General features: G+C 41.2%; 51 protein-coding genes and 1 tRNA gene (2 of these 52 running past the window's edge). 37 read left to right on the forward strand and 15 right to left on the reverse strand.

The window, feature by feature from the left end:
* From ABJV04_RS15080 to ABJV04_RS15100, 5 genes are all read left to right on the forward strand, one after another.
* A protein-coding gene (locus ABJV04_RS15080; RefSeq protein WP_348492397.1) for a methyl-accepting chemotaxis protein crosses the window boundary here: on the forward strand, positions 1 to 655 show its end. The gene continues 1,361 nt to the left of window position 1, outside the view; 655 of the gene's 2,016 nt are visible here — the last part of the coding sequence; its start codon lies off the left edge, out of view; the stop codon is at positions 653 to 655.
* Between the two features lie 134 nt (positions 656 to 789).
* Positions 790 to 2,388, forward strand: a complete 1,599-nt coding sequence (locus ABJV04_RS15085; protein ID WP_348492398.1) for an AbgT family transporter — start codon at positions 790 to 792, stop codon at positions 2,386 to 2,388.
* A 99-nt stretch (positions 2,389 to 2,487) separates the two neighbouring features.
* Positions 2,488 to 3,567 (forward strand): ferrochelatase, encoded by a 1,080-nt coding sequence (gene hemH, locus ABJV04_RS15090; RefSeq protein WP_348492399.1) that lies wholly within the window; start codon positions 2,488 to 2,490, stop codon positions 3,565 to 3,567.
* Positions 3,564 to 3,998 (forward strand): DUF4112 domain-containing protein, encoded by a 435-nt coding sequence (locus ABJV04_RS15095; protein ID WP_348492400.1) that lies wholly within the window; start codon positions 3,564 to 3,566, stop codon positions 3,996 to 3,998. The genes hemH and ABJV04_RS15095 overlap by 4 nt, the downstream gene beginning before the upstream one ends.
* On the forward strand, positions 3,985 to 4,593 hold the full coding sequence (locus ABJV04_RS15100; protein WP_348492401.1) for a glutathione S-transferase family protein: 609 nt from the start codon (positions 3,985 to 3,987) through the stop codon (positions 4,591 to 4,593). Before ABJV04_RS15095 ends, ABJV04_RS15100 begins: the two co-directional genes overlap by 14 nt.
* Positions 4,594 to 4,723: 130 nt before the next feature.
* On the opposite strand, the gene ABJV04_RS15105 is transcribed toward ABJV04_RS15100, so the two are convergent.
* Positions 4,724 to 5,617 (reverse strand): carbon-nitrogen hydrolase, encoded by an 894-nt coding sequence (locus tag ABJV04_RS15105; protein ID WP_348492402.1) that lies wholly within the window; start codon positions 5,615 to 5,617, stop codon positions 4,724 to 4,726.
* 1 nt (position 5,618) lies between these two features.
* Positions 5,619 to 6,683, reverse strand: coding sequence for an agmatine deiminase family protein (locus ABJV04_RS15110; protein ID WP_348492403.1), 1,065 nt, complete (start codon positions 6,681 to 6,683; stop codon positions 5,619 to 5,621).
* Between the two features lie 176 nt (positions 6,684 to 6,859).
* Between ABJV04_RS15110 and ABJV04_RS15115 the strand changes: the two genes are divergently transcribed.
* Together ABJV04_RS15115 and ABJV04_RS15120 are read left to right on the forward strand one after the other, a co-directional pair.
* Entirely contained in the window at positions 6,860 to 7,609 is a 750-nt protein-coding gene (locus tag ABJV04_RS15115) for a ferredoxin--NADP reductase (RefSeq protein WP_348492404.1), read from the forward strand.
* A 92-nt stretch (positions 7,610 to 7,701) separates the two neighbouring features.
* A complete protein-coding gene (locus ABJV04_RS15120) occupies positions 7,702 to 8,898 on the forward strand; it encodes a hypothetical protein (RefSeq protein ID WP_348492405.1) in 1,197 nt (398 codons plus the stop codon).
* Between the two features lie 39 nt (positions 8,899 to 8,937).
* Here ABJV04_RS15120 and ABJV04_RS15125 read toward each other — a convergent pair whose 3' ends face one another.
* The 3 genes from ABJV04_RS15125 to soxR form a co-directional block, all read right to left on the reverse strand.
* Entirely contained in the window at positions 8,938 to 9,294 is a 357-nt protein-coding gene (locus tag ABJV04_RS15125; protein ID WP_348492406.1) for a hypothetical protein, read from the reverse strand.
* A gap of 21 nt (positions 9,295 to 9,315) precedes the next feature.
* A complete protein-coding gene (locus ABJV04_RS15130) occupies positions 9,316 to 9,504 on the reverse strand; it encodes a hypothetical protein (RefSeq protein WP_348492407.1) in 189 nt (62 codons plus the stop codon).
* A 243-nt stretch (positions 9,505 to 9,747) separates the two neighbouring features.
* Positions 9,748 to 10,185 carry a redox-sensitive transcriptional activator SoxR gene (gene soxR / locus ABJV04_RS15135; RefSeq protein ID WP_348492408.1) on the reverse strand — a complete coding sequence of 146 codons (438 nt, stop codon included), beginning with the start codon at positions 10,183 to 10,185 and terminating at the stop codon, positions 9,748 to 9,750.
* Positions 10,186 to 10,454: 269 nt separating this feature from the next.
* On the opposite strand from soxR, the gene ABJV04_RS15140 reads away from it, so the two are divergent.
* Positions 10,455 to 10,877, forward strand: coding sequence for a VOC family protein (locus tag ABJV04_RS15140; RefSeq protein ID WP_348492409.1), 423 nt, complete (start codon positions 10,455 to 10,457; stop codon positions 10,875 to 10,877).
* 36 nt (positions 10,878 to 10,913) lie between these two features.
* On the opposite strand, the gene ABJV04_RS15145 is transcribed toward ABJV04_RS15140, so the two are convergent.
* The 6 genes from ABJV04_RS15145 to ABJV04_RS15170 form a co-directional block, all read right to left on the reverse strand.
* Positions 10,914 to 11,303 carry a VOC family protein gene (locus ABJV04_RS15145; RefSeq protein WP_348492410.1) on the reverse strand — a complete coding sequence of 130 codons (390 nt, stop codon included), beginning with the start codon at positions 11,301 to 11,303 and terminating at the stop codon, positions 10,914 to 10,916.
* Between the two features lie 12 nt (positions 11,304 to 11,315).
* Positions 11,316 to 13,436 (reverse strand): alpha-amylase family glycosyl hydrolase, encoded by a 2,121-nt coding sequence (locus ABJV04_RS15150; protein ID WP_348492411.1) that lies wholly within the window; start codon positions 13,434 to 13,436, stop codon positions 11,316 to 11,318.
* An 18-nt stretch (positions 13,437 to 13,454) separates the two neighbouring features.
* Positions 13,455 to 14,426 carry an aldo/keto reductase gene (locus ABJV04_RS15155; RefSeq protein WP_348492412.1) on the reverse strand — a complete coding sequence of 324 codons (972 nt, stop codon included), beginning with the start codon at positions 14,424 to 14,426 and terminating at the stop codon, positions 13,455 to 13,457.
* Positions 14,427 to 14,617: 191 nt separating this feature from the next.
* A complete protein-coding gene (gene cydB / locus ABJV04_RS15160; RefSeq protein ID WP_348492413.1) occupies positions 14,618 to 15,616 on the reverse strand; it encodes a cytochrome d ubiquinol oxidase subunit II in 999 nt (332 codons plus the stop codon).
* Positions 15,613 to 16,977 (reverse strand): cytochrome ubiquinol oxidase subunit I, encoded by a 1,365-nt coding sequence (locus tag ABJV04_RS15165; protein WP_348492414.1) that lies wholly within the window; start codon positions 16,975 to 16,977, stop codon positions 15,613 to 15,615. Before ABJV04_RS15165 ends, cydB begins: the two co-directional genes overlap by 4 nt.
* Positions 16,978 to 17,087: 110 nt before the next feature.
* Positions 17,088 to 17,633, reverse strand: coding sequence for a GbsR/MarR family transcriptional regulator (locus ABJV04_RS15170; protein ID WP_348492415.1), 546 nt, complete (start codon positions 17,631 to 17,633; stop codon positions 17,088 to 17,090).
* Between the two features lie 322 nt (positions 17,634 to 17,955).
* Here ABJV04_RS15170 and ABJV04_RS15175 point away from each other — a divergent pair, with 322 nt between their 5' ends.
* The 11 genes from ABJV04_RS15175 (at position 17,956) to ABJV04_RS15225 (ending at position 26,290) form a co-directional block, all read left to right on the forward strand.
* Positions 17,956 to 18,309, forward strand: coding sequence for a DUF2282 domain-containing protein (locus ABJV04_RS15175; protein WP_348492416.1), 354 nt, complete (start codon positions 17,956 to 17,958; stop codon positions 18,307 to 18,309).
* Positions 18,310 to 18,324: 15 nt separating this feature from the next.
* Positions 18,325 to 19,176, forward strand: a complete 852-nt coding sequence (locus ABJV04_RS15180; RefSeq protein ID WP_348492417.1) for a DUF692 domain-containing protein — start codon at positions 18,325 to 18,327, stop codon at positions 19,174 to 19,176.
* Positions 19,169 to 19,909, forward strand: a complete 741-nt coding sequence (locus ABJV04_RS15185; RefSeq protein ID WP_348492418.1) for a DNA-binding domain-containing protein — start codon at positions 19,169 to 19,171, stop codon at positions 19,907 to 19,909. Before ABJV04_RS15180 ends, ABJV04_RS15185 begins: the two co-directional genes overlap by 8 nt.
* A 9-nt stretch (positions 19,910 to 19,918) precedes the next feature.
* Positions 19,919 to 20,449: a DoxX family protein gene (locus ABJV04_RS15190; protein WP_348492419.1), complete on the forward strand. Its 531-nt coding sequence runs from the start codon at positions 19,919 to 19,921 to the stop codon at positions 20,447 to 20,449.
* A 421-nt stretch (positions 20,450 to 20,870) separates the two neighbouring features.
* Positions 20,871 to 21,845, forward strand: a complete 975-nt coding sequence (locus ABJV04_RS15195) for a DUF1852 domain-containing protein (RefSeq protein WP_348492421.1) — start codon at positions 20,871 to 20,873, stop codon at positions 21,843 to 21,845.
* A 31-nt stretch (positions 21,846 to 21,876) separates the two neighbouring features.
* Positions 21,877 to 22,905: a methionine synthase gene (locus ABJV04_RS15200; protein WP_348492422.1), complete on the forward strand. Its 1,029-nt coding sequence runs from the start codon at positions 21,877 to 21,879 to the stop codon at positions 22,903 to 22,905.
* Positions 22,906 to 23,017: 112 nt separating this feature from the next.
* Entirely contained in the window at positions 23,018 to 23,845 is an 828-nt protein-coding gene (locus tag ABJV04_RS15205; protein WP_348492423.1) for an alpha/beta fold hydrolase, read from the forward strand.
* Between the two features lie 60 nt (positions 23,846 to 23,905).
* Entirely contained in the window at positions 23,906 to 24,367 is a 462-nt protein-coding gene (locus tag ABJV04_RS15210; protein WP_348492424.1) for a GNAT family N-acetyltransferase, read from the forward strand.
* A gap of 106 nt (positions 24,368 to 24,473) precedes the next feature.
* Positions 24,474 to 24,995, forward strand: coding sequence for a lipocalin family protein (locus tag ABJV04_RS15215; protein WP_348492425.1), 522 nt, complete (start codon positions 24,474 to 24,476; stop codon positions 24,993 to 24,995).
* Between the two features lie 104 nt (positions 24,996 to 25,099).
* Positions 25,100 to 25,627: a hypothetical protein gene (locus ABJV04_RS15220; protein WP_348492426.1), complete on the forward strand. Its 528-nt coding sequence runs from the start codon at positions 25,100 to 25,102 to the stop codon at positions 25,625 to 25,627.
* Between the two features lie 99 nt (positions 25,628 to 25,726).
* Positions 25,727 to 26,290 carry a PhnA domain-containing protein gene (locus ABJV04_RS15225; RefSeq protein ID WP_348492427.1) on the forward strand — a complete coding sequence of 188 codons (564 nt, stop codon included), beginning with the start codon at positions 25,727 to 25,729 and terminating at the stop codon, positions 26,288 to 26,290.
* A 548-nt stretch (positions 26,291 to 26,838) separates the two neighbouring features.
* Here the strand turns inward: ABJV04_RS15225 and ABJV04_RS15230 are convergent.
* Positions 26,839 to 28,566 carry a lysophospholipid acyltransferase family protein gene (locus tag ABJV04_RS15230; protein WP_348492455.1) on the reverse strand — a complete coding sequence of 576 codons (1,728 nt, stop codon included), beginning with the start codon at positions 28,564 to 28,566 and terminating at the stop codon, positions 26,839 to 26,841.
* A gap of 151 nt (positions 28,567 to 28,717) precedes the next feature.
* On the opposite strand from ABJV04_RS15230, the gene pyrC reads away from it, so the two are divergent.
* From pyrC to dbpA, 4 genes are read left to right on the forward strand one after another with little or no spacing between them, the layout of a single operon-like run.
* Positions 28,718 to 29,755, forward strand: coding sequence for a dihydroorotase (gene pyrC / locus ABJV04_RS15235; RefSeq protein WP_348492428.1), 1,038 nt, complete (start codon positions 28,718 to 28,720; stop codon positions 29,753 to 29,755).
* 50 nt (positions 29,756 to 29,805) lie between these two features.
* Positions 29,806 to 30,603: a transporter substrate-binding domain-containing protein gene (locus ABJV04_RS15240; protein ID WP_348492430.1), complete on the forward strand. Its 798-nt coding sequence runs from the start codon at positions 29,806 to 29,808 to the stop codon at positions 30,601 to 30,603.
* Positions 30,604 to 30,615: 12 nt separating this feature from the next.
* Complete coding sequence (locus ABJV04_RS15245) at positions 30,616 to 31,305, forward strand: crotonase/enoyl-CoA hydratase family protein (protein WP_348492431.1); 690 nt, start codon at positions 30,616 to 30,618, stop codon at positions 31,303 to 31,305.
* A gap of 35 nt (positions 31,306 to 31,340) precedes the next feature.
* The gene (gene dbpA / locus ABJV04_RS15250) at positions 31,341 to 32,717 is read left to right on the forward strand and encodes an ATP-dependent RNA helicase DbpA (RefSeq protein WP_348492432.1); all 1,377 of its coding nucleotides are present in this window, start codon (positions 31,341 to 31,343) and stop codon (positions 32,715 to 32,717) included.
* A gap of 56 nt (positions 32,718 to 32,773) precedes the next feature.
* Here the strand turns inward: dbpA and ABJV04_RS15255 are convergent, their stop codons facing one another.
* Positions 32,774 to 34,996, reverse strand: a complete 2,223-nt coding sequence (locus ABJV04_RS15255; protein ID WP_348492433.1) for a M13-type metalloendopeptidase — start codon at positions 34,994 to 34,996, stop codon at positions 32,774 to 32,776.
* 308 nt (positions 34,997 to 35,304) lie between these two features.
* Here ABJV04_RS15255 and ABJV04_RS15260 point away from each other — a divergent pair, with 308 nt between their 5' ends.
* The 7 genes from ABJV04_RS15260 to nusG all read left to right on the forward strand — a co-directional run bounded on the left by ABJV04_RS15260 (position 35,305) and on the right by nusG (position 42,625).
* Complete coding sequence (locus ABJV04_RS15260) at positions 35,305 to 35,721, forward strand: MAPEG family protein (protein ID WP_348492434.1); 417 nt, start codon at positions 35,305 to 35,307, stop codon at positions 35,719 to 35,721.
* A 28-nt stretch (positions 35,722 to 35,749) separates the two neighbouring features.
* On the forward strand, positions 35,750 to 36,361 hold the full coding sequence (locus ABJV04_RS15265; RefSeq protein ID WP_348492436.1) for an RraA family protein: 612 nt from the start codon (positions 35,750 to 35,752) through the stop codon (positions 36,359 to 36,361).
* A gap of 18 nt (positions 36,362 to 36,379) precedes the next feature.
* Complete coding sequence (locus tag ABJV04_RS15270) at positions 36,380 to 38,221, forward strand: ABC transporter ATP-binding protein (protein WP_348492437.1); 1,842 nt, start codon at positions 36,380 to 36,382, stop codon at positions 38,219 to 38,221.
* A gap of 626 nt (positions 38,222 to 38,847) precedes the next feature.
* The gene (locus ABJV04_RS15275) at positions 38,848 to 41,271 is read left to right on the forward strand and encodes a S8 family serine peptidase (protein ID WP_348492438.1); all 2,424 of its coding nucleotides are present in this window, start codon (positions 38,848 to 38,850) and stop codon (positions 41,269 to 41,271) included.
* 272 nt (positions 41,272 to 41,543) lie between these two features.
* Positions 41,544 to 41,620 (forward strand) — tRNA-Trp (locus ABJV04_RS15280).
* 87 nt (positions 41,621 to 41,707) lie between these two features.
* The gene (gene secE, locus ABJV04_RS15285) at positions 41,708 to 42,085 is read left to right on the forward strand and encodes a preprotein translocase subunit SecE (protein WP_348492439.1); all 378 of its coding nucleotides are present in this window, start codon (positions 41,708 to 41,710) and stop codon (positions 42,083 to 42,085) included.
* 3 nt (positions 42,086 to 42,088) lie between these two features.
* On the forward strand, positions 42,089 to 42,625 hold the full coding sequence (gene nusG / locus ABJV04_RS15290) for a transcription termination/antitermination protein NusG (protein WP_348492440.1): 537 nt from the start codon (positions 42,089 to 42,091) through the stop codon (positions 42,623 to 42,625).
* Between the two features lie 674 nt (positions 42,626 to 43,299).
* Here the strand turns inward: nusG and mdoH are convergent.
* Together mdoH and ABJV04_RS15300 are read right to left on the reverse strand one after the other, a co-directional pair.
* Positions 43,300 to 45,267, reverse strand: a complete 1,968-nt coding sequence (mdoH, locus tag ABJV04_RS15295) for a glucans biosynthesis glucosyltransferase MdoH (RefSeq protein ID WP_348492441.1) — start codon at positions 45,265 to 45,267, stop codon at positions 43,300 to 43,302.
* Positions 45,254 to 46,912, reverse strand: a complete 1,659-nt coding sequence (locus tag ABJV04_RS15300; protein ID WP_348492442.1) for a glucan biosynthesis protein G — start codon at positions 46,910 to 46,912, stop codon at positions 45,254 to 45,256. The genes mdoH and ABJV04_RS15300 overlap by 14 nt, the downstream gene beginning before the upstream one ends.
* A 697-nt stretch (positions 46,913 to 47,609) precedes the next feature.
* On the opposite strand from ABJV04_RS15300, the gene ABJV04_RS15305 reads away from it, so the two are divergent.
* From ABJV04_RS15305 to rpoC, 7 genes are all read left to right on the forward strand, one after another.
* Entirely contained in the window at positions 47,610 to 48,149 is a 540-nt protein-coding gene (locus tag ABJV04_RS15305) for a hypothetical protein (RefSeq protein ID WP_348492443.1), read from the forward strand.
* Positions 48,150 to 48,405: 256 nt separating this feature from the next.
* Positions 48,406 to 48,834, forward strand: coding sequence for a 50S ribosomal protein L11 (rplK, locus tag ABJV04_RS15310; RefSeq protein WP_348492444.1), 429 nt, complete (start codon positions 48,406 to 48,408; stop codon positions 48,832 to 48,834).
* Positions 48,835 to 48,837: 3 nt separating this feature from the next.
* Positions 48,838 to 49,536, forward strand: coding sequence for a 50S ribosomal protein L1 (gene rplA, locus ABJV04_RS15315; protein WP_303475513.1), 699 nt, complete (start codon positions 48,838 to 48,840; stop codon positions 49,534 to 49,536).
* Between the two features lie 348 nt (positions 49,537 to 49,884).
* A complete protein-coding gene (rplJ, locus tag ABJV04_RS15320) occupies positions 49,885 to 50,403 on the forward strand; it encodes a 50S ribosomal protein L10 (protein WP_303475514.1) in 519 nt (172 codons plus the stop codon).
* Between the two features lie 57 nt (positions 50,404 to 50,460).
* Positions 50,461 to 50,832, forward strand: coding sequence for a 50S ribosomal protein L7/L12 (gene rplL / locus ABJV04_RS15325; RefSeq protein WP_216049825.1), 372 nt, complete (start codon positions 50,461 to 50,463; stop codon positions 50,830 to 50,832).
* Between the two features lie 285 nt (positions 50,833 to 51,117).
* Positions 51,118 to 55,152 (forward strand): DNA-directed RNA polymerase subunit beta, encoded by a 4,035-nt coding sequence (rpoB, locus tag ABJV04_RS15330; RefSeq protein ID WP_348492445.1) that lies wholly within the window; start codon positions 51,118 to 51,120, stop codon positions 55,150 to 55,152.
* Positions 55,153 to 55,240: 88 nt separating this feature from the next.
* On the forward strand, positions 55,241 to 57,671 hold the 5' portion of the coding sequence (gene rpoC, locus ABJV04_RS15335) for a DNA-directed RNA polymerase subunit beta' (RefSeq protein WP_348492446.1). The gene runs 1,751 nt beyond the window's last position; 2,431 of the gene's 4,182 nt are visible here — the first part of the coding sequence; its start codon is at positions 55,241 to 55,243; its stop codon lies beyond the right edge, outside the window.

The raw sequence follows: 57,671 nt of genomic DNA on the forward strand, positions 1-57,671 counted from the left end.
GCAAGAAAAAAATAGTCAAAATATCGAAGCGAATTTAACCAACAGTAACGCCTTAAAAACTATGTCGCAAAATATGCTGGAAGTTCGTCAAAAGGCAAACAACATGGAGCAGCAAGTTACCTCTATAAGCAGTATTCTGGAAACTATTAATTCTTTAGCTGATCAAACCAACCTTTTAGCTCTCAATGCAGCCATTGAAGCTGCTAGAGCCGGTGAGGCGGGACGCGGTTTTGCCGTGGTTGCAGATGAAGTTAGAAAACTTGCCAAAGGCAGTAAATCCAGTTCTGACTCCATCTCACAGTTGCTTAAAGACTTGCAAGGGGCGAGCAATGACGTAGTTCTGTCCATTGAAGAAAATGTATCAACTGCACAAGATTCGTTACAGCGAGCAGCCAATGTGGAGATATTGTCAGCAGAACTTATTGACCAAGTAAGTGAACTTGAGCAGTTATCCATTACTGTTGCCGCTGCAGGGGAAGAGCAGGCGGTAACCATCAAGCAGATTGCCGAAGATACCACTGAAGTCCTTGATTCATCGAATGAAGGGCTGTCTATTGCTAAAGATTTAGAGAGTATATTTGCTCGCCTTTCTGCAAACGAAAAGTCGCAGGAGCAGATGATAGAGAGCTTTGTTGTAATGCGATCCAATTCCTAATATCCAAACCATAAGGCTTATTTCAATCATAGGCTGCACTTTGCAGATATATTTCGCTATCATATGCAAAAAAATAATAAGGACTTATGCCTAACGGAGTTGGTAATAAAGTCCGTTAAGAAAAAGGAATAGTTTTGGTACAAGGTCAAACAAGCAAACAACCGTCTAATGAACAAAGTTCGGGATGGTTTTCCAGGTTTCTAGCAACCGTAGAATGGCTAGGTAATTTACTTCCACACCCCATCACCTTATTTGCCATTTTGGCACTGTTCATTGTGATCCTCAGTGGCATACTTGGTTATTTTGATGTCGCGGTTTTAGATCCACGGCCGTTAGGGGCTAAAGGTCGTGACCCTGATGGTTGGATTGAAGTGGTTTCCTTGCTCAATGCTGAGGGATTGCAACGTATCGTCACAGGGTTAGTAACTAACTTTACTGGGTTTGCCCCTTTGGGAACGGTATTGGTTGCGTTACTAGGTGTTTCTGTTGCTGAACATTCAGGATTACTTTCAACCGCGATGCGTGCCATGGTGATGAACGCTTCAGAGCGTATGGTTACTATTACTGTAGTGTTAGCCGGTATCTTATCCAACACCGCATCTGAGTTAGGTTATGTGGTGTTAATTCCTTTGGCTGCGATGATTTTCCACTCCCTTGGTCGTCATCCCTTAGCCGGACTGGCAGCCGCTTTCGCCGGGGTTTCAGGTGGTTATAGTGCAAACTTATTGTTAGGGACAGTTGACCCATTATTATCTGGGATTACTGAATCTGCGGCGCATATGATTGCGCCAGACTATGTCGTTGGCCCAGAAGTAAACTGGTACTTTATGATTGTCAGTACCTTTGCGGTGGCCGCAATGGGCGCCTTTGTTACTGAAAAAATAGTCGAGCCTAGGCTCGGTAAATACGACCCGAGTGAAGCGTCCGTTGAGTTAGAAAAACAAGAGATGACAGCACCCAGTGCGCAAGAAAAGAAAGGCTTAAAAATGGCTGGTTTATCTTTTGTCATTGTCTGTGCTTTGTTGGCGCTTACCGTGGTGCCAGAAAACGGTATTTTACGAAATCCTGATACCGGGCTTGTTGCAGGCTCCCCCTTCTTAAAAGGAATAGTTGCATTTATTTTTATTACTTTTGCCATTCCTGGGTTTGTTTACGGCAAAATCGTCGGCACCATGAAAAATGATAAAGACGTAATTAATGCCATGTCAAAAAGCATGGGCTCGATGGGGTTATACATTACCTTAGTGTTTTTTGCGGCGCAGTTTGTGGCTTTCTTTAAATGGACTAATTTGGGTACTGTGCTTGCGGTTAAAGGTGCATCTTTATTAACAGCCCTAGGGTTAGACGGTCCAGAAGTATTTATATTATTCATTTTCATGTGTGGCTTAGTAAACCTCTCATTAGGCAGCGCGTCTGCACAATGGGCGGTGACGGCACCTATCTTCGTGCCCATGTTAATGTTGATTGGTTACTCCCCTGAAGTGATTCAAGCTGCTTATCGCATAGGTGACTCGGTAACCAATGTTATTTCACCAATGATGAGTTATTTTGGTTTGATTTTGGCTATTGCCGCCCGTTATAAAAAGGATTTAGGGATGGGGACGTTAATTGCCACCATGCTGCCTTATTCAATCACCTTTTTTGTCGGTTGGACGCTACTTTTCTATATTTGGGTGTTTTGGTTAGGGATGCCGGTAGGACCAAATGTAGAAACCCTATATAATGGAGGCTAATAACCGTTAACGGTTTGAATTATTTAGTACTAGGTTTTACGCACTAATCCATTCATAGTATTGGTGCGTAGAACTTATAAAATTGAGACCAAGTCATTAATGAAATATTCAGGCAGCCCCAAATTTAAGCACGACCAAGCAGATAAAGTAGGTGTATTGATAACCAATTTAGGTACACCGGAAGCGCCGACTAAAAAGGCCCTTAGAACCTATCTAAAAGAATTTCTTTCCGATCCGCGAGTAGTCGAAGTTCCTAAGCTGTTATGGTGGATGATCCTGAATCTAGTCATCTTAAATATTCGCCCTTCGCGCTCAGCTAAAGCTTATGCCACTGTTTGGGAAGATGAGGGCTCGCCTCTGATGACCCATTCAAAAAATCAAGCGGCGGCGTTGAAAAAGAAAATGCAAGAGACCCATGGCGAAGGAGTCGTAGTTGACTTTGCTATGCGGTATGGTTCGCCTAGCATTTCTGGAACACTGGAAAAAATGATGCAACAGGGTGTACGCAAATTAGTTGTACTGCCTTTGTACCCTCAATATAGTGCATCAACTTCGGCTTCTACCTTTGATGCCGTGGCAGATGATTTCCAAAAGCGTCGTTGGATACCTGATTTACGCTTTATTTCGCAATATTGTGATCATCCTGATTATATTCAAGCAGTGGCGGATAAAATACGACAGCATTGGCAACAACATGAACAAGCTGACAAACTCATTTTTTCTTACCACGGTATTCCTCAACGTTATTTAACCAATGGTGACCCATATTTTTGCCAATGTCATAAAACCTCTCGTTTAATCGCTGAAAATTTAGGTTTGCAACAAGACCAGTTTTTGATTTGTTTTCAATCTCGGTTTGGACGTGAGGAGTGGCTAAAACCTTACACTGATCACACTCTACAAGCTCTGCCAGCTAAAGGTGTTGAGTCTGTGCAGGTGGTTTGTCCGGGATTCTCCGTTGACTGTTTAGAAACCATAGAAGAGATAGGTGTAGAGAATCGAGATTATTTTCTCGAAGCCGGCGGAAAACGTTACGAATATATTCCTGCTCTTAATGATGATCCCGCTCATATCGAAATGATGGCTTCGATTCTTGCCAGCAATTTACATGGGTGGGAGTCAGTCGCTGATAACTCTGCTAGATCGCAACTAGCTAAAGACCAAGGTGCAACACTATGAATGACAATTTACCAGGTTCCATTGCCGCCCCAAAAGCTTTGGTCGTCGCGCAAAAACTTGGTAATATGTCTGATACTGCAGTGCGCATCCCTTTCACAAAAGTAAAATTTGGCCTCGACTTCCTAATTGGCCTGATTCCCGGAGTTGGAGACCTAATAATGTTCATTGTTGGGGCGGTGATTATTATCATGGGCAAAACCATAGGTATGCCAACGGCACTAATTTTGAAAATGCTAAAAAATAGCTTGATCGATTTTGTATTAGGCTTAGTGCCTTTTGTGGGCGATATTGCAGATATATTTTACAAATCTAATCAAGCAAATGTGCGAATAATGGAGCGCTGGTGGCTGAGTCAGAATAAAGCAGCTATCGATGCTCATACTCAAGAAAAATTGGCTAATTGGCAGGACACCAAAAATGAAGATATATGACACCCATACAGCGCCTACTCCACGAAGAGTACGTATATTTCTGGCCGAAAAAGGCATCGACATGGAATATGTACAAGTTGATTTGCAAAAGGGGGAAAACATCAGCCCTGAAATGCGACTGAAAAATCCCATTGGTAAAGTGCCTATTCTTGAACTAGACGATGGCACTTGTATTGGCGAATCAGTTGCAATTTGTCGTTATTTCGAAGCATTGCAACCAGAACCGGCATTGATGGGAACTACGCCCCTTGAGCAGGCGCAAATTGAAATGTGGCAACGCCAAGTTGAGTTTGCTTTATTCATGCAAGTCGGTATGTGCTTTCAGCATTCAACCGGTTATTTTAAAGATCGCATGACCCCTGTACCCGAGTACGGCAAAGTCGCTGGAATTTCTGCAAGTAAGTATTTGAAAGTTCTTGAAAAGCGTCTAGAAACTAACGAATTTATTGTTGGCGACAAGTTTTCTATAGCCGATATCACCGCTATGTGTGCAATTGATTTTGCTCGAGTGGTACAAATTAAGATGACCGACGAACAAGTTAATTTACAGCGTTGGTATAAGGCGGTTAGTGCCAGACCCAGTGCGAGTGCCTAATTAGTCATTGCACTGGTTAGTCTGCAAAAACAATAAAACAACCAGCATTTAATCTACACGCAAAAGCCAGCACGTTACGTGCTGGTTGTCTTTTAAACTATGCTAATTTCCAAAAATCCATAGATAGCGCTTAATCACGCCAGCGACGAGTTAAATCTTGATAGTCGTCAATTCGACGGTCCCTGAAATAGGGCCATATCCTTTTGATTTGTTCTGTTCTGGCTAAGTCTAACTCTACCATCAAGGTTTCTTCGTTTTCGCTACTTGCTTGCGCAAGCACTTCACCTTGAGGACCGCTAATAAAACTCTGCCCCCAAAACTGAATACCTGGATCACCGGCTACAGGTGAAGCTTCAAATCCTGTGCGATTGGCGACAATCACGGGTACTGAGTTGGCCACAGCATGAGAGCGTTGGATAGTTTGCCAAGCGTCAAATTGACGTTGTCTTTCTTCTGCCGTATCCCTGTTGTCCCATCCAATAGCGGTAGGATAAAACAACATATCGGCACCCGCCATCGCCATTAGCCTTGCAGCTTCTGGATACCATTGATCCCAACACACTAACACTCCTAGTCTACCCACACTGGTATCTATAGGCTCGAATCCCAAGTCGCCAGGCGTAAAGTAGAACTTTTCATAAAAGCCAGGATCATCTGGAATGTGCATTTTACGGTATTTGCCCACCATCCCTGCTTGTCGGTCAAACACCACAGCAGTGTTGTGGTATAAACCAGAACCGCGTTTTTCAAATAATGATGTGATCAACACTATATTGTGTTTTGCCGCTAACTCGGCAAAATAATCTGTAGCAGGGCCGGGAATGGTTTCTGCTAAATCGAAGTAGTCTGTATTTTCTTCTTGGCAAAAATAGAGGGTACTATGGAGCTCTTGCAACAACACTAATTCACAGCCGTCAGCGGCAAGTTTAGCCACTTGTTTGGCGCTGTTTTCCCAGTTTTGGGTTTTATCGTTGCTGCTAATGGCTTGTTGAACCAAGCCTACTTTTAAGGTGTTTTTGTTCATTTTATGCTTCATATCCATAAACAGTTAAGCCATCTCTAAGGTTGTCGAGCACCTCAGCTTTTAACGTTCCCTTAGGAACCTGCATGCTAATACAGTGCACACTGCCAAATTGTTGAACTAAAGGCAAACTATCGATAGCCACGATTTGATATCCTGGGTAGGCGTTTGCGATGATTTCCAATGCCAATTGATCTTCAGGTTGACGATAAATAGGGCACAACACCTGTTGGTTTGAAATTAAAAAATTAGCGTAAGATGCAGGTAAGCGCTCACCAACTTCATTGAGTATGTATGGTAAGGGGAGCTCAAAAATATCATGTTCAGGTAAACGCGCTTTCACTTCATTGACTAAGGCATTTAAGCCATTAAAGTGACTATCTTCCGGCCGATTAAAACAAGACTGAATGACCACACCTGAGTGTTCAGTGAATCGTACCAAGGTATCGATATGACCATCTGTATCGTCACCCTCTAGGTGCCCATTTTCTAAAATACTGATTTGACTTGCGCCTAAGTGTTCCCTAAACATAGCTTGATAGGTAGCGTTGGTCATACTGCCGTTACGCTGGGGGTTTTGTAAACACATGGCCGTAGAGAGCAAGTGTCCGTATTGATCGATTTCTAAAGCGCCACCCTCAGCCACCAGATCGACACTTTTAAGGGGCTGCTTACACAAATTCGTTAACACAGCGGTATTAACCTTGTTATCCAAGTTGGCATCAAACTTATTGCCCCAACCATTGAATATGAATTCTATAGGTTGCATGCTGCTTTCCTGCTTAACCGTCAAGAAGCAGTAGTCTCTACACCAAGTATCGTTATAGTGAGTAATTACCAACATCAGTTTTCGGCAATCTTTGAGAAGCAATTTGGCAGCGTCTACTTCTTGCTCTCTGATAAGTAGAATCACCCCTGTATTGTTATGGGTAATGGCTTCAATTAGTTGCTTGTAGGTATTCCTGACATCCTTTAACCAAGGTTTCCAATCGGTTTTTTCATCTGGCCAAGCTAAAATTACGGCTTCTTGTGCATACCATTCAGGCAGCAATATCAATTCTGGATTCATTGCGTTATTGGGTAAGTGACATTCAACTTAAATTATAACCTTAAGGCATATTGTAGGGGTACATTTTTATAGCTTAAGAAACACCGGAAACTGCCGGAATTTTGATGATGAAGCCAATGGACTTTAATAATGGGCATGTTAACGTAAGAAGATGATTATCAAGGTTGGAGCAATTTATGGCGCAATGGCATGATGGAAAAGTTGTGAACCGTATAGATTGGAATGATCATTTGTTTAGTTTGCAATTCGAATGTGCTGAGTTTCCTAAATTTAAAGCCGGTCAATTTACCAAAGTGGGACTCACCCAGGCTGATAATACGGTTTTGTCCCGCCCTTATTCATTGGTGAACTCGCCAAATGCAGAATATTTAGAAATTATCGCCGTGCCGGTGGAAGATGGCAGCCTTTCCCCTAAGTTACATGAACTGCAAATTGGCGATGGGGTGAAAATCATGTCACCTGCCACTGGGTTCTTAGTTTTAGATGAAGTACCTCACAGCCAAACATTGTTTTTAGTTGCCACGGGAACTGGAGTGGGACCTTTTATTTCGATTTTAGAAGGTGAAGATGTTTGGACAAAATATACAAATGTCGTGCTAGTCTATGGGGCAAGACAAAAAAGTGATTTAGCCTATTCAGATAAAATTCAACACTGGCTAACTCATAAGTCTAAGCAATTTCATTTTGTTCCTATTGTTAGTCGTGAAGTAAGCCCTAATACTTTAAAAGGGCGTATACCTGAACTAATAGAAAAAGGTGCGATTCAGCACAAATGCGGATTCGAGTTTGATCCCCTTAGTTGCCAAGTCATGTTATGTGGAAATCCCGATATGATTAAGGATACCTTAGGGGTACTTGAAAGCTTCGGTTTGAAAAAACATCTGCGCCGTTCACCAGGACAAATTAGTTTAGAAAGGTATTGGTAGCAGGCGTTGCATGGTTCGAGTTAAGTCATATTTTCAACAATCGGTGCTGTAACGAATGAGTAGTCAAACAAACATCTGTAAAGGTAGTATAAATGACAAGAGATCCACTATTTGTAGTTAAAGTTTTTGGGTTGGTCCTATTGTTAGTGGGGGTAGGGGCGTGCCAAACAACTGATGTAATGGTGAAGGATAATTCAGCAGATGAGAGCAAACCACAGATAGCACCGTTGAAATGGCAATCTTCCGCATTTATCCCACAAGATGTGCCCTCCACAGATGATATTTTTAAGTTGACAGCTCAACAGCAAGAAGACTTCACAAAGTATTATTTTGCAGAAAAAAATGCCCATATTGAAGAGCATGAACGTCTGTATAATTATTTAGAAATGATTCTTTATGGGTTTGACTACCGGGGTGATACTTACACGGCGTCCGTTGCCCTAACAAAGCACAGTGGAAATTGTCTTTCTTTGGCGATCTTAACCACCGCATTGGCGAATTTGGTTGATTTAGATATTCGCTATCAACGGGTTAATACAGCGCCGATATATCAACGTTTTCATAATGTAATGACCTTGTCTTCACACGTCAGAACTTTTGTATTTGCTCCACAAACGCCCCTAAAAAAGAATGAAATTGTCGTTACTAGAAAAAAAATGATAATTGATTACTTTCCTGAAAAAGGCAACGTAACCGGCGATTACATCGATGAATCTCAATTTATATCAATGTTTTATCAAAATTTGGCAGGCGACAGTTTAGTTGCCAGAGAATATGACCTTAGCTATGCGCTGTTATCGAAAGCCATGGCGTTGAATACTCAAAACCCTGAAACCCTAAATACCTTAGCGGTTTTGTACAAAAGCCTTGATGATGAGGCTAGGGCTGAGAGAATTTATCATTACGCATTAAATAATACTTCGGGTTCGGTCAATATCCTGAGTAACTATGCGTTGCTATTAGAGGAGCAGGGGCGACAGATAGAGCTATCGAAAATTCAGGATAAATTAAACTCTGTGAAGGATGATAACCCCTACCGCTGGTATGATCTTGCTAACAAACATTTTGATAATGATGAGCTTACCTATGCCTTAAGGTACTTCAAAAAATCTATCAAGGTAGCTCCCTATCTCCATGAAGGTTATTTCGGTGCCGCCAAAACCTACTATCAGATGGGTAGGACAAAATTAGCTAAGGAGTTTATGGATAAAGCCGTGGAGTTGACGTTTACGCCTCAAGATAAGGTGTTATACCAAGCGAAATCTAGCGTGATTTCAGTTGAACAATAGCATCGGTTAAAGGTTGGTTCGGCTATATTTAAAAAGCAGTTAATTAAGCTGTTTTTTTAACAGTTGACCATTACGTTCAATAACATCGATTAATGGAATAAAACCCGCAGGAGTGGATAAATTCGCATATCCATTTGCCATTTCTACTAAAACATCACCAAACATGGAGTTTCTATTAGGTTGCGGCGCATAATCGACAGCTAAATTATCGCCATTTACCCATGTTGTTGGTCCGCCAGAAGCTGCAAATGCGATATCTAATTCAGAATGCTTAACTCGCGTTGCTAACTGATATAAATCTATATTTTTAATGACAGTAGAAATAAGGGCTCTTTCGTTTTCCACATTTTCCAATAAGCGCATCAGTTTATCTTGTGCGTGAAAAACATAAATCATATTAACCTCTAGAAAATTTTGTTACCCCATCACTATCACATTCTTAACATTATCCACACCGTTGGCAATGATAATTTCAAAACTAGACATGCATTTTTCACAGCGCATAGTTTGCGGTTGATTCATTATTTCTTTTTGATGATTATCGAGGGAGTTTGCTGATAAGCAAATTGGGCACAAACATTCCAATGACGCTTCTGTTTTAATCATGACATTCCTTTTGTCTTAGTAAACATAATTAACTTAGAGCAGTAAGCTAACTGCCTGCATATTTTGAAGATATTTATTGGGGATGCAAGTGTTTTTGTTGAAATTATATTCAGCCAAGAGAAAGAATGTACTCAGCCGGTAAATAAACTTATCAGCTAAGGAGTTTCGAGCTTTTTTGGCGGCAAATTTTTTATTTTTAATGAAGGTCGCTGCTAAAAGTTGGATTTTGTGGCGCGGCATATCTTAGCGCTCTAAAATTACGGGTCCAGGTCCTTCAACTGCCAACTCGTCTTCAGGATTATAAATTGGACATGTTTTCATGGATAAACATCCGCAGCCAATACAGCCATCCAACGAGTCTTTTAGTTTTATCATGGCTTGAATTCGATTTTCGAGTTGTTGTTGCCAACTTTTAGAAAGTTTTGCCCAATCTTGTTTTGTTGGTGTTCTTGATAGCGGTAAGGTAGCAAAAGTGAGTTTGATATCTTGTAAGCTAATCCCTAATTTTTGCGCTGCTTTTATAACCGAAACTCGCCGTAATACATCGGCTTTATAACGTCGTTGGTTTCCGGCATTTCGCCAACTCTGAATCAATCCTTTTTGTTCATAAAAATGCAGCGTAGATACTTTCACGCCACAACGTTTGGCTACATATCCAACGCTTAGTTCTCTTACTGCCATGCTGCTTCCTTTAAACTTTTTTTAATAATATGAAAAAAAGTGCTTTACCTCAAGTTAACTTGAGGAATTATTCTGTGCCCATGGTCAATCCTAAAAACAACTAAAGGAATTCATATGCAAACTATTCATCCAAAACAAGCCCAAATTAAAGGAACACAAAGCGAAACCTCATCTCAGCTCAAATTTTGTTTAGAAAAGGTTTCAACTAGTCGATTAGACAACTTTTTAAGTTTGTTCAATAACACAATGCAATTAAAGTGAGGTAAACGATGATCCGCTTAGAACATATCAATATTGTGGTTAAGGACATGCTCGAAACACTAACATTTTATCAAGCGGCCTTTCCCCATTGGACTATTCGCAATCAAGGTGAGGCCAATTGGTACGGTACACAAAGAAGCTGGTTACATTTTGGTGATGAATATAACTACCTCACCTTCAATGACAATGGAATTGGTGAAAATCGGGATTTAAAAGGAAGCCAGGTAGGACTTGCTCATATGGCTTTTGAAGTTAAGAATATCTCGGCTGTAATGTCACGGTTACGGAGTGCGGGTTTTTTACCCCATAATTCTGGGGCTAAAAATCAATTTAGGAAAAACTGTTACTTCATCGATCCTAATGGCTTTGAAATAGAGTTCGTTGAATATTTAACTGATCTACCCAGCCAACGAAATAATTCAGACGACTAGTTTTGTTGGATGAATTAAGGGATTCCCTTTTGCCGTTTAATCTTGATAGATCTCTAACGGTAAATCGTCTGGATCGGCAAAAAAGGTAAAGGCTCGGCCTGTATATTCATCAATCCGAATTGGTTCTGGGGCGATACCTTTTTGCCGTAAGTAATCACAAAAATCACTCACCGAATCTACTTTGAATGCTAAATGCCGAAGTCCTTGTGCTTCTGGTCTTGATGGACGTTTTGGCGCTCCAGGGAAAGAAAACAGTTCTATTTGACTGCCATCGGGCAGTGCTAGATCAAGCTTGTATGAATCTCGATGCGCTCGATAGTTTTCGGCCAATATTTCAAACCCTAAAATGTCGGTATAGAAGGCTTTAGAGTGCGCGTAGTTACTGCAAATAATCGCCACATGATGAAAGCCCTTTAATTTAGTCATGCTTGCCTCAAGTTAATTAATCGGGGTAAGTGATTGTTCTATACTAGCGTTTTTTTCAAGTGAGAAGGTGTCTACTCGACTTTTTCCTTGCCAATTGCTAATCGAAACCCGAATCTCTTTGGGGGCATAGTCATTATATTTTTGCGTATCTATTATGGCTGAATAAGGAGGTGTATTGTCTTTTGCAATAACTTCATATTCTCCCTGTAAGTTTTTAACCTCAGTAGTTACCTCCAATAGAGGGAGTGAATTGGCAGGCAGTTGTGAAAGTTGATAGTCAAAACGTATGACTCGTTGTTGTTTTTCAAAGCCTAAAAACTCCAGAGCTCCTATTTCTGTATTTTCTATTGCCGAGTTTGCTTTAAGAACTGAATAGCTTAAAGCGGGCAGGGTAATTTGTATAAAATCGCCTTCCATACTGAATTGATTGCTACCCGCTATCCATTGATAGCCATTATGGTTGGCGCTCAAAGTAATGGTTTGTGGTTCATTCAGGGGGTTAAAGGCTAATAAAAACTCAGTGGCATCTTGTTTGTCTACGCGTGAAATGGCAAATGCATACTCACTGCCTTTACTCTGGCGGTTAAATGTGACTCCACGACGCAGTGTTGGATGGTCCATACGCAATTGAGCTAGGGTCTGCAACGCTCGGTATATTGGATGGTTTTGGTCAAAGTTCTCCGAAGCTGTTGTGGCCTCTGTGCCAAGCAAATCTAATTGATTATAAGCCGCAACTTGTGAGGCAAACATATCTTCCCGCGCACCTACATCTCCGCCAGTACCGACGAAACCTTGCTCATCGCCATAGTAGATGACTGGAATGCCACGAGATAAGTACATAAAGCTATGGGATAGTATATTGCGCTTGAGTTTTTCTTGTTCAGACACATTTGGCACACTCTGGTTAATAAACAAACCTGCACGTCCCATGTCGTGATTGCCTAAAAAATTCATTAAGACATCAGCTTGGCTGTCGCTATCATTGTAAAAGTCATCATTTTCAAATAATTGGACTATTTTTGAGGCAGGCTTATTGCGGTAAAAAACATCAGTCACAGCAGCCTGAAAGCCAAAGTCTAATACTGAAGGCATTTTACCTATAGTGGTATAACTACTCAGTTCAATAGGGTCGGCACTATATACTTCACCAAAAATATGGAAGTTAGGAATCCCCTGTTGTTTTGCATGATTTAAAATTGCAGGGCTGAATGTAGACCAGAAACTCATATCCACATGTTTTACTGTGTCAATCCGAAACCCATCCGGCTTGAATTCGCTAATAATGTTTTTGTAAATATCAATCATGCCCGCAAGCACTTGTGGATCTTTTGTATTTAAGTCGTCTAAACCGGCAAAGTCACCATTAATAGCACTTTCACCTTGCCAAACACTATCGCCTTGGTTGTTGTAGTATTTGGGATCATTTAACCAAGCGGGCACTTTGACGTTTTCGTACCCTGATGGAATAAACGGCGTGTACTTGTCACCCGCTTCTACCTGAGCGCTAGATTTATAAGGGCAGGTCGGCTCGTCTTTGTAGCTACCATCGGGGTTATGACATTCGCGATAACTAATCACATCCGCAGTATGATTGGTAATAATGTCGAAAAATATCTTAATTCCCTTATTATGGGCGGCGCTGATTAAATCTTTTAGATCTTGATTGCTGCCGAAGTGCGGGTCGATTTGAGTAAAGTCCAGGATCCAATAACCATGGTGTCCATAGCCGTCATTCTGAATGGCCTTATTGCGTAAAATCGGGGTCATCCAAATTGCGCTAATGCCCAAATCTTTCAAGTAATCTAATTTTTGCTCCAGCCCTTTAATGTCACCACCATGAAAACCTTTCATATCATCAATAACATAGCCACCTTGGGAAATTGAAATGGTTGCAGAACCCATATCATTTTCCGGATCACCGTTATAAAAACGGTCAGGCATTACAAAGTAAAAAATATCGTCACGCACATCTCGATTTAGGTAATCATTATAAATATCAGGGAAAGATAAAATGATTGGTTTAGGTACCGGTAGCGGATTTTCTGTTTCTGCAGCGGATTGGCCTTGTTCTGAACACGCAGATAAAACAGAGCTGACAAAGATTAAAGCAAATAGGGCGTTGAATGATTTCATGATGGGCTCTCTTTTAATTTAAGGTAGTTCACAACCACGAGCAGTAACAAACAATGAATACCAGTGTTCTCTTGATAATTCAATTTGTGCAGCTTGAGCGCAAGCTTTAATCCTCATAGAATTTGTCGTTCCAATAATGGGTTGAATTTTAGCTGGATGACGCATTAAAAAAGCTAACAAAATGGCTTCTGATGACGTTTGGTATTCTGCTGCTAATTTGCATACTAAGTTAGCCGTTTGTTGAATATGCTCGCTTTGGCCAACTAAACTTTTCCCCGTTAATGCCCCTTGGCAAAGACTGCCCCAAGCTTGCACTTGAATATTATTTAATTGGCAGTACTCCATGGTACCAGAAGCAAAGGATAAGTCTTTTGACTGAGGATGGTTCGCCAGTACAGCATCCTCTAAGAAATCTAAATGGGTTAAGTTTAATTCAATTTGATTGGCCACTAACGGTACGTCAAGGCTACGCTGTAATAACTTCATTTGGTGTAAATTTTGGTTTGATACCCCAAAGTGTTTGACCTTACCATTGGCTTTTAAAATCGAAAAAGCATCAGCAACCTCATGGGTGTCCATTAGTGGGTCAGGGCGGTGGAGTAGAAATATATCGATATATTCAGTATTAAGACGACTAAGAATGCCATCTACCGATTTCAACAGATACTCTTTTGAAAAATCGAATCGTTTAGGACCTTTTTCATCTTCAAATACAATTCCACATTTAGATTGTATTAAAATGTTTTCCCGTAATTCTGGGCGGGCTTTGAGTACTTCACCAAACACCTGTTCGGCTTTGCCCATGGTATAAATATCGGCATGGTCGAAACTGTTAATTCCTGTTTCTAGTGCCGCATCAACCGCGTTGTGGGCTTGCTTCACGTGTTTGGATTCAAAGGGAGCTTTTCCCCAAGAGCCGCCTAATCCCATGCAGCCCAAAGAAATCGGGCTCATGCTAGGAAAATACGAATTTAACGGTATCTGTTTCATGCTCACATCTTTTAAACTGAAGTAATTTGTTTATTCTAATCAGTTTACAAAAAGATTACATTGAATACGTATGCGACAGGCCAATTCAAGCTTGTGGTTGAATTGGCCTGTATTTTAAATTATCTCCTTAAGGTTTAAGGGGCCTAGTAAAACCGGCCAGTAACAGCCTCGTCATCAATAAAAACTGCCGTCTAATGATATTCCAAATCTCTCACTTTTCCCCAAAACACACGGTAAGAGAATAGGGTGTAAGCAAAAATACAGGGAATAACAATCAGTGCGCCATACAAGATGACTCGCAAAGACTCTGGTGCGCTAGCTGCTTGCCAAATATTAAGCTCCCCGGGGACAACAAAGGGATAAAAGCTAAAGGCTAGGCCTAAAAAGCTGAAAGTGAAAATAGCCGTACAAAGAACGAAGGGTAACCAGCAACCCGCATCATCTTTTAGGGGTAATTTTTGTAAGGTGAAATAACCAATTACAAAAAACGCAAAACATAATATAGGCACTAACGCGATTAAATATGCCAATGGAGGCTGGGTCCAGCGCTCGAATACAAATGAATTAATTAACGGGTTAATAATACACACCGCGAGGATCCCCACTAAACAGACTTTTCCTGCATTTTTGGCCCATTTCACCGAGCGTATTTGCAATTCTCCTTCTGTTTTCATGATTAACCAACAGGCTCCAATAAGCGCATAAGCCATGGCAACACCTGCGGCACTGAGTAGACTAAATGCAACAGACTCTAGACTAACTTCGAATCCCATTACAAACATCCCCAACATGTAACCTTGGGCAGCTGCGGCAATAAAAGAACCCAATTTAAATAGCTTGTCCCAACGATCTTTTTTATGGGCAATTACCTTGGCTCTAAAATCGAAAGAAACACCGCGAATAATTAAACCAATCAATAATATGGCGGTAGGTAAATAAAGGGCCTTTAAAATAATGCTGTGAGCACTGGGGAAAGCCACCAACATTAAACCAACCGCTAACACTAACCAGGTTTCGTTTGCATCCCAAAACGGACCAATGGATGCGATCATTTTGTCTCTTTGTTGCTGATTATCCATGGGTAGAAGCAATCCCACCCCTAAGTCGTAACCGTCGAGAATGGCGTATACCAGCACAGAAAACGCCATTAAACCGGCAAATATGATGGGTAACTGATGATCTAAAATCATTGGCTGGCCTCCGCAAGTGTGATGGTGCGAGCTGGTGTGTACTCCGCCGCGTCGTATTCTTCAATCTCCACTGACTTTCTAGCCATATAAAACAAGGTTTTGATGTAAGCAAATAATAAGAATGCATAGAGAGATAAATACATGGCTAAACTTACCCCCACATTTTCTGGTGCAATATCTGTTACCGCATCAGCAGTGGTTAAAATTCCGCTGACTAAATATGGTTGACGGCCAATTTCAGTGACATACCATCCTGCTAAGGTGGCTATCCAGCCTGAAAATGTCATGCCAACGAAAAACTTCAACATCCAAGGAGCGAGAGCACCTTTGCGCCACAAGAAAAAGCTTGCTAGCCAACTGCTAAATAACATCAACATGCCTAAACCAACCATTATTCTGAACCCATAAAAAACAGGTTTAACTGGTGGGTGTTTACCCTCAAATTCATTCAGACCTCGAATTTGCCCGTCAGGATCATGGGTTAAAATCACACTCGCCATTTTAGGTATCGCAATCTCTAAATGGTTGGTGCGTTGCTCTTCATCTGGCACGGCAAATAGCAATAGCGGTGCGCCATTTGTGGTTTCCCAAACTCCTTCCATCGCGGCCACCTTTTGAGGCTGGTGCTCAAAGGTATTTAACCCATGCATATCACCCATTACCACTTGTAACGGGGTAAGTATGGCAGCTAAGAAAATAGCGGTTTTTAAGGCCAAATTTGGTGCTTTTTTGTTGTCGCCGCGAAGAATTCGGTAAGCCGAAATACCCGCAATTAAAAAACATATGGTTAGTCCAGAGGCCAATAACATGTGCCCTAGTCGATAAGGGAATGAGGGGTTGAAAATGATTTCAAACCAATCGACTGCATAAGCCACACCATCGCGCATCTCGAAACCTGTGGGAGTATGCATCCATGAATTAAGGGCTAAAATCCAAAAGGCGGACAGTGATGTGCCTACTGCTACAATGAAGGTTGAAAGGGTATGAAGCCAAGGTGGCACACGATTAATACCAAATAACATGACACCTAGAAAGGTTGCTTCTAAGAAAAACGCAGTCATGATTTCGTAGGCTAAAAGCGGCCCTGCAATATTACCCACTGTGGCCATAAAGCCCGGCCAGTTAGTGCCAAATTGAAATGACATAGTAATACCACTGACCACGCCCATTGCAAAGGTAAGGGCAAACACTTTTACCCAAAAGCGGTAGATCCGCATCCACACTGGGTGCTTGCTTATGTGAAAACGAACACGAAAATAAAATAGCATCCAGCACATAGCAATGCTTATCGCTGGAAATAGAATATGAAAACTAATATTTGCTGCAAATTGAATGCGAGAGAGTAGCATTACGTCTGCCATTGATAACCCCTAGCGGCGCTGATTTTAGCCGTTGTTTATGTAAATTTAAAACCCGATGTATTTAATACTGCTTACGGCGATAATCTGCTTTCTAACTTGTACGCTTTGATTTAACTGCTTTTTAAAAACTTATCCTTCATATCTAAAACTTTCCCCACCCCAGAACCTAACTTCATTAGAGTTGATAACTTCTCTGGACTCAGGCGTTGTAACTCTTCACTCCATTGGGTTACGTTTTCCAATAGATCATGGATTTCTTGTAACTGTTGCTGGGCATATTCTTCTTGCGGATTTGCTGGCGTGACTAACAGGGTATCTCTAAGTACGCTCATAGTCGGCTCGATTTCCCGCTTACGACGCTCTTCAAACACTTTGTTTGCCATGTCCCAAATACTGCCCAAGGATCTAAAGTAGTCTTTCCGATCGCCAGGAACATGATGCATTTGCACTAAGCGCCAGGCCTGCAGTTCTTTTAATCCCATGCTGACATTGCCACGGGATACATTGAGGGCTTCTGCAATGTCATTTGCACTCAATGGTTCTTCACTTATGACCAAAAGGGCATACATCTGACCAACCGTGCGGTTAAATCCCCAACGGCTCCCCATTTCACCGAAATGCATAACGAAGGTCTCTATCATGGGTGTCATTTTCATCGTGAATTATCTCTTTTCTGAAGTTTCAGTAATTTCTGAAAATTATAAACGTTAATTGATGTAGATCAAATATTATTTTATTTATTTGTGTTTATTCCTAGAAACTTTGCTTTCTGCTGATAGGGCTAGCTAATTGAATTTAATATTGAATTTGATGTTTCTCGGCAGTTTTTTAATCAACTTTTCGCTAATTTAATTTGTTCATTGAAATGTTTTTTTGAAATTTTAACGAAAGTCTAAAGGTCTTGAACTTACATAAGGGACTACACTGCTCATATACGAGCTAGCTTTTCACAATTAAATATTTTTGAGGATAGAATTTATGAAACATAACAACGCTATAAAAACTGCATTACTTATCGGTGCTACTTTAGCTGCTTCTCAAGTCGCTGTTGCTAAACCAAATGACCAATTATCTCTTGCTGATGCGACACCTGAAAAGGTAAAAGTAGCTTTCCAAGAATGGAAAGAAGGTAAAAGATTGCGCGGACGTAAAGATAAATGTTACGGCATTGCTTTAGCCGGTGAAAACGATTGTAAAGCAGGTGCAGGAACAAGTTGTGAAGGCACTTCTACCGTTGATTTCCAAAAAAATGCGTGGACTTACTCGCCTAAAGGTTCATGTGAATTTATAGTAACACCTGATGGTGCTGGCTCTAAAAAGCCAATCGCTTAGTGCGTTAACTTTCAGATGAAAGCGTTAACTAAATTGCCCGCAGATGCGGGCATTTGTTTAAAACCAGAGCATTTTGACGACATTCCTAGCAAGGTTGATGGTCATTTATGGTTCGAGGTGCATGCTGAAAATTACCTAATGCAGGGTGGGCCTAGGCTCGAAAAATTGCAGGATATTGCACAGCGGTTTCCGTTAAGTATTCACGGTGTTGGTGCGTCTCTTGGTGGGCCTAAACCGGTTAACTCAGAACATCTTAAACGATTAGCCAGTTTAGTTAATTCGGTTCCCAGTGCCGCTTTTTCTGAACACATTGCGTGGTCGGGCACTGATAGTAATTATATGGCTAATTTGATGCCTACGCCTATAACCTCTGAATCCCTTGTGCGTACTGCTAGCAATATTGAACAATTACAAGATGCTATTCAGCGTCCAATATTGATAGAAAACCCAGCTAACTATCTTACTTTCAAAACTGACATGTCAGAGAGTGAATTTATGATGTCGTTGGTGAGTAAAACGGGCTGCGGTATTTTGCTAGATGTAAATAATCTATTTATCAGCGCAAACAATACTGGAATTGACCCCGTTAAATATATTCGTGATCTCGATAGGACCGTAATAGGCGAGATTCATGTGGCTGGACATTCAGTTGACCCTATTGAGAAAGATCTACTAATCGACTCCCATGATAGTGAGGTAGCAAGTGGTGTTTGGGCGCTGCTTAATGATGCATTAAGTCATATCGGCTCGTGTCCGGTGCTAATCGAAAGAGATGCGAACTTACCATCTTTTGAAGTATTGCTGGCAGAACGGAATATCGCGCGAAACTTAATTCTTCAAAATAATAAAGTTGCTGGCTATGAGTGATTTTCATTTAGCCTTAATGAATTACGTGCAAAGCGGAGATTTAGCGGATATCGCCGAACATCTTGATGACACTAAAAATACCCGTCGTTTGGCAGTCTATCGAAATACTTTTATAAGTAGTTGCATTGATGCGCTACTGCGTAAGTACCCCAGTGGTGAGAAATTATTAGGTGAAGATTTTTTTAAAACCTTATCCAGACAGTTCTGTTTATCACATCCACCAATAACCCCGGTTTTAGCTGAGTACGGTGAAAACTTCCCTGAATATGTACGGGGCTTCATGCTAGATAATCACCCTGAACTTGGCTATTTGTGGGACATCTGTAAATTGGATCGTGCTTGGTATCATGCCTACTTTGCTGATGAAAAACCGTCATTAAGTCAAGATCAGATTGAATCCTTAATTGAAGACATCGAATCGAAATCACTTTCGTTACATCCCTGCGTACAATTAATTCAAAATGACTGGACTGTATTGTCTCTTTGGGCACAGCTAAGAGTAGGCGAACTAAGTGAACAAGTCGCCATCGAACATAACCATGAAAATATTTTATTGTGGCGAGACAATGGCCGCATTTTACATCGACAAATTTCAGAACCAGAAAGCTTATTTATTTCTAGTATTTACGCAGGTCAAACCTTAGGGGATGCAGCACAAGTGGCTATGCAAAATGGCCCAATAGATATTAGCGAAATATTTAGTCAATTACTCCTCAATAAATTACTAACTTAAGAGAAAAATATGAAAAAACTCATTAACCTTTATGCTGGGTTAACGGCTAAAATTAGCTTGTACCTTACCGACATTTATTTATTACTCGCAAGATTATTGGCCGCGAGTGTATTTTTTCAATCAGGACTGACAAAGTGGAATGGGTTTCTCAGCTTTAATCCTGATAAGTACGACTTGTTTTTATATGAGTTTTTCTGTCCAGATCCAGTCCGTGAAGGCGCTTTACTGTTATGTGATCCAGCGACCTTAGATTATGTTGAAGGGTCTACAACTGTATCAATTGTTGAAACCCTCGCAGTTTCTGCTGGTGTTGCTGAAATAGTGCTACCCATTATGCTGGCTTTAGGGTTTTTAACTCGAGTTGGCGCTGCAGGTTTGATTGGAATGACGCTATTTATTAGCTTAGCTGTATTCCCAACTTGGGACCACTGGTGGAACCCAGCTGTTTGGTGGTTCATAGCGTTGCTGTCTGTACTTAGTGTGGGACCAGGAAGGTTATCTCTCGATAGGCTATTGGGCTTCGAAAAACGAGCTGCATAATCTACCCCTTTGCAGTTTAGTAAGCTTGAATCCAGGTTAACTAAACTGTCTGCTAAAAAAGCATCGGCCTCCTTCAAAAGGGGGCCGATGCTAATTACCTACTCGACTTAACCCACTAATTGAAAAGTCGAAAAGTTTTCATAAATCCCACCCATTTTATAAGTTCATGAATGTAATTCATGTGTTTATGAAATTATATCATTTTTATTCATGTATCGATCCGCGTATAAAACACACTCTCCTTGGACTTCTTACTTTATATAAGCATTGAAGTAGCTTCTTGATTGCAGCATTAGGTATCAATCAAGGTGCTGGCAACGCGGTAATTGACTCGCCAGAGCCGCAAAATAAAGTTGCAAAGTCTGAAAATGTTAGGCGATAAATTTAGGTTTTATCTCAGATAAATTGGATACAAATCACCATGAATAAAGATTTTCTATTTACCATTAACAGCGTTGCTTTTGATGAAAATTATCATCCTTCGGACAACACCCGTATCACCACCAACTTTGCTAATTTGGCAAGGGGGAAGAGCCGTCAAGAGAACTTACGTAATGCGCTAAATATGATCGACAATAGTTTTAACGGCTTGGCATGCTGGGATAACCCTCAAGGAGATCGTTATTCGGTGGAACTGGATATCATCACCGTCGATATTGACATTGAAGGCAGTGGTCGTAGTTTCCCATCTATTGAAATATTGAAAACGAATATTGTTGATCATAAAACCAATAAACGTATTGAAGGCATTGTCGGTAATAATTTTTCTTCTTACCTACGAGATTATGATTTCAGCGTTTTGTTATTAGAGCATAACAAAAATCAGCCGAAATTTAGCATTCCTGATAACTTTGGCGATCTGCACGGCAAATTGTTTAAATCGTTCATTAGTTCAGATGCTTACAAGCAGCATTTCAAAAAACTGCCGGTTATCTGCCTTAGTGTTTCGGATAGCAAGATTTATCACCGAACTGAAAATCAGCATCCGGTTTTAGGGGTTGAATATCAGCCAAGCGATTCATCACTAACTGAATTGTATTTCAAAAAAATGGGTTTGCAGGTTCGATATTTTATGCCCGCTAATAGTGTTGCGCCTTTGGCCTTTTATTCTTGTGGTGACTTACTGAATGATTACACAGCCCTTGAGCTGATAAGCACCATCAGTACCATGGAAACCTTTCAGAAAATCTATCGACCTGAGATCTATAACGCCAATGCGGTGGCTGGAAAGTGTTATCAACCAAATTTGCAGAATCAGGATCATTCTCTTACGCAAATTGTGTATGACCGAGAAGAGCGAAGCCAATTGGCAAGTGAGCAAGGGAAGTTTGCCGAAGAGCACTTCATCAAACCCTATCAAAATGTACTTGAGCAGTGGTCTGCTAATTACGCTTAATCATTAACTTAAAAATAAGACGCTATTTATTATGAAAACACTATTTCCTACCTCTACTGCTGGCAGTTTACCTAAACCTTCTTGGTTGGCGCAGCCTGAGACTCTTTGGTCACCTTGGAAGTTGCAAGATGAAGAACTAATTGCCGGTAAACAAGATGCTCTGCGTTTGTCACTGCAAGATCAGCAACAAGCAGGAATTGATATAGTCAGTGATGGTGAGCAAACTCGTCAGCACTTTGTAACTACCTTTATTGAGCACCTTGACGGTGTTGATTTTGAAAAGCGTAAAACCGTTAAAATACGTGACCGCTATGACGCCAGCGTTCCCACAGTCGTTGGCGCAGTTGCCCGTCAAAAGCCGGTGTTTGTAGAAGATGCGAAATTTCTACGCCAGCAAACTAAGCAACCTATTAAATGGGCACTACCTGGCCCTATGACTATGATAGATACTTTGTATGATAGCCATTATAAAAGTCGTGAAAAGTTAGCTTGGGAATTTGCTAAAATTCTAAATCAAGAAGCAAAAGAGTTAGAAGCCGCTGGTGTTGATATTATTCAATTTGATGAGCCTGCCTTTAATGTGTTTTTTGATGAGGTAAATGATTGGGGCATTGCCACTTTGGAAAGAGCACTTGAAGGACTTAAGTGTCAAACTGCTGTACATATTTGTTATGGTTATGGCATAAAAGCTAATACTGATTGGAAAAAGACCTTGGGCTCAGAGTGGCGACAATATGAAAAAGCCTTTCCTAAGTTGCAAACGTCGAATATCGATATAGTTTCATTAGAATGTCAAAACTCACGTGTTCCCATGGATTTGATTGAACTCTTGAGGGGGAAAAAGGTAATGGTAGGCGCTATTGATGTTGCCACCAATACCATTGAGACTCCAGAAGAAGTGGCTAATACCCTAAGAAAAGCCTTAGAGTTCGTCGATGCTGATAAGCTTTACCCTTCGACCAACTGTGGCATGGCACCATTGCCGCAACAAGTGGCTAGGGCCAAACTCGCTGCGTTAAGCGCAGGGACTGACATATTGCGAACAGAGCTCTCAAGTTAACTCAGGCTCAATTTAACTAATCTCTATATTTATGTTCGCAACCTAATTTAACTAAATGATAAACAAGGCTGTGGACATAAATTCTATGCACTTCTTTAAGTACTTACTCTGCTTGCAAATTTTTTTCGCTACTCAGGTTTTAAGTGGCGAGTCACCGGTATTATTAGATAATGGTGAATATAAAATCCCCGCAATTTATTCCACACCATCAGCAACGGGCAAATATCCGGCTGTGATTTTATTGCACGGAACTGCGTCGAACAAAAATGAGGTGGGTGATCTATATGCTTTACTCGCCAAACAGCTAAGAGATAATCAAATTGCATCAATTAGAATTGATTTTGCTGGCACCGGCGATAGCCAAGTAGATTATCTAAAATACACTTTAGACAGTGCGGTTGCCGATGCAAATAGGGCGCGGCAGTTTTTAAAGGAACAACCTCAAATAAATAGTGACGCCATCGCCGTTTTAGGGTTTAGCCAAGGCGGTTTGATTGCTCAGTTATTAGTGATAGAACACCCAGAACTCGCCGCTTTAGTTACTTGGTCATCGGTAGCTGGTGATGGCATAGAGCCCTTTTCAAGTATATTTCATAGCTACTACCAACAAGCATTGGATGATGGTTTCGCACCATTGACCTTCGACTGGCGAGGTCCGTTGAATTTAAATCTGCAATGGTTCGAGCAAGTTAAAAAGCAAAAATCTTTCACGGATTTAGTCAAATATCATGGACCCACCTTAGCTATTGCTGGTGGCGCTGATACCCTTGTTAATGCAAATTCCTCCGTTCGGATAATACAAAGGGTAGGCTCAGAAGATGCGCAAGTAGTGATACTAAAAGGAGCCGATCATATTTTTAATGTTTTCGACCCAAAGGCAAAACAACACGAAACTTTACAGAAAATTACCTTGCAATGGTTAGTAGAAAAGTTACATTAAATTTATGCTTAACGTTAGATTACATGCAGTTAACTAAAATAAACTAGGTGAATGCTACCATTGGAAAATATAACTATAAGAAAAGCGACAATAGACGACCTTGGAAAATTAATAGAGTTAGAGCAAAAGCTGATTGCAGCTGAGCGCCCCTTTAATTCCATATTAAAAACTAAGGATGCGGTCTATTACGACATCGAGAATTTAATAACCAGTAAATCTTCGTATTTGGCTGTTGCTGAGGTTGATGGTGAAATAATCGCTACGGGTTATGCTCAAATTCGAGAGTCTAAGATTGCCCATAGACATGATTTTCATGTTTATTTAGGTTTTATGTTTGTAGCCCAGGAGTTTCGAGGCTTAGGAATTAATAAGCGAATAATGCAAACGTTAATTACATGGGGTAAAGAACAAAATTTGAGTGACTTTTACCTAGATGTTTACGCCACCAATGAGTCAGCAATTAAAGCTTATCGAAAAGCAGGTTTTGCTGAATCAACTTATGAAATGAAATTGAACCTGTAACCTTACAGAGTTTAAAAATTAAGCTTATAATTCGAATAAGTGATACAAAAGCTCGATTCACACGTTATAACATTTAGAATTATTTAGTTAATTAGGTTTAAAGTTAATGAAATTAAAACTCTTCTTTCTATTAGTTATGAGCTTCTTCGTCGTTTCATGCACCTCAATTCCTAAAGGGATAGAGCCAGTTAAGAATTTCGACCTAAATAAATATTTAGGTACTTGGTATGAAATTGCGCGTTTTGATCATAGTTTTGAAGAAGGCCTTCAACGTGTGACCGCGGAATATACGCTTCTTGATGATGGTGGCGTGAGTGTTATTAATCGTGGTTTTAATTCTGAAAATGGCGAATGGAAAGAGGCCGAGGGCAAAGCTTATTTTGTAGGCGAAGAGTCCATAGGACATTTAAAGGTGTCTTTTTTTGGACCTTTTTATTCCAGTTATATTATATTTTTTCTTGATCAAGATGATTACCAATATGCCTTAGTGAGTGGCCCCAATCGGGAGTATCTTTGGATACTAAGCAGGGATAAAGCATTGCCAAAATCAACCATAGACATGTTAGTTCAAGAAGCCAGTGAAGCAGGTTACGATACTTCAAAATTGATTTTCGTTGACCATAATTAGCCAGTGACTTTAGGTTTCATTCATATATATTGAAATTATTATTTGTGTATGAAGGTCTTAGCTAAAAAGCAAATTTGAAACCAGAAGAACGCGGAAGGAATAACATGCTCGAAAGTCAGCTTGAAGTTGTGCGCCAAGCCAAGCAATTTTTAACAAATACTGATATCAATGAATATCAAGAGATCTTAAAACCACATTTATCCGGAAGCGCTGGTATGCATATGCGGCATATTCTTGATCACTATCTGGCCTTAAAGAATGGACTTGACCTTAAGTTTATCGATTATGATAAGCGAAATAGGCATACCAAAACCGAAAGCTGCCCACAAGCTGCAATAAAGCAATGGCAAGAAATTGAAGCTTGGTTAGAGAATGTTTGCCAACAAGACCTTAATATGGAACTCATGGTGAGCAGTGAAGTTAACGCTAATAAGGTCGAACAGGCACGTGTACAATCTACTTTAGCAAGAGAATTAATATTCATATCAAGCCACGCAATTCACCATTTCTCGTTACTCAGTGTCATTCAATCATTAAGAGGAAATGATACACCTGAAAACTTCGGAGTCGCTCCCGCAACTATCAGTTTTCAGCGTGATGAAATGAATAAAGTCTCTGTTGCCAATTCATAATTCCATCTAAAACCTATACCTAATGCATAAAACCATAGAAATTTTGTGGTTTTTATGCATAATATCGCCGCTTAAATTCCATTCCACAAAGGTTTTAGCATGTCTATCGAACAAACTCTTTTATCTCGCAGTAACCAAGCCTGTGAATTATGCGGTGCCACCGACTCTCTTGTTGTATATGAAGTGCCGCCAGAAGAGGCTCATGCTGATAAGTGTATTTTAGTCTGCGAAACATGCCAATCTCAAATATCTGGTGATGCAGAATTGGATATGACTCACTGGCGCTGTTTAAACGATAGTATGTGGAGTCAAGTGCCAGCAGTGCAAATCGTTGCCTGGCGCATGCTTAAAAAGTTATCTACTGAAGGCTGGGCTCAGGACCTGTTAGATATGTTATATCTAGATGAAGAAATGCTTAAATGGGCTGAGTCAGGTCTAGTTGAATTAAATGATGAGCCAACCTTAGATTGTAACGGCACAGCGCTGCAAGCTGGAGATACTGTCACCCTAGTAAAAGATCTCAATGTGAAAGGCGCTAACTTCACCGCTAAGCGCGGAACCGCAGTACGAGGCATTGCCTTGAGCAGTAATCCAGAACATATTGAAGGTAAAGTGAATGGTCAACGAATTGTGATCATCAGTGCGTATACCAAAAAATCATAATTGTTAGTTATTGTTGCGGCCCTAGGCGCTGTAGCACGGCATTTATGCCGTGGGTGCTGGGTTTAGGTTTTATGGGCTAAAGCCCATGCTACAAGGTGCTGTAGCACGGCATTTATGCCGTGGGTACTTTGCCAAGGTTTGATGGGCTAAAGCCCATGCTACAAGATGATGTAGCACGGCATTTATGCCGTGGATGCCGTGTTTAGGTTTTATGGGCTAAAGCCCATGCTACAAGATGGTGTCGCACGGCATTTATGCCGTGGATGCTGTACTAGATTTGATGGGCTAAAGCCCATGCTACAAGGTTGTGTAGCACGGCATTTATGCCGTGGGTGCTATGTCTAGATTTCATGGACTAAAGCCCATGCTACAAGGTTGTGTAGCACGGCATTTATGCCGTGGGTGCTGTGTCTAGATTTGATGGGCTAAAGCCCATGCTACAGGGTGATGTAGCACGGTATTTATGTCGTGGGTGCTATGTCTAGATTTCATGGGCTAAAGCCCATGTTACAAGGTGCTGTAGCACGGCATTTATGCCGGGGACAATATTAGTTAGCAGTATATTGTTTCCAGTTGTCGCCTAAATATAGTTTTAACAACTTTTCAGGGGCTTTGGGTAAATCAACACTCAATAGTAACCCTGGAGTATCATTGAAATTTCCATCTATCCCCAAACAGTGAAATTTTGCGCCGAGTTTTAAATAATGCTTGGCTAAAATTGGAATGTCTTTTCCATCACTTTCGATTGCCGCTAGCAGAGTGGTTAAATGTGTCGATAAATCATGTTCTTTTGCAAAATCCAAAATTTCCGGGTGAGGAGCAAAGTCGAATTTTTTGTGGGGTGTGACTTTATCGGTTGGCGTGACTAAGGCCTGCTCAATTAATGCAACCGAACGAGGGTTGTATAATTTACTCAAGGAAACTGTGCCATATAACGTGCGGTAATGAGGAAACTTGCATACAAAAGCGCCAATCCCTCGCCATAATAAAAATAGTCCTTGAAAGCTTTTTTGATATTCAGGTATTAAAAATGATCTGCCCAATTCTAGGCAAGGCTGCTGCTGGTTCACAAATTCCGAAGAAAAGTTAAACATACGTGCCAGATACAACTCCGATATATCACCGTGCTCAAGGAGTTTATCGGTTTGCCCCATTCTATATGCACCAATAATTTTCTGGCTTTTATTGTTGATAACAAATAACTGGGTATAAGTGGCATCAAACTCATCTGTATCTATCGGTTCACCACTGCCTTCATTGTGCTGACGGAACACTAACTCTCGTAATCTTGCTATTTCAAATACGGTTTTGGGAAGTTGTTGTTGATAGCCGTAATAAACTGAATACTCTTTGTGTACCAATAAACATTGTACTTTGGGGAGTGCTTCTAACTCCTGGGCAATGTCTTGCCAAGGTGTTTGCTCTGCTAATGGGGCTAGTTTAACACTCTGATCTTCAGGCCAGGTCATACTCCATAAAGGATCTTGGGAGTAGCTCTGAATTCGGCACAGTGCTGCGTGCTGTTTGCTATTGGTAGCTTTATAGGTGTTAGGTTTTACTAGTGAACCACAACTAACTTTTATTTGAGTGTTGTTCTTATTCAGTAATTCTCGCGCCAACATGAACAGCCTAAACCGAAAATAAACTCGACCTAAACGATAAAATAAAGGGCTGTTTTGACCGCTGACAAAGATCGGTAGAAATTGTGCCTTCGACGAATCAATAAGTTTACCAACAATGCGATTCCAAGAATGCTCACTAATGCGCTTTTTGTCACCTTGATAGTAAGCCACACGTCCGGCAGGGAAAACCAAAACAGCACCACCTTGCTTAACGTGTTTTATACTTTTTCGAATGGAGGGGCCATTTCGCGGATCGCGCTCAGATAAAGGATTGGTAAATATAAAATAGTCCTTCAGCTCCGGAAAAAGTTTTAATCCTTGATTGGCTAAAACCTGGAGGTCTGGACGGATTTGACCAATGAGTAAACACAATATTACACCTTCTATACCGCCGAAAGGATGATTACTGGCAATAACTAATGGTCCGGAATGCGGAATGTTTTTTTGAACAGAGTCTCCACCCAATACTTCAATATTGAGTATCTGTAGTAATTTCTCGGCAAATTCTGATTTTTCAAGGCCTTGCATTTGATGACGCTTATAAAGCGCATCCATTTTCTTGACGCCCACAATGTGGTCTAACATTTTTAAGGCTAGGGTAAGCGGGCCTTTTTTTTGCTCAACAAGATTAGCAAGACTAATAGATGTCGACACCTGATGCTGCATATTTTCAGTTATTCTCAACAACGACAATTAATCTTTACCTTATAACAGAAGCTATTTATGCAATGCAAAAGATTATTTTTACAATTTTTCGGGCATAATAGGGGGAAGATTTAGCTTAAACTCTGACTACAGGCCAATGATGAATAAAATTACGATAACTGCCCCAGACGATTGGCACTTACATTTCCGTGATCATGACATGTTAGGGGAAACGGTTCCTGCCACCGCAAGGTGTTTTAAACGCGCGATTGCGATGCCCAATTTAGTGCCACCTATAACCACTGCTAAAATGGCAATGGATTATAAATCACGTATTCTCGCAGCTCGACCTGAAGGTAGTGATTTTCAACCACTCATGGTGCTTTTCTTAACCAACGAAACCAGCAAGCAAGATATTATTGACGCTAAAAACGCCGGTGTAGTGGCAGCTAAATTGTATCCCGCCGGTGCTACCACTAATTCTGACTCAGCCGTTGCTGGCATTGAAGCTTTGTATCCGGTTTTCGAAGAGATGGCCAAGCAGGAAATGCTTTTGTTAATCCACGGTGAAGTCACTCAGGACCACGTGGACATTTTCGATCGGGAAAAAGAGTTTATCGACCAACATCTTACAAAAATTGTTGAGCGCTTTGCCCACTTAAAAATAGTATTTGAACACATTACTACCTCTGACGCGGCAGATTTTGTATTGCAAAGTTCTGACAATGTTGCAGCAACCATTACCCCGCAACATTTATTGTTGAACAGAAATGACTTGCTAGTGGGCGGTGTTCGTCCTCATAACTTCTGTCTACCGGTACTCAAGCGTAATACTCATCAACAGGCCCTTAGAAAGGTCGTAGCGAGTGGCTCTAAAAAGTTCTTTTTAGGTACGGACTCTGCACCCCACGAAAAACATAGAAAAGAGTCAGCATGCGGATGCGCTGGCTGCTACAGTGCTTGGAGCGCCCTAGAATTATACGCACAAATTTTTGATGACTTGGGAGCCATTGATAAGCTAGAGGGATTTAGTAGCCATTATGGTGCTGATTTCTACGGGCTAGCACGTAACACCGAAACGGTTACTCTAGTCAAAGAGAAGTGGCAAATTCCTGAACAAATAACGCTTCCCAATGGAAACCCAATCGTACCGTTTTTTGCAGGACAAACGGTTGATTGGAAATTAGAAAACCTTTAGCGATGCTATTAACACGAGCCCTCTGTTTATTGAACGCACCCTGGATAACAATGAATAGTATTTTAATAATATTATTTAGTTTGAATAGCGGTGCGTTGTTTGCCCAATCTTCAAAAGACTTTTGGGTGTTAGCTTATCCTGAACCGCCGTTTATCGAACAGACGGAAAAAGGCCAGTTAACAGGCTTATTGGTTGATGAAGTGAAGGGAATTCTGGCAACAGCGGGGATTAGACAGCAAATTCTTCTTGCCCCTTGGAAACGCCTTGAGCAAGAAGCAAAAGTGAAAGCTAATGTTTTGGCTTTTGCGTTAACTCGCACATCTGAGAGGGAAGATAGTTATCACTGGATAACCCCTCTTACTGCTAATGTGTATTCAGTTTATAGCCCACACAAACAACTTAAACCTTTAAATAGTCTTGAACAATTATCAGAATTTGACTCTATAGCGGTATTGGAGAATGATGTTCGTCACAAAATACTGCAGGCGCAAAATGCCAAAAATGTACATGTATATTCAAACTGGTCGGATGCAATCGATAGTGTTGTAAATAAACAATCCAGCGCGATATTTTTTTCCGACGCAGGAATGCAGTATTTTTGCCGCGAGCAAGGGAAAGACTGTAATCAGTTTGAGCGTGTATTTATGTATGAAAGAACTGTAACTTATCTCACCTTATCAAAAGTGGGAACAAATACAGAGTTGGTAAATAGATTAAAAAGTGCGGCAAATCGCTATAAGCACTCAGACGCATTTAAACTAATTTCTAAAAATTGGCTAAAGCAATACCAAAACTTGCCTATTCCTATGCATATGGAAGACGGTGTACTTAATTTGTGGAATAAATAATCGGACCTGACTATGAGTAAACTTGTTAGTTATCAAAATCAAGAATCTTATGCCCTAATCACTATTGATAATGGGAAGGCCAATGCGCTTTCTCCTGATGTCATTGAGCAAATTAATTTGTGTTTAGATAAAGCAGAGAAAAATCAAAAAGTAGTGGTGTTAACTGGCAAAGCAGGTATGTTCTGTGCGGGTTTTGATTTAAGTGTGATGAAACACAGTCATGAGTCAGCCGTGGAGCTTGTGAAGATGGGCTCATTGCTGTCAAAACGGTTATTGTCCTTTCCTACTCCGGTCATTGCGGCATGCTCTGGCCATGCGGTGGCTAAGGGAGCATTTCTTTTATTATCAACCGATTATCGTATTGGTATCGATGGCGATTTTAAAATAGGTTTGAATGAGGTGGCTATTGGAATGACCATGCACCAAGTGGGTATTGAGTTGGCGCGCAATCGATTAACCCCACGTTATTTTAATCGTTCAGTCATTAATGCGGAAATTTTTAATCCTGGACAGGCACTTGAAGCTGGATTTTTAGACTTGGTTGTGAAACCCAAAAAATTCGAAAAAACCGTTAATAAAGTTGCCTCTGCCATGGCTTCATTAGATCTAAAAGCCCATCGAGCAACTAAACTAAAAGCAAGAGCTGAACATTTAGCGAACTTAGAAAGCGCTATTGAGATAGATCTCAACAGTTCATTGTAACTATTTATAACACTTATTTTAAAGAGAGCACATTAGTGACCCAATTTTCTTCTTTGCCATTAAAACCTGAACTTGTTAGTAATTTGGAAACCCTTGGATTTGAGGGGATGACCGAAATTCAACAACAAAGTCTACCGAAAATTCTGGCAGGCAAGGACGTCGTCGCAAAAGCAAAAACCGGTAGTGGTAAAACCGTCGCTTTTGCATTGGGTTTGCTAAATCGACTTAATGTGGAGCGTTTTAGAGTACAAGCATTGGTCATGTGTCCTACACGAGAGTTGGCGGAGCAAGTTGCTGAAGAAATTCGTCGTGTTGGGCGGATGATTGAAAATATGAAAGTACTCACTCTTTGCGGTGGCAGCCCAATGGGGCCGCAAATTGGCTCTCTTTCCCATGGCGCGCATATTATCATCGGTACCCCTGGGCGTATTATGGACCACTTGTCTAAAGGTCGCCTCAATGTGTCTGAAGTAAATACCTTGGTATTGGATGAAGCCGATCGTATGTTAGATATGGGCTTCGAAGAAGAAATGGAAACTGTCATTCGAGCTGTGCCAACTGATCGACAGACCTTACTATTTTCTGCTACTTACCCTGATCAAATTAAACAGATAAGTTTAAAAATACAGCGTAATCCCATCGAAATTACGGTGGAGTCAACCCATGACACAAGTAAAATAAAACAACTCTTTTATGAAGTAGAAGAGCCCCATAGAACTAAGACTGCAGCGGCCTTGTTGACTGAGTTTCAACCAGAGTCGGCGATTATATTCTGTAATACTAAAATAGCCTGCCACGAACTGTTAGAAGCCCTTACTGAAATGGGCTTCTCAGTGGATGCGTTGCACGGTGATTTAGAACAAAAAGACCGTAATCAAGTTTTAGTGCGCTTTGCCAATAAGAGTTTATCGGTGCTCATTGCCACCGACGTTGCCTCTAGAGGCTTAGACGTTAAAGGCGTGGGCGCAGTGATTAACTATCAAATCACGCCTGATCCAGAAGTCCACATTCATCGGATTGGTCGCACCGGTCGTGCAGACGCAGAAGGCTTAGCCTTAACCTTGTGTGCGCCTAAAGAAATGGGGCGGGCGAACGCCATTGAAGATTATCAACAAAGAAAAGTAGAGTGGAAAGGAGTTCAAGCGCTTCGATTTCATGCCAATCGCATTGTGCAGCCAGAATATCAAACAATATGTATTGATGGTGGTAAAAAAGCCAAATTACGTCCTGGTGATATTTTGGGAGCATTAACTAAAGATGCGGACGTATCAGGAGAAGATATAGGTAAAATTAAAGTAACGGCTACGCACAGTTATGTGGCGGTAAAAATTCGTAGTGTTAAACGCAGTTTGAAACAGTTTAACGAAGGAAAAATGAAAGGCCGTAAGTTTAAAGCTAGAAAATTACGTTAATCACTTCCATTAATAAAGAGTGCCTAGGCACTCTTTATTACTTCATGTATATCGCACTACCAAATCTTCACTCGCTCTTTCGGGGCTAAATAGAGTGCATCTCCCTTTTTGACATCAAATGCAGAATAAAACTCTGGAATATTCGGCATTACGCCATTCACTCTGTATTTAGGAGGAGAGTGGGGATCTGTATTGATTAGATTGCGCAAGGTCTCATCCCGCAAAACTGCGGCCCAAATTTGAGCATAGCCTAATAAAACCCGTTGTTGACCGGTGTAACCATCAAGTATTGGCGCTTCATTATTAGATAATGTTGACTCATATGCCTTCAGTGCAATGCTTAGCCCCCCCAAATCACCAATATTTTCGCCAAGGGTAAATTCACCATTTACACTCAAATCTTTGAAGGGTTTGAATTTATTGTATTGTTTAACCAACTGTTTTGTACGCTTTTCAAACTCTTGTTTGTCGGTCTCGGTCCACCAATTACGCAGTGCTCCATCACCATCAAAGGTGCTGCCGGCATCATCGAATCCATGGCCTATTTCATGTCCAATTACCGCTCCAATACCGCCGTAATTCACGGCATCATCGGCGTCCATGTTAAAAAATGGCGGTTGTAGTATGCCCGCTGGAAACACAATTTCATTAGCTGGGGGATTGTAATAGGCATTTACGGTTTGTGGCGTTAAATTCCATTCGTGCTTCTGAACTGGGCTAGTTTGCTTCTCAAGTAGCTGCTGCCATTGCAGTTCTTCAGAGTGTTTGATGTTGCCAATCAAGTCTGATTTTGAAATTTGCAGTTGCGAATAGTCTTTCCATTTATCGGGGTAACCAATTTTGACGGTAAATTTAGATAATTTATCAAGGGCTTCTGTTTTGGTGGCATCAGACATCCAATCTAGCTCTTTGATACTCACTTCATAAGCTGCTAATAGATTATTAACCATATCCAACATACGTGTTTTCGCCGCAGGCGAAAAATGTTGTTTTACATAAACTTCGCCAACCACTTCACCTAAATGCTTATTAACTAGATTAACGCCTCTACGCCATCTTGGTTGCTGTTCTTCAACTCCGTAAAGTACTTTGCTGAAAAACTCGAAATTTGCTTGATCTAACTCAGTGGTTAAATTGCTGGCGGTTTGATTGATTACCATCCATTTAAGGTAAACCTTCCAGGTTGATAACGGGGTTTTAGCAATAATACTGTCTACCGCTCGCATGTAATCCGTTTGCGTGACCACTAAACCATCTAAATCCGAAAGGCCGAGTTCTTCTAACATCGTTGGCCAATCAAAGTTAGGCATTAACTCAGATAATTTAGTTACAGGTATTTTGGTATAGAGCGCCACCATATCTCGGGTTTTTTCTTTTTCCATATGTTTAGAGGCGAGCTTTGTTTCTAAATCTAAAATCATTTTTGCGCTTTTTTTAGCGTCTTCAATGCCCACTAATTCGAACATTTTTATTATATGTCTTCGATATTTACTTTTTATTTCCTGATAAGAGCCTTTGCTGCTTGTGTAGTACTCTTGGTCCGGTAAACCCAAACCAGCCTGCCAAGAATAAATCATATAAACATTTGGGTTTTTTAAATCGATATATTGATCGATGGCGAAAGGTGTACCAAAACTGTGTATGTTGGCATAGGCAAAATAGGCAGCCAATTGCTGCTGGTTCTCAATTGCATCTATTTTGCTAAATTCAGGTGAAAGTGGCGCAAGACCTATTTTGTCTCGTGCTTCCATGTCTGTATAAGAGGAATATAAATCCCCCACTTTCTGCTCATTACTGCCTTCTTTAAAGTCACCCTGAGAAGCATTCTGGATGATTTTCATTACATTTTCTTGGGCTTTATCAGCGAGCAATTGAAAGGAATCTAAGCCGGTTTTATCTGCTGGGATTTTCGCCTTATCTAACCATTTGCCATTAGCAAATCGATAAAAATCATCTCCGGGCTTAACGGTTTTATCAATACTATCTAACTTAATTCCGGAATTGGGGAGAATGGAGGCGGTTTCCGGCTCTTTAGAAGGAGGTATGTCAGTTACAGGTTGCTCTACTTTAGGTTGAACTACAACAGGGGGAGTTTCAACGGTCGGGGTTTCAGGAGCGACCTCTACAGGGGGTTCTGTTTTTGGCAATTCAACGGGGGGATTTTCTATCAGCGGTGCCTCTTGCTGAGTTTTGTCTTCTTCAACGACGTCAGTTGGGGCAGGATCGGAGCATCCCCAGAGAAAAACAATAACCGCGAGCATTAAACTATAAACTTTCATTAAACTCTCTTTGTGTGCGTTATGTTGTTTACTAAAAAATGTACATTTGAATTGAATGTGGGTTTCAGTTAATCGTTTTTTACTTAATTGATAACTGCCTCGATCTATATTTTCCCCTGAAGTGTCAGACTGGGGGGCGTTTGCACTTCACATAAATTTACCAGTGTAAGCTTAGCATTTGTAGAGCTAATCTAGCATTAATATTTACGCAGCTCAGTTAAGGTTATTTTCAACCGGAACTTATTTCTAATTATTCACTATTTGCGGTAACTTATCGTTACTGTCTATTTCCGTACAAAGGAATATTAATGAATGCTACTATTATCGCTCTGCTTGGATACATTAGTTGGACGTTACTTTTACTTATCCTATTAGCTACTTATCGAACTATTTTAGTTAGCCAGAAACAACGATTACCCAATCAGTTCAAAGCGGACGGTTCTGATTCACCTGATTTTGGGCAACGACTTACTCGGGCTCACCTTAATTGTGCAGAAAGTTTTGTATTCATTGGTGGCACTATGCTTGCAGCTTTGGCTACTAACGCTTCCGCCATTACTGATACATTGGCGTATTACTTGCTGGCAGCAAGATTAGGACAATCCATTGTTCATCTTGTCTCAACCTCTGTGCTTGCGGTGCAGATTCGATTTGTGTTTTTTCTCATTCAGGTGGGGATCTGTGCTTATTGGCTGTTCAAGTTAATGAGCAAATTTGCGTTTTAATATTTAAATTATAATAAGGTGATTATTTATGCTCGATATGAATTTATTCAAACAAATTTCCCCCTGTGAATATGCTGATGCTTTACCTCGAGAGCAGTTTATTGATTACTCTATTTCAAGTCTTTGGCCTCAACCTCCTCGCATAGCTGGCCCCGCCTTCACTGTATTTTGCGAACCGGGCGACCATTTGATGTTGCATGCGGCAATATATGAAGCCTCTCCTGGAGATATCATTGTAGTGAAATCTGACCCACAATTTGCCGCCGCAGGTGGAAATGTGTGTGCAATTGCAAAGGAAAGAGGGATTGCTGGTTTTGTGATTGATGGTGTTATTCGAGACCTAGCTGAAACCCGTGATATTCAGTTTCCTGTTTTTGCTCGTGGCGTAATTCCTTATCCTGGTTCAAAAAAAGCGTATTCACCGTTAAATCAGACCATTGAGTGTGGTGGAGTAACCGTTAACCCGGGGGATATCGTGATTGCCGACGAAGAGGGGATTGCTGTTGTACCCAAAGACCAAGCTGAGTCAGCATACGAAATTGCAAAAGCTCGCACCGACAAAGATGCACAAACAACATTACAGCAATGGCAAGATAATCATAAACGTAATATTGATAATATTATTTCGAAACTTAAATAAACTCTAATTGGATCTTGCATGTTTTCATTTTTCGAACGGTTGACTCAACCGTTCCCTGTTGAGCACCCAACAACCCCACCTAAAACCCTTATCGCTTTTTGTCGTCATTATACTAAAGGTATGTGGCCGGTAATTTTCACGGTATCGCTTTTAGCCGCGTCTGTTGCCGCTTTAGAGGTCTCATTATTCGCTTATGTCGGTCAGCTTGTTGACTGGTTGTCAGAACGGAATCCGGACACCTTTATCGAACAAGAAAGTGGCAGCTTAATTCGGATGGGACTGATTATTCTGGTGATCTTGCCTTGTTTAGTGGTGTTGCAGTCTTTGCTTACCCATCAAACTCTACTGGGGAATTACCCCATGAAAATACGCTGGCAAGCACATCGGTATCTATTGGGGCAAAGTATCGGCTTTTTCCAAAACGAATTTGCTGGACGGGTTGCTACTAAAGTGATGCAAACCGCGTTGGCGGTTCGTGAAGCGGTGATGAAGTCACTGGATATTTTCGTTTATGTGAGTGTCTATTTTATCAGTATTGTGGTGTTGGTTTTTTCCATCGATTGGCGCTTAAGCGTGCCTTTACTTGTTTGGTTACTCACCTACATTATTATTTTGCGAACCTTTGTTCCTCGCCTTAAAAAAGTGTCTCAAAAGCAAGCTGATGCTCGCTCAATTATGACTGGCAGAATCGTCGATAGCTATACCAATATTATGACGGTTAAACTCTTTTCCCACAGTCAGCGTGAATCTGAATACGCTAAAGAGGGAATGAGTGGGTTTTTACATACTGTTTATCCACAAATGCGACTCGTCACTACACTTTATGGGTGTGTGTGGTTTTCTAACGCCTTGCTCGTTTTTAGTGTTAGCGCACTGTCAATTTACTTGTGGCTAAATCATTTGGTAACGCCTGGTGATTTAGCGGTAGCTATCAGCTTGTGTTTAAGACTCAATGGCATGGCTCAATGGATTATGTGGGAAGTTTCTTCGTTATTTGAAAATATCGGAACTGTACAAGATGGAATTAACACCCTTGCCAATGAAGTTAGTGTAACAGATGTGCCTGATGCACCTAACTTGAAGGTAAATGGTGGTGCAATTGAATTTAAAAATGTCGACTTTGGTTATGCCGGTCCTGAAGGCAAGCCCATTGATGTTTTTAAACAGTTAAACCTGTCCATAAAGCCTGGCGAGAAAGTTGGTTTAGTTGGACGTTCAGGGGCGGGTAAATCTACCTTGGTGAACCTTCTATTGAGGTTCTATGACGTTCAAAATGGCAATATACTCATCGACGGGCAAGAGATTAAACAGGTTAAGCAAGAAAGCTTACGCGCAAATATTAGCATGGTGACCCAAGATACCTCTCTATTACACCGCTCGGTGAGAGAAAATATTGTTTATGGCCGTGCTTCTGCCACTGAAGAGCAAATGAAAACGGCTGCTAAACAAGCGGAGGCTGATGAGTTTATTCAACAGCTTTCTGATTTGAACGGCAATGTTGGTTATGACGCTCAAGTTGGAGAGCGAGGCGTAAAATTATCAGGCGGTCAAAGGCAAAGAATCGCAATTGCTAGAGTCATGTTGAAAGACGCTCCAATTTTGATATTAGATGAGGCTACTTCAGCTCTAGATTCAGAAGTAGAAGCAGCAATTCAACAATGTTTGAACAAAGTGATGGTAAATAAAACGGTGCTTGCTATTGCCCATAGGTTATCCACTATTGCGCAGATGGATCGCTTATTAGTGTTAGAGCAAGGGAAGATCGTCGAATCCGGAAGTCATAGTGAACTGTTGGCTCAAAATGGTATTTACGCCAAACTTTGGTCTCATCAAACAGGTGGTTTTATTGGTGTGGATTAGTTTTTAGTATCTACTAAGTGAAACTCATCACTCCCAGTGTTTTGCACTGGGAGTTTTTGTTTCTGGGATTGTTAGTAAACAATCGCACCTAAAGGGCTGCTGTTTTTCTAGTTAGTTGCGTTGGGTGTGAAGACTGATAATTAAAAAACTTCCGTAACTCATAGAGTACGCAAAAATTAATACTTTCCTAGCTTATTGTTTTCTTTATATTTTAATTTCCAGGGTAAAAAAAAGACCTAAAAAGGGTAAAAAAAGGTTGCTTTTAGTTGACCGTATGGTTAATTTTTTACCTGAGATTAATAAGTGAGCAGGTAAATCTGCCAGTCAAAGTCACTTTACAGAGTCTCACTTAATTACAAATATAGGATCTCGACCTCATGCAAAATCTACGACTCAAAGCAGTACGTCAGCGAATTTTGAATTTTTCGGCATTCAAAACTTAGCAACACCCATTTAATTTAAATTCTGAATTTAACACTCATCCCATTCTATGCAGGTATGGGCGGTATTCTTGTGCTTAAAAAAGGAGGTGGAACTATGCGACTAAGCTAATTAATACTCCAAATATTTAAACTAAATTAATAACAATAAAAACAAAAATAACGACAGAAATAGGAAAATCGGGAATGAAAAATAAACAATTCATTATCAGCGCGATTAGTTTTGCGGTGATGACTGTAAGTCCGGCCATGGCGGCAGAGACAGCGACAAATATAGCTTTTGCAGATTGGTTGGCATCACAAAATCCTGAAGTTAGTAATCAACTAACCGACAGGCTAGTAGTTAAATTTAAAGATCAGTCGACTTTGCAGGAAATTGAAAGTGCTAGTGCTAATTTAAGCACAGATACGGGTGTAAACAATGGTTTGACTCTTGCCCCTGGACAAAACGTTTTGGGCAGCAATGTACTAAACAAACTAGCCGCTAAAACCGGCCAGAAAATGCGCTTCGTAAAAACCAACAATCAGGGCAGGGCAATTTTAAAGCTAGACAAACGCATGTCAAAAACAGCCATAGAATCCCTTATTTTACAAGTGCAACAAGATCCTTTGGTAGAGTCGGTTGAAGCCGATCCAATTCGATATTTAATGGCACAATCACAACCTTGGGGTATTGCTAAGGTGCAAGCTGACCAACTGTCTGATGTAAGTGCTGGTGGCAAGACAGTGTGTATCATCGATTCGGGATATGACATTAATAATCCTGACCTCAGTGGCAATTCGGTTTCGGGTAGCAATAATTCCGGCACTGGCAATTGGTATGTGCCAGGAGGCTCTCACGGTACTCACGTTGCAGGCACCATTGCAGGCATTAATAATGCTGAAGGTATCTTAGGGGTACTTCCTAATCAAAATATCAATCTACATATTATCAAAGTGTTTAACGAATCAGGCTGGGGTTACTCAAGCGATTTAGCCGATGCCGTAGAAACCTGTGAATCAAATGGCGCTGATGTGGTGAATATGTCGTTAGGTGGTTCAGGGTCTTCAACTAGCGAAAGTAACCGTTTAACAGCTGTGGCTAACAATGGTGTGTTATTGGTGGCCGCTGCCGGAAACGCCGGGGATTCAAGTCACTCTTATCCAGCATCCTATAGCTCGGTTATTTCCGTTGCTGCTGTGGATGAAACTGGTTTGCGAGCGGAGTTTTCCCAGTATACCAATCAGGTAGAACTATCCGCACCTGGTGAAGCGGTATTATCTACTGTTGGTGTCAATGATGGGCGACAAGGTTATTTAACCTTCAATGGTTCAACGGTGGGGGATGATCGAGTTTTACCCCCTTCTCGATATATTGTCAGTGGCGGAAGTTACGCCATCAGCAATATCAATGGTTCTGTTTCTGGTGTAATCGGCGCTTGTAGCACAAGTAGTAGCGGTAGTTTTAGTTGTTCAAATATGAGCAATAAAATATGTGTAGTTGAACGTGCTGACAATCAAGCGGGGAGTAGTTATCCGGAAATTAACGCGGCATTGGCTTGTGATAATGCAGGAGCCGCGGGAATTGTGGTTTATAGCAACAGTGAACGACCAGGGTTACAAAATCCGTTTTTGGTAGATGATAGTAGCCAGATTACAGTTCCTGTGGTGTCGGTAAATCGCGATCTTGGTCAACAATTAGTTGCTGCAGCGGGCAGCTCGGCCAATTTGCAGGTATCTGGGAATACTGATTATGCCTACTATAACGGTACTTCTATGGCCAGTCCTCACGTAGCTGGGGTGGCAGCACTAGTTTGGGCGAATAATCCGAGTTGCAGTGCTTCTCAAGTACGTAGTGCATTAGCAACAACAGCCATCGATTTAGAGACTGCAGGCAGAGACAATCAAACCGGCTATGGTTTAGTACAGGCAAAAGCCGCGTCTGATTATTTAGCTGCTAATTGCAGTGGAAATGGCGGTGGCAATCCAGGTGGAAACGTTTTAGTTAACGGTACTGCGGTTACAGGCTTATCAGGTGCAACAAATTCGGAGTTGGAGTACAGCATTGAGGTCCCCGAAGGCGCAACCGATTTAGTCTTCACCATGAGTGGTGGCTCTGGCGATGCTGATTTATATGTTAAGTACGGCAGTGAACCCTCCAGCAATAGTTATGACTGTCGACCTTACCTTGCTGGGAATAACGAAACTTGTAGTATAAGTTCAGTTCAAACTGGGACTTATTACGTTAAGATCATCGGTTACAGTGCATATTCAGGCGTGTCAATACAAGCTGACTACACGGAGTCAACAGGCGGAGGTGGTAATGATGGTTCATTAACTGTCATTGAAAATATATCTGCTTCCCGCTATAGCTGGGTGTATTACACAGTGGACGTTCCAGCTGGATCATCGGTTTTGAATGTGAGTACTGCTGGTGGAAGCGGTGATGCTGATTTATATGTGCGTTATGGCAGTAATCCAACCACGGGTAACTACGATTGCCGCCCTTATAAAAATGGAAATACCGAAAGCTGCTCGTATAGCTCTCCACAATCAGGTACTTGGTATGTGGGTATCCGTGCTTACAGCACATTTTCCAATTTAACCCTTACCATGGAAGTTCAACCTTAACATTGTTGAAATTAAAATAAGCCGCTGTTTGAGCGGCTTATTTTTTCAAACAAAAGACTATTCTCATCTAGTTCCTGTGGGACTCACGCCAGAGCATAAAAACACACTTCCCCAGAAAGTGACTTTGGCTTGACTAATTTACGCTGTGGAAACTGATTTTTACTTGAATAGCGCGGCTCAATGAGTATAATACGCGTCCCTCCTTGTGTGACTCCAAATTTTCCAATAAAAAATTGGTTCAAATCACAAGGTTGGTGTAACTGAAATTTGTTAGGGGTGTAGTTCCAATTGGTAGAACAGCGGTCTCCAAAACCGATGGTTGGGGGTTCGAATCCCTCCACCCCTGCCAATTTTTGTCAAATCACATAAATTTGAATTTAAACATACTGGTTTACTTGAATCACAAATGGCCAGTATTTATTACGGAAGTAAGAATATGAGCGAAAAAGCAGAATCACCATCCAATTCATTGGATATGCTCAAATGGTTGGTAGTCGTCTTGATCTTGGGCGGAGTAATAGCCGCAAACACCTATTATCAAGAAATTTCTGTGCTTTATCGTGCACTTGCTGCAGTAGCATTGGTGGCGATTGCAGGTTTTATTGCCAGCAGTACGGTAAAAGGTAGTTCATTCTTAACTTTTGCAAAAGAATCTCGCGTAGAAGTTCGCAAAGTTGTTTGGCCAACAAGGCAAGAAGCAACGACAACAACTTTAATCGTGTTAGCGGCAACCGCTTTTATGTCTATCGTACTTTATCTTTTGGATATGGGTATTGTGGAAATTGTATCGTTCATAACCGGTTTAGGAGTGTAAATCATGTCTGATAAAAAATGGTATGTAGTACAAGCATTTTCTGGTTATGAAGGCCGTGTTCAAAAAACGTTAGTTGAACATATCAAAATGAACGGTATGGAAGACTACTTTGGTGAGATACTTGTACCTACCGAAGAAGTTGTGGAAATGCGCGCTGGTCAAAAGCGTAAAAGCGAACGTAAATTCTTCCCAGGCTACGTGCTTGTTGAAATGGAAATGAACGAAGAGTCATGGCACTTAGTGAAAAGTGTTCCTAGAGTTTTAGGTTTCATTGGTGGAACTTCAGATCGCCCTATGCCTATTTCTAAGAAAGAAGCTGATGCGATCCTTAACCGCTTGGAAGAGTCAGTAGACAAGCCAAAACCAAAAACTTTGTTCGAACCAGGCGAAGTGGTTCGTGTTACCGATGGTCCTTTCGCAGACTTCAACGGTGTGGTCGAAGAAGTGGACTACGAAAAAAGCCGCTTGAAAGTATCAGTACTTATCTTTGGTCGCTCAACACCAGTAGAACTAGAGTTCGGCCAAGTCGAAAAAGGGTGAAGCAAGACCGAAACGAAGTTTCGCAGCTTGCTGAACGACCGACATGGGTAAGGCTGGATTCATTAGGAGCGAAGCTCCATCCAGCTGCACGACCGCTCAGGGAGGTGCGGGCTGGACACCAAGGAAGGTTCAATTTGCGATTTGGTACACACTAGATAATATCGCTGGATTGAAAAGCTGGAACCCAGCCACAGGATGTGCACGAAGAGACGACTATAGGTCGTCTTTTTTAGTTTAATATTCCCAAGATTTTTAGCTTCGCAGAAATTAAAAAAAGATGTCTAAATAGACATCTTTTTTTTTTGCCTGTGTAGCTTGGGCTTTAGCCCGTGAAATGTTCGCGCTCACGCGGGGCTAAAGCGCCCGTCTACAATGGGGTGGGTTTGTGGCTCTTGCGGGGCTAAAGCACCCGCCTACAGGTGAAATGTAATGTCGAAGGTTTTTGTAGCATGGCCTTTAGGCCATAGAATTACGGGGCTAAAGCGCCCGTCTACAGGGATTGATTAGGTTTGTGGCTCTTGAGGGGCTAAAGCACCCGCCTACAGGTGAAATGTAATGTCGAATGCTTTGTAGCACGGGCTTTAGCCCGTGTAGGTGTTGCTAGGCAACAAATAAAAAAAATCCCCACAACAGTTAAGTTTGTGGGGAGAAACTCAGATTAAGTTTCAAAGAGGTTATTCGTTAGTAATAGATTGCCCATGTTTTAGTGATGCTTTTTCGGATGGTTTTAGCATTTGTATAGGCATACCTGTCCATTTTTCTGGCGGTAACTCGGGAACTGTTTTGTTATATCTGCTTTGTTTATCTAAGTTGTTAAGGCTTAACCTCAAACTCTTAGTTACAGGCTGTTCAATAACTTCACATGGGCAGATAAAAATGCCGTGTTTGCGCGACAAAATACCGAGTTGTAAACTGCTCGAGTAATGAATAATTGGAGCACCTAAAATTAGTCCGATTAACACTGGAGCTAACCACCAAAACAATAATGGGGTTAGGTACCATGTTAATGCGCCCCATAAAATAGCTAAGGTTGTCGCTGCCCACGTGCGTTTCATAGCCTCAGACCACGGAACCGTTCTGCCTTCTCGGCTTTGGGCATTCCAACTGACATTTTTTCCAGCCAATGCATTGAGTACAAAATAAGCATGATATGCCATCATCAATGGAGCTATTACGATAGCGACGATGATTTCGATTAACGTGCTTGCAATTAATTTAGACGCCCCACCAAACTCATAACTTCGATACACTAAAGCGTGGATCAAACTTAGAAATTTTGGACCTATAAGCAATACTGCTGTTGCGAAAAGTAACGCGAAAATGGAATCCGACTTGTCTACTGGCCATGCTGGGAATAGCTGGTGAGCGGCAGTGAAAAACACGTCTTCGGATGCAGCGCGAACTGTCGCGTCAATGGTACTTAACAGTAATAAAACAAACCATACCAAGGAGGATACATAAGCAAATGCACCTAACACGAAGTGTAGTTTACTAATGTTTTTCAATCCTTCTGTTTTAAGTAACCCCAGGTGTTGCAGATTACCTTGAACCCAGCGTCTATCTCGTGTTGCATAATCAATAATATTACTTGGAACTTCTTCGTAGCTGCCTTCGAGATCAGCTAACAAATACACATGCCAGCCAGCTCGTCTCAATAAAGCCGCTTCGACAAAATCATGACTTAAGATTTCACCACCAAATGGTACATCGCCTGGAAGATGAGGTAAGCCGCATGAAGCCATAAAGGCGTCAATTCGTATTATCGCGTTGTGTCCCCAATAGTTGGCGGTATCAGTTTGCCAAAACGCTTGGCCAGCAGCCAAGGTTGGACAATATAAACTAGAGGCGAACTGTAAAAATCGACCAAATAGGGTGTTCTGTCTGATTGGGATAGGGACCGTTTGAATAAGACCTGCTTTGGGGTTGCTCTGCAGTGTTTTAACTAAGGTTAGCATGCTATCAGCAGTCATTAAGCTGTCAGCATCTAACACGATCATCGATTGGTAATTGGCTCCCCAACGTTCACAAAAATCTTTAACATTGCCGACTTTTCGGTCCGTGTTCTTCTCTCTACGACGATAAAACATGTGTGCAGCAGTATCGCTACCCATTCTTGCAATAAGCTTGTTCCAAGCAACTAGTTCAGCTTCTATAAGTGGTTTTTGTTGCGTATCACTTAACATATAGAAATCGAAATTGCTCAAGTGTCCCGATTTTTCGATTTCTTTAATGCAGGCTTCGAACCCTGACATGATGCGGTTAGTATCTTCGTTATATACTGGCATTATGATGGCTTGCCGTTGACGAGTATCGAGTTGACCAGTCTGAGCTTTATTTATGGCTTTTTGCAGGGTGACAGGGTCACGTCGCAACATAAGTAAAGTAAATCCGATGATAGCGCTCCAGAACGCCGCAGAGATCCATAAAAAAGTGAGGGTAAATAGAAACAGAAGAACAATCTCTATAGCCGTAAATCCATCTACGGAAAATATATCTGTCATTGCCCAACTGCCGGTAATTGCCGTAATGAGAACAAAAAAGCCGTAGGCATATTTACGAGCCGTCTTTGCTGATGCTTTTATAAAGTGTTCATTCGTTACAGTAGACATTTGAACTCCCTCTTGTTGATTATTCGATTTCATTTTTGTTCCAAACGTAATTCCAGACTTCACTAATTGTCTTGCCTCTTAGGCTTAATGAAAGTCTCATATCAACCGCTCTATCTTGATCAGCTTTGAGAGTGTAAGAAACTCTCCAACTCTTTTTGTCGGGCAATTGACGAACAATTAACTCATCAAACTGACCACCGTTGACTTGCAAATTGGCTTCGATTGGAACGTTTTGGTTTAAATTGGTTAATTGATTGGCGGAGAAATCTACGATAATTTTACGTACGGTTTTCTCAGCTGGATTATCTTCTCCAGGTAATGCTGCCCAGCTATTTTTAGCACGTATAACAGTCGCTAGATTATTCTGTTTTAAGTCTCCAGAAACCGTGCTTAAAGTGTAGTTAAACTCTCTAGTTTGACCTTTTTTGAAAGGCTCATCAGGAACCCAATAACTAACAATATTATCGTTAGTTTCTGAGTTGGTTGGGATCTCCACTAGTTCTAATCGACCCTTACCCCAGTCGTTGTTAGGTTTTACCCAAATACCGGGACGATTATGGTAGTTGGCTTCTATATCTGAATAATGAGCAAACTCTAGATCGCGTTGCAATAAACCAAACCCTTGAGGCTGAGTGTCTTGCATCGAGGTCACTTGCAATGTTTTAGGGTTATTCAGTTGACGCCAAATTTGCTCCCCTTGAGAGTTGATCATTAACAACCCGTCTGAATCGTGTACTTCAGGTCTAAAATCATCGAAATATTTGGTTGTGGTCTCGCTTGATAGCAACATGCTTGTAAGGGGAGCAATACCCAGCTTCTCAACGTCTGTTCTAGCGTAAATTTGACTGTTCACTTTTACTTCAGTGGTAAGTCCTGCAGCAAGTTCAAAACGGTATGCACCTGTCACAGACTCGCTTTCCAATAATGCGTAAATAATCAGGTTTTCAGCGTCTTCTTCAGGCTCAATTACCCAAAAGCGAGTAAATTCTGGAAACTCTTCGCCAGAAGCGTGGGCTGTATTAATAGCGAGACCTCTAGCTGAAATCCCGTAAACTTGACCCGGTCCAACTATCCGAAAGTAGGAAGCACCAAGAAATACTGCAAGTTCATCTTTATAGTTAGGTGTATTTAACGGGTAGTGAACACGAAATCCGGCAAAACCCGCGTCAGGTGGTGCAATACCTTGTAACGGTAAGGCTTCATTTTCGTATATAAATTTATCACCCTTAAAGGTAACTGTGTTGCTTCCTGCATTGCTATCAACTAGGCGTACCATCACCGGATTTTTGTAAAGAAAGCCTGGATGAAAGAGTTGTAGTTCGAAATTCGACTTGTCTTTCCAAATTGCCTTTTGAGGATTAAAACGAATATTTCTATATTCGCTGTAGGTCATATCTGCTAATTCTTTAGGTAATGTACTTGTGGGTCTTTGATAGTCTTCGGTTGAAAGTTTCTCGGCTTGCCCTTTAACCATTTCAAATGTAATTTTGTCAACGTTTGGTTTAGACGTCGTACTTTCGGGCTTTTCCACTCTTTCGGGTTGCTGAGCTGTAGCGAGTTGAGACGGAAGGAATAAAGAACCACATAGGGTTAAGCCGAGGCCCAAAAATAGAGTTGCCTTTAAGGAAGTCTGCTTATCCATTTTTTTGTTGGTTTTTTGTGTAACCAATTTTCGCATTTCTATCCTACCTATGATTGTTTTTTTAGCCGTTTAAAGTTGCCAACCATTATTGTTGGTATTCATTTACTGAGAAAACGGCTTGAGAAATAACGGGTGTTAGTTACCACTATGCAGAAAGTAGACCAGAAAAATCATCCAGTTCTTCCAAATCAAAATAACTACTCATTAGTTCGTTAAGTAATTGATTTTATGTGTTATTTTAAAGTGCCTAATCTGAGGGGATAATTCTGATAGGTTGTTTAAGGGAAAATAAGCCGTGATAAATAAACAATACCTTCGTTTAATGTCTGCAAAAACAGACATTCATTGGGGGGAAGATAACTAATCGAGTAAAACGTCGATAAAATGCGAGGTGTAGCCGGTGTATCAAATCAGAAACAGTTTGCACGTAACTGTAGTTTGCGAGTTTAAAAAAGTATCTAACAATAATTCAAAAGGGTATTTTAAACCGATGATGATATTTGAATTAGCATCGCGGGCTAAGTATATTTTAGGTAATATTAGGACGCCAACTTTGTAAATATTTCACTAAATGGATAGGCCAAAAAAGAACCAACGGCTAATGCCTTCTTAGAATAGGTATAACACCAATAACCAAGAATAAAAGCTGTATTGTTTGTCTATGGGGTGTTCCCTATTTTTTATTAATTAATTCCACAGATAAAAATTTAAAATCATTAAAAGGATTTATTGAATGTATTTAAAATCACCAGTTATTAAAAGCATTTCTACATTAGGCTTATTTCTAATACTACCAACAGTACTATTTGCAAAAGAAACAATTAAAAAAGAGCACTTAGAAACTCAACTACAAGAAAGTGTTGAACAAATCGAAGTGGTTGGGACCAAGCCATTATATTATTACAGACAGCAAATGGCCAAAACTGAACTTGATTTTTACGATGCTTTTAACGACTTGGTAGAAGATCCTAAATTTAAAGTTAAGTGTAAAAATATACCAAGAGAAGGGGCTGGAAGAATTACCCAAAGAGCCTGTTATCCGCAATATTTTTTAGCCAGAAAGTCAAAATTGACAGAGATTGCCATGCGAGCCCGAGTCGCTTTACCATCGGATGATGATGTTGCCATGCAAGTTCAACAAGAAAAGAAAGCGTCATTGGCTTACGCTGAAAAATTAATTGAAAGTAATCCGGAACTGAAGCAGCGACTACTCGATATGTATCAAGCAAAACAAGTCTACTTTTCTAAACAGCAAGGTATAAAAGGTGAATAGCCGGTTTTTATTATTCACTAGGTGTGATTAAACAATTCCTTGCTAGAGAATTAAAAAGTACTAAAGCTAGTAAATACTGATGGGTTTACATAGCAATCAACACGAAGTCATATAATTTACTTAAAACTTTAATTAAGGGTTGCGTAGTGTAGATATGTAATCTATAATTCGCGACCGTTAATTTTTATGGGAAGCCGATTGAGCAAACAATCTCTATGTTTTGCGAGGCGATAGACCCAAATTTGAGAGAAAGAAAATGGCTAAGAAAATCACAGGCTTAATTAAGCTTCAGGTTGCAGCTGGTTCTGCTAACCCTAGTCCACCAGTTGGTCCTGCATTAGGTGCTAAAGGTGTTAACATCATGGAATTCTGTAAAGCGTTTAACGCCTCTACAGATAGCCTTGAAAAAGGTGCTCCAGTACCTGTAGTTATCACTGTTTATGAAGACCGTTCATTTACCTTTGAAACCAAAACTCCACCTGCATCTTTCTTATTGAAGAAAGCAGCCGGTATTAAGAGTGGTTCTGGCCGTCCTAACACTGAGAAAGTGGGTAAAGTGACGCGCGCGCAATTAGAAGAAATTGCGAAAACTAAAGAACCTGACCTGACTGCAGCCGATCTTGATGCAGCTGTTCGTACCATCGCTGGCTCTGCACGCAGCATGGGCTTGGTAGTAGAGGGATAAGACATGGCTAAATTAACTAAACGTATGCGCACTATTCGCGAGAAAGTTGACGCAACTAAAGAATACGAAATTAATGAAGCAGTTGCTTTGTTAAAAGAATTAGCTACTGCAAAGTTTGCTGAAAGTGTAGATGTTTCAGTTAACCTGGGTATTGATGCTCGTAAATCTGACCAAAACGTTCGTGGCGCTACAGTGCTTCCAAACGGTACTGGTAAAGAAGTACGCGTTGCAGTATTTACTCAAGGCGCAAACGCAGAAGCAGCTAAAGAAGCTGGTGCTGACATCGTTGGTATGGAAGATCTTGCTGACTTAGTTAAGAAAGGCGAAATGAACTTTGACGTAGTTGTTGCTTCTCCAGATGCAATGCGCGTTGTTGGTCAGTTAGGTCAAATCTTAGGTCCTCGTGGACTTATGCCTAACCCTAAAACTGGCACAGTAACCCCAGACGTAGCAACAGCAGTTAAAAATGCTAAAGCTGGTCAGGTTCGTTACAGAAACGACAAAAACGGAATTATCCATGCAAGCATTGGTAAAATTGCGTTTGAAGCAAATCAGATTCAAGAAAACCTTGATGCATTGCTAGAAGCATTGAAGAAAGCTAAGCCTTCTTCTGCTAAAGGTACATTCTTCAAGAAAGTTAGCCTAAGTACCACTATGGGTGCTGGTGTAACACTTGATCCAGTTAGCCTAGGCTTGAAATAAATTACCGATTTGATAACTCATTTATCGTAATTGGCTTATGAGCAATTGCTCATCTCTCTAAAGGTTATGGGTTGGAGCTGTTTTTAACTAAGTTAAATACATGCTCCCGTCCAAGACCGCAGGTGCGAAATAGTAGGTGAAGTAAGAGAGCACCTACATTAAATATTTCGCTTAATACGTAAAATGCCTGCGCAGACGGTGATTTCGACTCAGACTCTCTGGGGAAACGAACACCGTAGAGCGGTAAATCAGCGAATATTGTTTGGCAATATTCAACGGTTTATCAATCTGGAACTCTGGATGTGAAATCATGATGATATTGCATTCAGTTAACAAGAGGTGAACTCAGTGGCACTAGGTTTAGCAGCAAAAAAAGAGATCGTAGCAGAAGTAAGTGAAGTTGCATCTCAAGCTCTATCCGTTGCCGTCGCTGAATACCGTGGGATGGAAGTTTCAGAACTAACTGACCTGCGTGTTAAAGCTCGTGAGCAAGGCGTATTTCTTAAAGTTGTACGTAATACACTTGCAAAACGTGGTTTAGCAGACAGTAAGTTTTCTGATATAGATGAAGCTTTAACTGGTCCTTTGATTTACGGATTCTCTTTAGACGCACCTGGCGGTGCAGCACGTCTATTTAAAGATTTCGCTAAAGAAAATGACAAGCTTAAAGTAACAGCGCTTTCAATTGGTAGTGGTTTATTGGGTCCAGAGAAATTGGACGCAGTTGCTTCACTTCCAACTCGCGACGAAGCACTAGCAAAATTACTTGCTACCTTCAAAGCACCTGCCGAGAAATTCGTTCGTACAATCAACGAAGTTCCAGGCAAGTTTGTGCGTGTATTGGCGGCGATCAAAGACGAAAAATAATTTTCGTGTTTGGCATTAACAAATTTTTTAACATTTAACCCCAGGAGTTTAGAGAAAATGGCTCTAACTAAAGATGATATATTAAACGCGATTGCTGAAATGCCAGTTATGGAATTGGTAGAGTTAATCGAAGCAGCTGAAGAAAAATTCAACGTTTCTGCTGCAGCAGCTGTTGCTGTTGCTGGTCCTGCTGTAGCTGCTGAAGCTGCTGCAGAGCAAACAGAATTTGACGTTGTAATGACTTCATTTGGCGCTAACAAAGTTGCTGTTATCAAAGCAGTACGTGGCGCAACTGGCCTAGGTCTTAAAGAAGCTAAAGATGTTGTTGAATCAGCACCTAAAGCTATCAAAGAAGGTTTGGCTAAAGAAGAAGCTGAAGCACTTAAAGCTGAACTTGAAGCAGCTGGCGCAGAAGTGGAACTTAAGTAATTTGTCTGTTGACAGATTACTTGCCTGAAAAGGCTCGGGCTGGTGATTATTTAATCACCAGCCTTTTTGCGCTGTAGGATAGGGCATTTATACCCTTTAGAACTATCCTTCGATTTGATGCGCAAACGTGGTTGAAAAGTGACATAAAACCAATAAGTTAAGTGTTAAAACTTTAGAAAAATTGGTGTATGCTTGAAAATCACGCCGCAAAGGGTGCTTGAAGTTTGTTTAGTAAAAGCGCTTTACTAAGCAAGTTGGGTCAAAAATCAGAATGCTGAGGAACCCATGGTTTACTCCAATAGCGAAAAGAAACGTATCCGTAAGGATTTTGGCAAACGCCCGCAGGTATTAGAGATACCTTACCTTCTTTCAATCCAGCTCGATTCTTTTAAGAAGTTTATCGATATCGATGTTGACGGTCATTATGGACTAGAAGCTGCTTTTAGATCAGTTTTCCCCATAAAAAGTTATTCAGGTAATTCTGAATTACAATATGTGAGCTACCGTTTAGGTGAGCCAGTTTTTGACGTTAAAGAATGTCAAATCCGCGGTGTCACTTTTTCTGCGCCACTAAGGGTAAAGCTCCGTCTAGTATTGTTCGATAAAGAAGCCGCTCCTGGAACGGTTAAGGATATCAAAGAGCAAGAAGTTTACATGGGTGAAATACCACTCATGACCGAAAACGGTACTTTTGTGATCAATGGAACTGAGCGCGTAATCGTGTCTCAACTTCACCGTTCACCTGGTGTGTTCTTCGATCATGATAAAGGAAAAACACACTCATCAGGTAAAGTGCTTTATAACGCACGTGTTATTCCTTACCGTGGTTCTTGGTTAGACTTCGAATTTGACCCGAAAGATAATTTATATGTTCGTATCGATCGTCGCCGTAAATTACCTGCGACTATCATGTTACGTGCATTGGAAATGCCCACTGAAGAAATTCTTGATGTGTTCTTTGATAAAGATCTTATCAAGATAGTGGATGATAAATTCATGATGGACATTGTTCCTGAGCGTCTACGTGGTGAAACTGCACAGTTTGACATCTTAGATGGCGAAGGAAATGTTCTAGTAGAAACCGGTCGTCGTATTTCTGCTCGTCATACTCGTGCTCTTGAAAAAGCCAAAGTGACTGAATTAGAAGTACCTGCTGAGTTCCTAGTAGGTCGTGTAATCGCTAAAGACTACATTAATGAAGAAACCGGTGAAGTAATTGTTGCTGCGAATGACGAACTGACAGTGGAATCACTTGAAGCGTTATTAGCCTCTGACCTTACCTCATTCGATACACTTTATATTAATGAGCTAGATCACGGTGCATATATTTCAGACACCCTACGTATCGATAGCTCAACTAATCGCCTTGAAGCTTTAGTTGAAATTTATCGCATGATGCGTCCTGGTGAGCCACCAACTAAAGATGCCGCTGAAACCTTATTTGGTAACTTATTCTTCTCAGATGATCGTTATGACTTGTCTGCTGTAGGTAGAATGAAGTTCAACCGTCGTCTTGGTCGCGAAGAGTTGATCGGCGAAGGTACACTAGATAAAGAAGATATCATTGCTGTAATGAAGCAATTGATTACCATCCGTGATGGTAAAGATGAAGTGGATGATATCGACCACTTAGGTAACCGTCGCATCCGTTCTGTTGGTGAAATGGCTGAAAACCAATTCCGTGTTGGTTTAGTACGTGTTGAACGTGCTGTTAAAGAGCGCCTAAGTTTAGGTGACCTTGACGCTATCATGCCTCAGGATTTGATAAACGCTAAGCCAATTTCGGCAGCGGTTAAAGAGTTCTTTGGTTCAAGCCAATTGTCTCAGTTTATGGATCAAAACAACCCGCTTTCAGAAGTGACACACAAACGTCGTATTTCTGCATTAGGCCCAGGTGGTTTGACACGTGAACGCGCAGGTTTCGAAGTACGTGACGTACACCCGACTCACTATGGTCGTGTTTGTCCAATTGAAACTCCTGAAGGTCCAAACATCGGTTTGATCAACTCTCTTTCGAGTTTTGCCCGTACCAATGACTTTGGTTTCCTTGAAACTCCTTATCGTAAAATTGTTGACGGCGTTGTTACTGACGATATCGATTACCTTTCTGCTATTGAAGAAGGTCAATTTGCAATCGCACAGGCAAACGTTGTTTTAGACGATGATGGTAAACTAACTGAAGAACTAATCCCTTGCCGCTACCGTGGTGAGACTACTTTGATGCAAATTGAAGACATCAAGTATATGGATGTTTCTCCACAGCAAATCGTATCTGTAGCGGCGTCAATTATCCCGTTCCTAGAACACGATGATGCTAACCGCGCATTGATGGGTGCAAACATGCAACGTCAAGCAGTACCTACGCTAAAAGCTGATAAGCCTTTAGTTGGTACAGGTATGGAGAAAACAGTTGCTGTTGATTCAGGTGTAACTATCATCGCCAAACGTGGTGGTACAGTTGACTATGTTGACGCGAGTCGCATAGTAATTAAGGTTAATGAAGAAGAAATGGCTGCTGGCGAAGCAGGTATTGATATCTACAACCTAACTAAATACACCCGTTCTAACCAGAATACTTGTATTAACCAAAAACCAACTTGTAACGTAGGTGACCCTATTGTTACTGGTGACGTATTGGCCGATGGTCCTTCTACCGATTTAGGTGAGTTGGCGTTAGGTCAAAATATGCGTATCGCATTTATGCCTTGGAATGGTTATAACTTTGAGGATTCAATCCTTATTTCTGAGCGTGTTGCCCAAGAAGATCGCTTCACTACTATCCACATTCAAGAACTTAGCTGTATTGCTCGTGATACTAAGCTTGGTCCAGAAGAAATCAGTGCTGATATACCTAATGTTGGTGAATCTGCTCTTGGTAAGCTGGATGAGTCTGGTGTGGTTTATATTGGTGCTGAAGTTAAAGGTGGTGACATCTTAGTTGGTAAAGTAACGCCTAAAGGCGAAACCCAACTGACTCCAGAAGAAAAACTATTAAGAGCCATTTTTGGTGAAAAAGCGTCAGACGTTAAAGATACTTCTTTGCGTGTACCTAACTCTGTTCACGGTACTGTTATTGACGTTCAAGTTTTCACCCGTGATGGTGTTGAAAAAGATAAACGTGCTCTTGAAATCGAAGATATGCAATTACGTCAAGTCAAAAAAGACTTGGGTGATGAGTTCGGTATTTTAGCTGACGGTATCTTTGCACGTGCGACAAACCTATTGCTACGCAGTGGTATTGATCAAGCTAAACTTGACAGTATGCCTCGTGAAAAGTGGTTTGATCTAACGTTACAAGACGAAGACGCACAATTAGAACTTGATCAAATCGCTGAACAACACAGTGAAATTAAACTTGATTTCGATAACAAGTTTGAAATCAAACGTCGCAAAATCACCCAAGGTGATGATCTTGCGCCGGGCGTGTTGAAGATTGTTAAAGTTTATTTGGCGGTTAAGCGTCATATCCAGCCTGGTGATAAAATGGCCGGTCGTCACGGTAACAAAGGTGTTATCTCGACTATCCAACCAGTGGAAGATATGCCTTATGATGCAAACGGTACTCCTGTTGACATCGTACTTAACCCACTTGGTGTACCTTCGCGTATGAACATCGGTCAGATTCTAGAAACCCACTTGGGCATGGCTGCTCATGGTTTGGGTGTGAAGATTGACCGTATGGTTAAAGAGCACGAAGAATTAGCTAAGTTAAGAAGCTTCTTGAAAGAAGTTTATAGCTCAGGTAAGTCTCACCAAGAGGTTGATATTGATAACTTCACTGATGAAGAAGTCAAACGTCTTGCTGAAAACTTACGTAAGGGTGTTCCAATTGCAACACCTGTGTTCGATGGTGCAACTGAACGAGAAATTAAAGACTTGTTACTGTTGGCTGATATTCCAGAAAGCGGACAAATCACGTTGTTTGATGGCCGTACTGGCCGTTCGTTTGAACGTCCTGTAACTGTAGGTTACATGTACATGCTGAAACTTAACCACTTGGTTGATGACAAAATGCATGCACGTTCAACGGGTTCTTACAGCTTGGTTACACAGCAACCATTGGGTGGTAAAGCTCAATTTGGTGGACAGCGTTTCGGAGAGATGGAAGTGTGGGCACTAGAAGCATACGGTGCTGCTTATACCTTGCAAGAAATGCTAACTGTGAAATCCGATGACGTGAATGGCCGTACCAAAATGTATAAAAACATTGTGGATGGCGATCACCGTATGGAACCTGGTATGCCGGAATCCTTCAACGTATTGTTGAAAGAAATCCGCTCTCTAGGTATCAACATCGAATTAGAAGAGCAAAACGATTAGTTAACTCTGATTGATCGAAAGAAAAGAGAGCCTGACTAGCTAAACTGGCTAGTCAGGTTTTGTAACACCACTCCGCTGGGAGAAAAAAGTGAAAGACTTATTAAAGTTTCTTAAGCAACAGAACAAAACCGAAGAGTTCGATAATATTCGAATCGGTCTTGCTTCTCCGGACATGGTCCGTTCGTGGTCTTTTGGTGAGGTTAAAAAACCTGAAACCATTAACTATCGTACGTTTAAACCAGAGCGCGATGGCCTTTTCTGTGCCCGCATCTTTGGTCCGGTTAAAGACTATGAGTGTTTGTGTGGTAAATACAAACGCCTTAAACACCGTGGTGTGATTTGTGAAAAATGTGGCGTAGAAGTGACATTGACCAAAGTACGTCGTGAGCGTATGGGTCACATTGAACTGGCTAGCCCAGTAGCGCACATTTGGTTCCTAAAATCATTGCCGTCTCGCATCGGTTTGATGTTAGACATGACATTGCGTGATATCGAACGTGTACTTTATTTCGAATCCTATGTTGTTACCGAACCTGGTATGACGACTCTTGAGCGTTCTCAACTTCTTACTGAAGAAGAGTACCTTGACTCGTTAGAAGAGCATGGCGATGAGTTTGAAGCTAAGATGGGTGCAGAAGCGGTTTTCGAATTGCTTAAAGTACTTGATGTTGACGCTGATGTTGCTGCGATGCGTGAAGAATTGCCAAGTATCAATTCTGAAACTAAGCGTAAGAAAATTACTAAACGTTTGAAGTTGTTAGAGTCATTCCAACAATCAGGTAACAAGCCTGAGTGGATGATCATGACAGTACTGCCAGTTTTACCACCGGATTTGCGTCCATTGGTACCACTAGATGGCGGTCGTTTTGCGACTTCAGATTTGAACGATTTATACCGTCGTGTTATCAACCGTAACAACCGTTTGAAGCGTCTACTAGACCTTGCTGCACCTGATATCATCGTGCGCAACGAAAAACGTATGTTACAAGAAGCGGTTGATGCACTTCTTGATAACGGTCGTCGTGGTCGTGCTATTACCGGTTCTAACAAACGTCCTCTTAAATCTTTGGCAGATATGATCAAAGGTAAACAAGGTCGTTTCCGTCAGAACTTACTAGGTAAACGTGTTGACTACTCTGGTCGTTCTGTAATTACCGTTGGTCCTACTCTTCGTCTACATCAGTGTGGACTTCCTAAGAAAATGGCATTGGAATTGTTCAAGCCGTTCATCTATGGAAAATTAGAAGGCCGTGGTCTTGCAACAACGATTAAAGCCGCTAAGAAATTAGTAGAGCGTGAAGCACCGGAAGTATGGGACGTTTTAGATGACGTTATCCGTGAACATCCAGTTCTACTTAACCGTGCACCTACTCTTCACCGTTTGGGTATACAGGCGTTCGAACCAATTTTGATCGAAGGTAAAGCGATACAGTTGCACCCACTAGTGTGTGCGGCGTACAACGCTGACTTCGATGGTGACCAAATGGCGGTACACGTACCGTTGACAATCGAAGCACAGCTTGAAGCTCGTGCCTTGATGATGTCTACCAATAACATTTTGTCACCTGCTAATGGTGAGCCAATCATCGTTCCTTCACAGGACGTTGTATTAGGTTTGTACTACCTTACTCGTGACCGTGTAAATGGTTTGGGTGAAGGCATGGTATTCACCAGCCCTCACGAAGCTGAAAAAGCTTACCGTACAGGTAATGCTGAACTTCATGCTCGCGTTAAAGTACGTATCACTGAATATGATGTAGATGCTGATGGTAGCAAGAAAGAAAAAGTGACTCTGACTGATACTACAGTTGGACGCGCGATTTTCTCATTGATTTTGCCTAAAGGTTTGCCTTTCGAAATTATCAACCAACCTATGGGTAAAAAGCAGATTTCACGTTTGTTGAACGCTTGTTACCGTGTACTTGGCTTGAAAGATACCGTAATCGCTGCTGACCAAATCATGTATACCGGTTTCCACTACGCGATGATCGCGGGTGCATCTGTTGGTATCGATGATATGGTTATCCCTGATGCTAAGAAAGACATCATTGAAGCCGCTGAAGAAGAAGTGTTTGAAATTCAAGAACAGTTCCAATCAGGTCTAGTTACAGCTGGTGAGCGTTACAACAAAGTTATCGATATTTGGTCTCGTGCAAACGAAGACGTTGCTAAAGCGATGATGTCGAACCTATCTAAAGAATCAGTTAAAAATCGTGACGGTGAAATGGAAGAGCAAGACTCTTTCAACTCAGTGTTTATGATGGCTGACTCTGGTGCTCGTGGTAGTGCCGCTCAGATTCGTCAGTTGGCGGGTATGCGTGGTCTGATGGCGAAACCAGATGGTTCAATCATTGAAACGCCAATTACCGCGAACTTCCGTGAAGGTCTAAACGTACTTCAGTACTTTATCTCTACTCACGGTGCTCGTAAAGGTTTGGCCGATACGGCATTGAAAACAGCTAACTCGGGTTACTTAACTCGTCGTCTAGTTGACGTTGCACAAGATTTAGTTATCAACA

The organism is Aliiglaciecola sp. (genome assembly GCF_039982535.1).
GTDB lineage: Bacteria > Pseudomonadota > Gammaproteobacteria > Enterobacterales > Alteromonadaceae > Aliiglaciecola.

Bases quoted from the DNA above. Each gene is read 5' to 3' on its own strand.
- nusG (WP_348492440.1), top strand. From the start codon at position 42,089: ATGTCTGATAAAAAATGGTATGTAGTACAAGCATTTTCTGGTTATGAA.
- ABJV04_RS15165 (WP_348492414.1), bottom strand. From the start codon at position 16,977: ATGGCAGACGTAATGCTACTCTCTCGCATTCAATTTGCAGCAAATATT.
- ABJV04_RS15200 (WP_348492422.1), top strand. From the start codon at position 21,877: ATGAAAACACTATTTCCTACCTCTACTGCTGGCAGTTTACCTAAACCT.
- ABJV04_RS15190 (WP_348492419.1), top strand. From the start codon at position 19,919: ATGAAAAAACTCATTAACCTTTATGCTGGGTTAACGGCTAAAATTAGC.
- ABJV04_RS15185 (WP_348492418.1), top strand. From the start codon at position 19,169: ATGAGTGATTTTCATTTAGCCTTAATGAATTACGTGCAAAGCGGAGAT.
- ABJV04_RS15260 (WP_348492434.1), top strand. From the start codon at position 35,305: ATGAATGCTACTATTATCGCTCTGCTTGGATACATTAGTTGGACGTTA.
- cydB (WP_348492413.1), bottom strand. From the start codon at position 15,616: ATGATTTTAGATCATCAGTTACCCATCATATTTGCCGGTTTAATGGCG.
- hemH (WP_348492399.1), top strand. From the start codon at position 2,488: ATGAAATATTCAGGCAGCCCCAAATTTAAGCACGACCAAGCAGATAAA.
- rplK (WP_348492444.1), top strand. From the start codon at position 48,406: ATGGCTAAGAAAATCACAGGCTTAATTAAGCTTCAGGTTGCAGCTGGT.
- rpoB (WP_348492445.1), top strand. From the start codon at position 51,118: ATGGTTTACTCCAATAGCGAAAAGAAACGTATCCGTAAGGATTTTGGC.
- ABJV04_RS15115 (WP_348492404.1), top strand. From the start codon at position 6,860: ATGGCGCAATGGCATGATGGAAAAGTTGTGAACCGTATAGATTGGAAT.
- ABJV04_RS15095 (WP_348492400.1), top strand. From the start codon at position 3,564: ATGAATGACAATTTACCAGGTTCCATTGCCGCCCCAAAAGCTTTGGTC.
- ABJV04_RS15305 (WP_348492443.1), top strand. From the start codon at position 47,610: ATGTATTTAAAATCACCAGTTATTAAAAGCATTTCTACATTAGGCTTA.
- ABJV04_RS15170 (WP_348492415.1), bottom strand. From the start codon at position 17,633: ATGAAAATGACACCCATGATAGAGACCTTCGTTATGCATTTCGGTGAA.
- mdoH (WP_348492441.1), bottom strand. From the start codon at position 45,267: ATGAAATCGAATAATCAACAAGAGGGAGTTCAAATGTCTACTGTAACG.
- ABJV04_RS15275 (WP_348492438.1), top strand. From the start codon at position 38,848: ATGAAAAATAAACAATTCATTATCAGCGCGATTAGTTTTGCGGTGATG.
- ABJV04_RS15300 (WP_348492442.1), bottom strand. From the start codon at position 46,912: ATGCGAAAATTGGTTACACAAAAAACCAACAAAAAAATGGATAAGCAG.
- ABJV04_RS15150 (WP_348492411.1), bottom strand. From the start codon at position 13,436: ATGAAATCATTCAACGCCCTATTTGCTTTAATCTTTGTCAGCTCTGTT.
- ABJV04_RS15265 (WP_348492436.1), top strand. From the start codon at position 35,750: ATGCTCGATATGAATTTATTCAAACAAATTTCCCCCTGTGAATATGCT.
- ABJV04_RS15245 (WP_348492431.1), top strand. From the start codon at position 30,616: ATGAGTAAACTTGTTAGTTATCAAAATCAAGAATCTTATGCCCTAATC.
- ABJV04_RS15270 (WP_348492437.1), top strand. From the start codon at position 36,380: ATGTTTTCATTTTTCGAACGGTTGACTCAACCGTTCCCTGTTGAGCAC.
- ABJV04_RS15120 (WP_348492405.1), top strand. From the start codon at position 7,702: ATGACAAGAGATCCACTATTTGTAGTTAAAGTTTTTGGGTTGGTCCTA.
- ABJV04_RS15175 (WP_348492416.1), top strand. From the start codon at position 17,956: ATGAAACATAACAACGCTATAAAAACTGCATTACTTATCGGTGCTACT.
- ABJV04_RS15100 (WP_348492401.1), top strand. From the start codon at position 3,985: ATGAAGATATATGACACCCATACAGCGCCTACTCCACGAAGAGTACGT.
- ABJV04_RS15255 (WP_348492433.1), bottom strand. From the start codon at position 34,996: ATGAAAGTTTATAGTTTAATGCTCGCGGTTATTGTTTTTCTCTGGGGA.
- secE (WP_348492439.1), top strand. From the start codon at position 41,708: ATGAGCGAAAAAGCAGAATCACCATCCAATTCATTGGATATGCTCAAA.
- ABJV04_RS15105 (WP_348492402.1), bottom strand. From the start codon at position 5,617: ATGAACAAAAACACCTTAAAAGTAGGCTTGGTTCAACAAGCCATTAGC.
- ABJV04_RS15240 (WP_348492430.1), top strand. From the start codon at position 29,806: ATGAATAGTATTTTAATAATATTATTTAGTTTGAATAGCGGTGCGTTG.
- soxR (WP_348492408.1), bottom strand. From the start codon at position 10,185: ATGGCAGTAAGAGAACTAAGCGTTGGATATGTAGCCAAACGTTGTGGC.
- ABJV04_RS15140 (WP_348492409.1), top strand. From the start codon at position 10,455: ATGATCCGCTTAGAACATATCAATATTGTGGTTAAGGACATGCTCGAA.
- ABJV04_RS15220 (WP_348492426.1), top strand. From the start codon at position 25,100: ATGCTCGAAAGTCAGCTTGAAGTTGTGCGCCAAGCCAAGCAATTTTTA.
- ABJV04_RS15195 (WP_348492421.1), top strand. From the start codon at position 20,871: ATGAATAAAGATTTTCTATTTACCATTAACAGCGTTGCTTTTGATGAA.
- rplA (WP_303475513.1), top strand. From the start codon at position 48,838: ATGGCTAAATTAACTAAACGTATGCGCACTATTCGCGAGAAAGTTGAC.
- ABJV04_RS15130 (WP_348492407.1), bottom strand. From the start codon at position 9,504: ATGATTAAAACAGAAGCGTCATTGGAATGTTTGTGCCCAATTTGCTTA.
- ABJV04_RS15180 (WP_348492417.1), top strand. From the start codon at position 18,325: ATGAAAGCGTTAACTAAATTGCCCGCAGATGCGGGCATTTGTTTAAAA.
- ABJV04_RS15225 (WP_348492427.1), top strand. From the start codon at position 25,727: ATGTCTATCGAACAAACTCTTTTATCTCGCAGTAACCAAGCCTGTGAA.
- ABJV04_RS15215 (WP_348492425.1), top strand. From the start codon at position 24,474: ATGAAATTAAAACTCTTCTTTCTATTAGTTATGAGCTTCTTCGTCGTT.
- ABJV04_RS15125 (WP_348492406.1), bottom strand. From the start codon at position 9,294: ATGATTTATGTTTTTCACGCACAAGATAAACTGATGCGCTTATTGGAA.
- ABJV04_RS15155 (WP_348492412.1), bottom strand. From the start codon at position 14,426: ATGAAACAGATACCGTTAAATTCGTATTTTCCTAGCATGAGCCCGATT.
- ABJV04_RS15145 (WP_348492410.1), bottom strand. From the start codon at position 11,303: ATGACTAAATTAAAGGGCTTTCATCATGTGGCGATTATTTGCAGTAAC.
- pyrC (WP_348492428.1), top strand. From the start codon at position 28,718: ATGAATAAAATTACGATAACTGCCCCAGACGATTGGCACTTACATTTC.
- ABJV04_RS15110 (WP_348492403.1), bottom strand. From the start codon at position 6,683: ATGAATCCAGAATTGATATTGCTGCCTGAATGGTATGCACAAGAAGCC.
- rplL (WP_216049825.1), top strand. From the start codon at position 50,461: ATGGCTCTAACTAAAGATGATATATTAAACGCGATTGCTGAAATGCCA.